This is a genomic window from Lysinibacillus piscis, assembly GCF_026012395.1.
Lineage (GTDB): Bacteria > Bacillota > Bacilli > Bacillales_A > Planococcaceae > Lysinibacillus > Lysinibacillus piscis.
Map to the genome: position 1 here is coordinate 1 of NZ_BRZA01000009.1, position 57,671 is coordinate 57,671.

General features: G+C 37.2%; 55 protein-coding genes, 3 tRNA genes and 1 rRNA gene. 49 read left to right on the top strand and 10 right to left on the bottom strand.

Annotated elements, in window-relative coordinates; genetic code table 11:
* Positions 1-21: 21 nt before the first annotated feature.
* A 5S ribosomal RNA gene (rrf, locus tag OPF91_RS17740) occupies positions 22-137 on the top strand.
* 308 nt (positions 138-445) lie between these two features.
* On the opposite strand, the gene dgoD is transcribed toward rrf, so the two are convergent.
* Genes dgoD through OPF91_RS17765 form a run of 5 tightly spaced genes read right to left on the bottom strand, consistent with a single transcriptional unit; the run spans position 446 to position 4,889 of the window.
* Positions 446-1,594, bottom strand: a complete 1,149-nt coding sequence (gene dgoD, locus OPF91_RS17745) for a galactonate dehydratase (RefSeq protein ID WP_264990270.1) — start codon at positions 1,592-1,594, stop codon at positions 446-448.
* Positions 1,591-2,490, bottom strand: a complete 900-nt coding sequence (locus OPF91_RS17750; protein ID WP_264990271.1) for an SMP-30/gluconolactonase/LRE family protein — start codon at positions 2,488-2,490, stop codon at positions 1,591-1,593. Before OPF91_RS17750 ends, dgoD begins: the two co-directional genes overlap by 4 nt.
* Complete coding sequence (locus OPF91_RS17755; protein ID WP_264990272.1) at positions 2,483-3,127, bottom strand: bifunctional 4-hydroxy-2-oxoglutarate aldolase/2-dehydro-3-deoxy-phosphogluconate aldolase; 645 nt, start codon at positions 3,125-3,127, stop codon at positions 2,483-2,485. The genes OPF91_RS17750 and OPF91_RS17755 overlap by 8 nt, the downstream gene beginning before the upstream one ends.
* A gap of 13 nt (positions 3,128-3,140) precedes the next feature.
* On the bottom strand, positions 3,141-4,094 hold the full coding sequence (locus OPF91_RS17760; RefSeq protein ID WP_264990273.1) for a sugar kinase: 954 nt from the start codon (positions 4,092-4,094) through the stop codon (positions 3,141-3,143).
* Between the two features lie 12 nt (positions 4,095-4,106).
* Positions 4,107-4,889 (bottom strand): SDR family NAD(P)-dependent oxidoreductase, encoded by a 783-nt coding sequence (locus tag OPF91_RS17765; protein ID WP_264990274.1) that lies wholly within the window; start codon positions 4,887-4,889, stop codon positions 4,107-4,109.
* A gap of 179 nt (positions 4,890-5,068) precedes the next feature.
* Here OPF91_RS17765 and OPF91_RS17770 point away from each other — a divergent pair, with 179 nt between their 5' ends.
* The 19 genes from OPF91_RS17770 to rsmI all read left to right on the top strand — a co-directional run bounded on the left by OPF91_RS17770 (position 5,069) and on the right by rsmI (position 25,467).
* Positions 5,069-6,256 (top strand): ROK family transcriptional regulator, encoded by a 1,188-nt coding sequence (locus OPF91_RS17770; RefSeq protein WP_264990275.1) that lies wholly within the window; start codon positions 5,069-5,071, stop codon positions 6,254-6,256.
* Between the two features lie 516 nt (positions 6,257-6,772).
* Positions 6,773-8,011, top strand: coding sequence for an ABC transporter substrate-binding protein (locus OPF91_RS17775; RefSeq protein WP_264990276.1), 1,239 nt, complete (start codon positions 6,773-6,775; stop codon positions 8,009-8,011).
* A gap of 91 nt (positions 8,012-8,102) precedes the next feature.
* Positions 8,103-9,035 carry a carbohydrate ABC transporter permease gene (locus tag OPF91_RS17780; protein ID WP_264990277.1) on the top strand — a complete coding sequence of 311 codons (933 nt, stop codon included), beginning with the start codon at positions 8,103-8,105 and terminating at the stop codon, positions 9,033-9,035.
* Positions 9,032-9,853, top strand: a complete 822-nt coding sequence (locus tag OPF91_RS17785) for a carbohydrate ABC transporter permease (RefSeq protein WP_264990278.1) — start codon at positions 9,032-9,034, stop codon at positions 9,851-9,853. Before OPF91_RS17780 ends, OPF91_RS17785 begins: the two co-directional genes overlap by 4 nt.
* Positions 9,854-9,882: 29 nt before the next feature.
* Positions 9,883-12,942 (top strand): glycoside hydrolase family 2 TIM barrel-domain containing protein, encoded by a 3,060-nt coding sequence (locus tag OPF91_RS17790; RefSeq protein ID WP_264990279.1) that lies wholly within the window; start codon positions 9,883-9,885, stop codon positions 12,940-12,942.
* 78 nt (positions 12,943-13,020) lie between these two features.
* Positions 13,021-14,706: an amylo-alpha-1,6-glucosidase gene (locus OPF91_RS17795; RefSeq protein ID WP_264990280.1), complete on the top strand. Its 1,686-nt coding sequence runs from the start codon at positions 13,021-13,023 to the stop codon at positions 14,704-14,706.
* A complete protein-coding gene (locus OPF91_RS17800) occupies positions 14,699-15,580 on the top strand; it encodes a DMT family transporter (RefSeq protein WP_264990281.1) in 882 nt (293 codons plus the stop codon). Before OPF91_RS17795 ends, OPF91_RS17800 begins: the two co-directional genes overlap by 8 nt.
* A 519-nt stretch (positions 15,581-16,099) precedes the next feature.
* The gene (locus OPF91_RS17805) at positions 16,100-17,089 is read left to right on the top strand and encodes a LacI family DNA-binding transcriptional regulator (protein ID WP_264990282.1); all 990 of its coding nucleotides are present in this window, start codon (positions 16,100-16,102) and stop codon (positions 17,087-17,089) included.
* Between the two features lie 239 nt (positions 17,090-17,328).
* Entirely contained in the window at positions 17,329-18,204 is an 876-nt protein-coding gene (locus tag OPF91_RS17810) for an AraC family transcriptional regulator (RefSeq protein ID WP_264990283.1), read from the top strand.
* Positions 18,205-18,316: 112 nt separating this feature from the next.
* Positions 18,317-19,738, top strand: a complete 1,422-nt coding sequence (locus OPF91_RS17815) for an aminotransferase class I/II-fold pyridoxal phosphate-dependent enzyme (RefSeq protein ID WP_264990284.1) — start codon at positions 18,317-18,319, stop codon at positions 19,736-19,738.
* A gap of 17 nt (positions 19,739-19,755) precedes the next feature.
* Positions 19,756-20,385 (top strand): dTMP kinase, encoded by a 630-nt coding sequence (gene tmk / locus OPF91_RS17820; RefSeq protein WP_264990285.1) that lies wholly within the window; start codon positions 19,756-19,758, stop codon positions 20,383-20,385.
* A gap of 66 nt (positions 20,386-20,451) precedes the next feature.
* On the top strand, positions 20,452-20,781 hold the full coding sequence (gene darA / locus OPF91_RS17825) for a cyclic di-AMP receptor DarA (protein ID WP_264990286.1): 330 nt from the start codon (positions 20,452-20,454) through the stop codon (positions 20,779-20,781).
* 50 nt (positions 20,782-20,831) lie between these two features.
* Complete coding sequence (locus tag OPF91_RS17830; protein ID WP_264990287.1) at positions 20,832-21,272, top strand: YaaR family protein; 441 nt, start codon at positions 20,832-20,834, stop codon at positions 21,270-21,272.
* 71 nt (positions 21,273-21,343) lie between these two features.
* Positions 21,344-22,348 carry a DNA polymerase III subunit delta' gene (holB, locus tag OPF91_RS17835; protein WP_264990288.1) on the top strand — a complete coding sequence of 335 codons (1,005 nt, stop codon included), beginning with the start codon at positions 21,344-21,346 and terminating at the stop codon, positions 22,346-22,348.
* A complete protein-coding gene (locus OPF91_RS17840) occupies positions 22,341-23,156 on the top strand; it encodes a PSP1 domain-containing protein (RefSeq protein ID WP_264990289.1) in 816 nt (271 codons plus the stop codon). The genes holB and OPF91_RS17840 overlap by 8 nt, the downstream gene beginning before the upstream one ends.
* Before the next feature lie 27 nt (positions 23,157-23,183).
* Entirely contained in the window at positions 23,184-23,540 is a 357-nt protein-coding gene (yabA, locus tag OPF91_RS17845; protein ID WP_264990290.1) for a DNA replication initiation control protein YabA, read from the top strand.
* A 64-nt stretch (positions 23,541-23,604) separates the two neighbouring features.
* Positions 23,605-24,351 (top strand): tRNA1(Val) (adenine(37)-N6)-methyltransferase, encoded by a 747-nt coding sequence (locus OPF91_RS17850; protein ID WP_264990291.1) that lies wholly within the window; start codon positions 23,605-23,607, stop codon positions 24,349-24,351.
* The gene (locus tag OPF91_RS17855) at positions 24,338-24,601 is read left to right on the top strand and encodes a GIY-YIG nuclease family protein (RefSeq protein WP_264990292.1); all 264 of its coding nucleotides are present in this window, start codon (positions 24,338-24,340) and stop codon (positions 24,599-24,601) included. The genes OPF91_RS17850 and OPF91_RS17855 overlap by 14 nt, the downstream gene beginning before the upstream one ends.
* On the top strand, positions 24,598-25,467 hold the full coding sequence (gene rsmI / locus OPF91_RS17860) for a 16S rRNA (cytidine(1402)-2'-O)-methyltransferase (RefSeq protein WP_264990293.1): 870 nt from the start codon (positions 24,598-24,600) through the stop codon (positions 25,465-25,467). Before OPF91_RS17855 ends, rsmI begins: the two co-directional genes overlap by 4 nt.
* 79 nt (positions 25,468-25,546) lie before the next feature.
* Here rsmI and abrB read toward each other — a convergent pair whose 3' ends face one another.
* Positions 25,547-25,831: a transition state genes transcriptional regulator AbrB gene (gene abrB, locus OPF91_RS17865; protein WP_264990338.1), complete on the bottom strand. Its 285-nt coding sequence runs from the start codon at positions 25,829-25,831 to the stop codon at positions 25,547-25,549.
* Positions 25,832-26,289: 458 nt separating this feature from the next.
* Between abrB and metG the strand changes: the two genes are divergently transcribed.
* From metG to OPF91_RS17995, 26 genes are all read left to right on the top strand, one after another.
* Positions 26,290-28,269, top strand: coding sequence for a methionine--tRNA ligase (gene metG / locus OPF91_RS17870; protein ID WP_373877069.1), 1,980 nt, complete (start codon positions 26,290-26,292; stop codon positions 28,267-28,269).
* A 242-nt stretch (positions 28,270-28,511) separates the two neighbouring features.
* Positions 28,512-29,282 carry a TatD family hydrolase gene (locus OPF91_RS17875; RefSeq protein WP_264990295.1) on the top strand — a complete coding sequence of 257 codons (771 nt, stop codon included), beginning with the start codon at positions 28,512-28,514 and terminating at the stop codon, positions 29,280-29,282.
* Positions 29,283-29,417: 135 nt separating this feature from the next.
* Positions 29,418-30,620 (top strand): resuscitation-promoting factor, encoded by a 1,203-nt coding sequence (locus tag OPF91_RS17880; RefSeq protein ID WP_264990296.1) that lies wholly within the window; start codon positions 29,418-29,420, stop codon positions 30,618-30,620.
* A 294-nt stretch (positions 30,621-30,914) separates the two neighbouring features.
* Positions 30,915-31,481 carry a ribonuclease M5 gene (gene rnmV / locus OPF91_RS17885; RefSeq protein WP_264990297.1) on the top strand — a complete coding sequence of 189 codons (567 nt, stop codon included), beginning with the start codon at positions 30,915-30,917 and terminating at the stop codon, positions 31,479-31,481.
* Positions 31,474-32,355 (top strand): 16S rRNA (adenine(1518)-N(6)/adenine(1519)-N(6))-dimethyltransferase RsmA, encoded by an 882-nt coding sequence (gene rsmA / locus OPF91_RS17890; protein ID WP_264990298.1) that lies wholly within the window; start codon positions 31,474-31,476, stop codon positions 32,353-32,355. Before rnmV ends, rsmA begins: the two co-directional genes overlap by 8 nt.
* A 137-nt stretch (positions 32,356-32,492) precedes the next feature.
* On the top strand, positions 32,493-32,753 hold the full coding sequence (gene veg / locus OPF91_RS17895; RefSeq protein ID WP_264990299.1) for a biofilm formation stimulator Veg: 261 nt from the start codon (positions 32,493-32,495) through the stop codon (positions 32,751-32,753).
* A gap of 99 nt (positions 32,754-32,852) precedes the next feature.
* Entirely contained in the window at positions 32,853-33,038 is a 186-nt protein-coding gene (locus OPF91_RS17900; RefSeq protein ID WP_264990300.1) for a small, acid-soluble spore protein, alpha/beta type, read from the top strand.
* A 223-nt stretch (positions 33,039-33,261) separates the two neighbouring features.
* Complete coding sequence (gene ispE / locus OPF91_RS17905; protein WP_264990301.1) at positions 33,262-34,128, top strand: 4-(cytidine 5'-diphospho)-2-C-methyl-D-erythritol kinase; 867 nt, start codon at positions 33,262-33,264, stop codon at positions 34,126-34,128.
* Between the two features lie 56 nt (positions 34,129-34,184).
* Complete coding sequence (purR, locus tag OPF91_RS17910; protein ID WP_264990302.1) at positions 34,185-35,018, top strand: pur operon repressor; 834 nt, start codon at positions 34,185-34,187, stop codon at positions 35,016-35,018.
* Positions 35,015-35,389 (top strand): RidA family protein, encoded by a 375-nt coding sequence (locus OPF91_RS17915; protein ID WP_264990303.1) that lies wholly within the window; start codon positions 35,015-35,017, stop codon positions 35,387-35,389. Before purR ends, OPF91_RS17915 begins: the two co-directional genes overlap by 4 nt.
* Before the next feature lie 184 nt (positions 35,390-35,573).
* Positions 35,574-35,861 (top strand): septation regulator SpoVG, encoded by a 288-nt coding sequence (spoVG, locus tag OPF91_RS17920; RefSeq protein WP_264990304.1) that lies wholly within the window; start codon positions 35,574-35,576, stop codon positions 35,859-35,861.
* Positions 35,862-36,040: 179 nt separating this feature from the next.
* A complete protein-coding gene (gene glmU / locus OPF91_RS17925) occupies positions 36,041-37,411 on the top strand; it encodes a bifunctional UDP-N-acetylglucosamine diphosphorylase/glucosamine-1-phosphate N-acetyltransferase GlmU (RefSeq protein WP_264990305.1) in 1,371 nt (456 codons plus the stop codon).
* A gap of 24 nt (positions 37,412-37,435) precedes the next feature.
* Positions 37,436-38,395: a ribose-phosphate diphosphokinase gene (locus OPF91_RS17930; protein WP_264990306.1), complete on the top strand. Its 960-nt coding sequence runs from the start codon at positions 37,436-37,438 to the stop codon at positions 38,393-38,395.
* Between the two features lie 344 nt (positions 38,396-38,739).
* Positions 38,740-39,927 carry an MFS transporter gene (locus tag OPF91_RS17935; RefSeq protein WP_264990307.1) on the top strand — a complete coding sequence of 396 codons (1,188 nt, stop codon included), beginning with the start codon at positions 38,740-38,742 and terminating at the stop codon, positions 39,925-39,927.
* Positions 39,928-40,208: 281 nt separating this feature from the next.
* Positions 40,209-40,769 carry an aminoacyl-tRNA hydrolase gene (gene pth / locus OPF91_RS17940; RefSeq protein WP_264990308.1) on the top strand — a complete coding sequence of 187 codons (561 nt, stop codon included), beginning with the start codon at positions 40,209-40,211 and terminating at the stop codon, positions 40,767-40,769.
* Positions 40,770-40,844: 75 nt separating this feature from the next.
* Complete coding sequence (locus tag OPF91_RS17945; RefSeq protein WP_264990309.1) at positions 40,845-41,072, top strand: anti-sigma-F factor Fin; 228 nt, start codon at positions 40,845-40,847, stop codon at positions 41,070-41,072.
* An 86-nt stretch (positions 41,073-41,158) separates the two neighbouring features.
* Positions 41,159-44,665 (top strand): transcription-repair coupling factor, encoded by a 3,507-nt coding sequence (gene mfd, locus OPF91_RS17950; RefSeq protein ID WP_264990310.1) that lies wholly within the window; start codon positions 41,159-41,161, stop codon positions 44,663-44,665.
* Between the two features lie 286 nt (positions 44,666-44,951).
* The gene (gene spoVT, locus OPF91_RS17955; protein WP_264990311.1) at positions 44,952-45,488 is read left to right on the top strand and encodes a stage V sporulation protein T; all 537 of its coding nucleotides are present in this window, start codon (positions 44,952-44,954) and stop codon (positions 45,486-45,488) included.
* 242 nt (positions 45,489-45,730) lie between these two features.
* Positions 45,731-47,344, top strand: a complete 1,614-nt coding sequence (locus OPF91_RS17960) for a putative polysaccharide biosynthesis protein (RefSeq protein WP_264990312.1) — start codon at positions 45,731-45,733, stop codon at positions 47,342-47,344.
* Positions 47,345-47,353: 9 nt separating this feature from the next.
* Complete coding sequence (gene yabN / locus OPF91_RS17965; protein WP_264990313.1) at positions 47,354-48,814, top strand: bifunctional methyltransferase/pyrophosphohydrolase YabN; 1,461 nt, start codon at positions 47,354-47,356, stop codon at positions 48,812-48,814.
* Between the two features lie 5 nt (positions 48,815-48,819).
* Positions 48,820-49,110 carry an RNA-binding S4 domain-containing protein gene (locus OPF91_RS17970; RefSeq protein WP_264990314.1) on the top strand — a complete coding sequence of 97 codons (291 nt, stop codon included), beginning with the start codon at positions 48,820-48,822 and terminating at the stop codon, positions 49,108-49,110.
* Positions 49,111-49,575: 465 nt separating this feature from the next.
* The gene (yabP, locus tag OPF91_RS17975) at positions 49,576-49,875 is read left to right on the top strand and encodes a sporulation protein YabP (protein WP_264990315.1); all 300 of its coding nucleotides are present in this window, start codon (positions 49,576-49,578) and stop codon (positions 49,873-49,875) included.
* Positions 49,872-50,357 (top strand): spore cortex biosynthesis protein YabQ, encoded by a 486-nt coding sequence (yabQ, locus tag OPF91_RS17980; protein WP_264990316.1) that lies wholly within the window; start codon positions 49,872-49,874, stop codon positions 50,355-50,357. The genes yabP and yabQ overlap by 4 nt, the downstream gene beginning before the upstream one ends.
* A 23-nt stretch (positions 50,358-50,380) precedes the next feature.
* Positions 50,381-50,782, top strand: a complete 402-nt coding sequence (locus OPF91_RS17985; protein WP_264990317.1) for an FtsB family cell division protein — start codon at positions 50,381-50,383, stop codon at positions 50,780-50,782.
* Positions 50,783-50,907: 125 nt separating this feature from the next.
* The gene (locus OPF91_RS17990; RefSeq protein WP_264990318.1) at positions 50,908-51,336 is read left to right on the top strand and encodes a S1 domain-containing RNA-binding protein; all 429 of its coding nucleotides are present in this window, start codon (positions 50,908-50,910) and stop codon (positions 51,334-51,336) included.
* A gap of 58 nt (positions 51,337-51,394) precedes the next feature.
* Positions 51,395-51,601 carry a hypothetical protein gene (locus OPF91_RS17995; RefSeq protein WP_264990319.1) on the top strand — a complete coding sequence of 69 codons (207 nt, stop codon included), beginning with the start codon at positions 51,395-51,397 and terminating at the stop codon, positions 51,599-51,601.
* A 126-nt stretch (positions 51,602-51,727) separates the two neighbouring features.
* Here the strand turns inward: OPF91_RS17995 and OPF91_RS18000 are convergent, their stop codons facing one another.
* Positions 51,728-51,949, bottom strand: a complete 222-nt coding sequence (locus tag OPF91_RS18000) for a hypothetical protein (RefSeq protein ID WP_264990320.1) — start codon at positions 51,947-51,949, stop codon at positions 51,728-51,730.
* Between the two features lie 75 nt (positions 51,950-52,024).
* Between OPF91_RS18000 and OPF91_RS18005 the strand changes: the two genes are divergently transcribed.
* Entirely contained in the window at positions 52,025-52,714 is a 690-nt protein-coding gene (locus tag OPF91_RS18005; RefSeq protein ID WP_264990321.1) for an aspartate/glutamate racemase family protein, read from the top strand.
* Between the two features lie 175 nt (positions 52,715-52,889).
* On the opposite strand, the gene OPF91_RS18010 is transcribed toward OPF91_RS18005, so the two are convergent.
* The 3 genes from OPF91_RS18010 to OPF91_RS18020 form a co-directional block, all read right to left on the bottom strand.
* Positions 52,890-52,961: transfer RNA gene (locus OPF91_RS18010), tRNA-Glu, on the bottom strand.
* 5 nt (positions 52,962-52,966) lie between these two features.
* Positions 52,967-53,043, bottom strand: a tRNA-Met gene (locus OPF91_RS18015).
* Between the two features lie 5 nt (positions 53,044-53,048).
* Positions 53,049-53,123 (bottom strand) — tRNA-Gly (locus OPF91_RS18020).
* Between the two features lie 544 nt (positions 53,124-53,667).
* Here OPF91_RS18020 and OPF91_RS18025 point away from each other — a divergent pair.
* Both OPF91_RS18025 and tilS read left to right on the top strand, forming a co-directional pair.
* Positions 53,668-56,040 carry a SpoIIE family protein phosphatase gene (locus OPF91_RS18025; RefSeq protein WP_264990322.1) on the top strand — a complete coding sequence of 791 codons (2,373 nt, stop codon included), beginning with the start codon at positions 53,668-53,670 and terminating at the stop codon, positions 56,038-56,040.
* 33 nt (positions 56,041-56,073) lie between these two features.
* Positions 56,074-57,471, top strand: coding sequence for a tRNA lysidine(34) synthetase TilS (gene tilS, locus OPF91_RS18030; protein ID WP_264990323.1), 1,398 nt, complete (start codon positions 56,074-56,076; stop codon positions 57,469-57,471).
* The last annotated feature ends 200 nt before the right edge of the window (positions 57,472-57,671 follow it).

Here is a 57,671-nt window from a genome sequence, read left to right on the forward strand (position 1 = left end):
GCCAGCACATCCATGTGCAAGTGAAGTGATGATGGCAAAGAGGTCACACCCGTTCCCATCCCGAACACGGAAGTTAAGCTCTTTAGCGCCGATGGTAGTTGGGGGATTCCCCCTGTGAGAGTAGGACGTCGCTTCGCAATTAACCAGTCAACTGATTACTAGTTGGCTGGTTTTTTTATATTTTAAAATGTATAAAAGAATTACTATATTAACGTAGCAACAACGTATGATTATATTAGCCACATGGATAGTATTTGAGGATATGTTATGTGAAACAGCTCCCAATATCTAATTACAAAAAAAGATAGAGGAACTGAAATTGTCAAACATACAAGCATAGATTTCAGTTCCCCTACATTTAGGAGGAATTATTCTATTTTATTAGGATGCTATATCTAATTCCCAAGAAAAGCTTCATAGTTACATATCCATTAATACAAGTGTTCTACCACTCCGCTATCGACCCATCTTTATGGCGCCAAACGGGATTTTTCCATTGATGACCTACATTACTCATTTCCCTTACATAGTCTTCATTGACCTCAATACCTAGACCAGGAAGAGTTGGTATATGGATAAAACCATTATCATAATGGAAAGACCCATCACTTTTCACATAATCTAAAACATCATTACCTTGGTTGTAATGGATACCTAGACTTTGTTCTTGGATAAAGGCATTATAGCTTGTGGCATCTACTTGTAGACAAGCAGCCAGAGCGATTGGTCCTAATGGGCAATGCGGTGCAAGTGCAACATCATAGGCCTCAGCCATAGAAGCAATTTTTTTCACTTCTGTAATACCACCAGCGTGTGATAAATCAGGTTGGATAATATCCACATAGCCATCCGCTAATGTTTGTTTAAAATCCCATCTGGAGAACATTCTTTCGCCAACTGCAATTGGAATAGCACTAATTTGTGAAAGTACTTTTAATGCATCATTTTGTTCAGGAAGAATAGGTTCTTCAATAAATAGCGGTCTGAATGGCTCTAATTCTTTAATTAACACCTTTGCCATTGGTTTATGAACTCGCCCATGAAAATCGATGCCAATATCAATTTTATCTCCAAAATGGTCCCTTAAAGAACCGATACGGGTAATGATTTCATCTACTTTTTTATAGGAATCAATGATTTGTAGCTCTTCAGAAGCATTCATTTTAACTGTATCAAACCCAATATCGACAACCTTTTGTGTGGATTGAATTAAATCATCTGGTCGATCTCCGCCTACCCAAGAATAGGTTCTGATTTTGGTACGACATGCGCCACCCATTAATTCATAAATTGGAGCATTATAATATTTCCCTTTTATATCCCAAAGCGCTTGGTCAATACCTGCAATAGCACTCATTAAAATAGGGCCACCACGATAAAAACCACTACGATACATCATATTCCAATGATCTTCGATATGAAGTGGATTTTTGCCGATTAAAGTCTCCATCAATTCTACAACTGCGGCATGAACTGTGTCCGCTTTTCCCTCAATAATAGGCTCACCCCAGCCAACAATCCCTTCAGAGGTAGTTATTTTTAAGAAAAGCCAACGTGGTGGCACTTTAAAAAGTTCATATGAGATTATTTTCATTTGAATTTCTCCTTTATACTAATTTCGTATGGAAAAGGTAAAGTTCCTCTAAGGTTTGTTGCATATTCAAAAATACTACCCGATAAAGGAAATTGTTCTAATTGTTCTTGTGTTAGACCGTCACGTGCGGTTGTAATGTAAAGTGTCTTTAGTTCACTACCGCCAAAAGTTACAGATGTTACATGTGGTGCAGGTACTTGAATCTCAGCTATAATTTCAGTTGTTTTAGGATTAAAATGAATTACTTTATGGCCACCCCACATGGCGATAAAGAGTTGGTCATTTTCATCAATTGTTATACCATCAGGTGTACCGTTTGCTTCATCAAATTGGTATAACAATGTTTTATCACTTATCGTTCCAACTATAGGATCAAATGTAAACTTAAATAATGATTGAATGCCACTATCAACTAAATACATTGTTTTATAATCCAAGCTCCAAGCAATACCGTTGGAAATAGTTAATTCGCCAAGTTGTTGTGTCACTTCATTTTTCATATCTAATGTATATAAATGTCCATTTGGTCCTGAAGGGGAAAACTCCATTGTACCAGCCCAGAAGCGACCATTTGGGTCAGTTTTGCCATCATTAAATCTCATATGTGATGCATCATGCAGTGGATTGGTAATTATCTCGTAATCTTCTGTTATATAGTTATATAAAATAAAACCACAGTGCGTTGCTAACATTAAGACATTTTCTTTATTTGTAAAGGAGAATGCTCCAATATGCCAAGGTGTCTCTATGGCAATATTAACTTTTGAATGCAAATCATATCTGTTTAATGTTTTACTTAAAATATCTGTCCAAAATAGCTGATTAGATGGTTGATGAAAAAGAGGCCCTTCTGCTAGTGTAGCTTCAATTTGTAAAGATAATTTAGCATTATTCATATGCCACCTCGTTGCATAACGCTACTAATTTTTTAGCGGTAGCCGTTATTTCTTGTAGTTGTTCTGTAGAGCAGTTAACACAATTTGTTTTAAGCCCGCTACTAATACCGAAGCCAGCACTACCCGTTTTTAAATAGTCAGCCATGTTGTCTTCTGTAATACCACCAGTTGGTAATAGTGGAATATGAGGTAATGGTGCTTGAATATCTTTAATATAACTTGCTCCCAAAGTATTTATGGGAAATACTTTGACAATATCTGCACCGAGATTGTATGCATGAACGATTTCAGTAGGTGTTAATGCACCTGGAATGGCTACCATATTGAGACGTTTTGCTTCTTTAATGACCTCTTCTTGAATATTGGGAGAAAGAATAAAGCTCGCTCCTGCTTCATAATATTGGACGATTCGCTCTTGATTAAGTACTGTGCCAACCCCAATCACAATAGCATTCTCGTACTTGGCTTTAATCGTTGCAATTAATGAGATAATATCCTCTGTATCTGCTGTAATTTCAATTGTAGAAACGCCACCTTGATAAAGGGCATCAACCATTAATAGAGCGTCCTCTTTTTTGGGGCGCCTTAAAATCGCAATAATTTTATTATCTATAATATGTTGGAGACAATGCTTCATGATTTATTCCTCCTTAGCGTAGTACATTGTCTGACTTTTCTTGTTGAACAAAATGAGCTAATTCCTGTTTATCTGGTAAGTTTGTAATATCACCAATCGCAGTAACTGCGAATGCACCCATTGCATTTGCACGTATCACAATATCTTGCAGTAGTAATTGGTCCAAAAAACCTGAAATGGTGCCAGCCGCAAATGCATCACCAGCGCCGACAGAATCCACTGCCTTTACGGAAAAGCGTGGGACACGACCTTGTTCATTCGCAGTAAAATAAAATGTATCACTGTCACTACTTTTAATAATGACCGTCTGAATTCCCATGCTTAATGCCATTTTTGCCTGTTCCTCGATATCCTCTACACCCAGAATGGATGTTGCCTCAGCCTGATTAGGAATCCAAATATCGGTATGTTGAAGTATTTGTTGTAAGCGCTCTATATATTTTGGTGTATGGATAAAATAGTTGCGAATATTAGGGTCAAATACGATTTTGACACCATGCCGCTTGCCAATTTCAATTGCTGCCATTATTGTATTAAAGGCCGTCTCACTAATCCCTGCTGTAATCCCTGTTACATGTAAAAATTTAGCCGAAGCAAAAATCCTTTCATCTAGCATATCTGGATGCATCATTGTTGCTGCGGAGAATTGGCGATAATATTGAATACGAACGTCATCGGCATGTCGAATTTCCTTAAAAATTAACCCCGTGGCATGGCTTTGACTTCGCTGTACTTGTGAGGTATCAACACCCTCGCCTCTAATAAATGACAATAAAGCACTTCCAAGTTCATCGTTCCCTACTTTACTAATCCAACCTACTGAATGCCCAAGCCTTGTTAAGCCAATTGCTACATTCGATTCAGCTCCAGCAAAGCTTCTGTTAAATTGATGTGCATAGCGCATAGCTCCATTCATCGTAGGGGTAAATACCACCATTGATTCGCCAATTGTTAATACATCTAACATTTAGTATGCCTCCTATGCATATTTTGAATGGTAAAGACGTGTGCTCAAACCGCCATCTAACGTAATACTCGAACCTGTCATTTGATTGGCAAGACCAGAAGCTAGGAAAATACAAATATTAGCTACTTCTTGAGGATCACCCATTCGATTTGTTGCATGTAAACTATCTACTTCTTGCTGAATGAAATCTTGATCTTCAAACTGACTTCGCCAATTTCGATAATGATATGTGTCCATAAAGCCTGGACAAACAGCATTTACACGGATACCTTGATGACCTAAGCTGAGTGCTAAACCTTTTGTAAAGCCAATTACACCTGATTTTGCTGCAGCATACATTTCAGAATCTGTTAATGTAGCGTGCACGTGGTTAGAGGCGATATTAATAATAGAGCCAGCGTTATTTTTAATCATCTCAATGGCAGCATATTTGCTTGCTAAAAAGACGCTTTTTAAATCGGTGTTCATGACCAAATCCCAATCTTCAACAGAACATTCAAGGATAGGTTTGAAAATTGTAATACCTGCATTGTTTACTAAAGTATCAATTTTTCCATATAGTTGAACTGTTTGAGTAATCATATCCTTAATACTTTGTTCAGAACTTACATCTGTTTCAATGAAATGAGCTGTACCACCATTTTGAATGATTTCATCACAAACTTCTTGACCACATATCGAATCAATTTCAGCTACAATCACAAAGGATCCTCGCTTCCCAAATTCCAAAGCAATGGCCTTTCCAATTCCTTTTCCAGCACCTGTTACGATTACAACTTTTTTAGAAACGTCCATATTATCACCCATTTTAATTTTATTTAAAGATACTTAATTAAATTAATTATTAAACTTATCGAGTAACAGGATTATACATTAGAATAATTCATAATTCAATAATAAATAAGAAAAGTGTAAATTTATCTTGTATAATAATAAATAAACAGATATGTAATTTAAGAAATGCGGTGAAATGTTTGAGACAAGGCACTTTTCAATGGATGAAATCCGTAAATAGAATGATTGTATTGAATATGATTAGAAAGAAGTCCCCAATATCGAGAGCTCAAATTGCTCAAGAGACACAATTAACTCCTCCTACAGTAAGTAGTATTGTCAAAGAATTAATAGAATCGGAACTTGTAAAAGAAACGCAATTAGGGGAGTCCCAAGGTGGGAGAAAACCCACACTTTTAACAATTAATCATTTACGATTTTATGTTATTGGTGTAGATGCGGGCCCTAGCCATATTAAAACGATGATTTCAGATTTACAAGGCAATATTATAAATAAAAGACAGAGTAAGTCTATAATATCAATGAATGAAGAGGAATTTCTAGGAGCATTGAAAGAGGAAATAAGGGAGATTATTCATGAAGCATCTATCGGGATAGAATTTATCGGTATTGGTGTTGCGATGCATGGTGCTGTTGACGTAGAAACTGGTATTGGACTTTTTGCACCAAATTTAGGTTGGCGCAATATCCCCATTAAAGATAGTCTTGAATTAGAATTTGGTATTTCTGTAAAAGTGGAAAATGATGCAAGAGCAATGGCTATGGGGGAATATTGGTTTGGTGAGTACGATGATACAGAGAGTTTGGTAACGTTAAATATTGGTCGTGGTGTAGGAGCAGGAATTATTATTAATGGCCAATTATTTTATGGAGCGCAAAGTGTAGCTGGGGAAATTGGTCATATGACAATTGATTTGAATGGTGAGTTATGTGAATGTGGTAATAGGGGCTGTTTACAAACTTTAACGACTGGAGATGCCATTGCAAAAAGAGCTAAAGAAGCGATGTCTGCTAAAATGCTTAATGAGTTGAAAGGTGATTTGTCTGGTGCAAAGGTATATGAATTAGCTAAAGAGGGAAATGAAGTGGCAATTCAAGTGCTATGGGAAACTGGGAAAATAATTGGTATTGGTATCATTAACCTAGTGCATTTACTCAATCCTGATAAAATAATAATAGGTGGCGGTGTTTCGAAAGCTAGTGAATTTATCATGCCTGGTATTAAGGCAACGATTCAAGAGCGGGGTTTGACACAGCAAGTAAAAGATACAGAGGTTATTGAATCAAAGCTAGGTTCTTACAGTACTATTAAAGGGGCAGTTGCTGTTGTATTATTCCATTTATTTCATCCTATTGAGATAACGTAAAAGTCGAGAGGCAATCTCGGCTTTTTTTGATGTTCAAATAAATGATAAAAGTTTTTGTCTGAAAATGTATCTTAAGTACTTGTCATAACGTTAGTAGAAGGCGAATGTAGCATTGCTTTTTTTGTAAAGTTTAAATTTGAATTGACATATCAAAATTTGAATGATAAGATTCGCTTAATTAATTTAATTAACAAACTATTGAAAACATTATCGAGTGAAAGAGGTATAACATTTGAGGAGGTGTTTATAAAATTATGTGATTACTAATTTTTAGTAAAATAATTATAGATCATTTTGTATTAAGCAATGGGATTTAAAGTAATGCTACTATATTCGTAATTTAGCTATGGTTATAATAGGTTCCTGTATTTAAAAAATAAAGATGTGTCAGTAAACAATACGTATATTGTATAGCAGTGGGAAATAAAACATTTAGTAAAATTTAAATTTAAAACGTTTACATTTAGTAAAACCGAGAATATAATGAAGGTGTTATTTAATAAGGGAGGCATATTTATGAAGCTAGTAAAATTTAAATCTATGTTCTTTTTATTCATTGCAACATTATTACTTTTAGCGGGGTGTAGTTCATCGTCTGGTAAAGATAGCGATACTTCAACAGACGGTAAAGTAAAACTTCGATTTGCCACTTGGGATGTTGGGGATGATGTTGACTTACAGCAAAAAATGATTGATAAATTCAATGAGGCTCATGAAAATATTGAAGTTGTTTTAGAAGCTTACGGAAGTGACTATGACACAAAAATTACAGCTGGTATGGGCGCGAAAGATGCTCCAGATATTATGTATATGTGGAATTATCCACAATATAAAGATGCTTTAGAGCCACTGGATTCTTATATTGAAAAAGAAGGTGCTGATTATAAAGATAATTTCTATGAAGCTCTTTGGAACTATAACTCAGCGGATGGTAAAATCCTTGGATTACCAGTTGGATACACTACACATGTTGTTTATTACAACAAGGCATTATTTGACCAAGCAGGTGTTGAATATCCGAAAGCAGGTTGGACTTGGGAAGATCTTCAGGATGCGGCTAGAAAGCTAACAAATAAAGAAACAAAGGTATCTGGATTTGCTTTCTCAGGAAAGCCAGATCCATATGATTTTGAAATGTTCTTATGGGGCAATAACGCATCTTATGTTGATAAAGATGGTAACTTAAAAGGAAATCTCGATTCAAAGGAATCAGTGGAAGTGTTTGAAATGTTCCAAAACATGGAGAAGGAAGGCATTGCTATTACAACTGAAGGCTCTGGTTCAACAGAAATGAAATCGGGTAAAGTTGCAATGTTTGTATATGGGGCATGGGGTCTTACTCCTTTAAAAGAAGCTGGAATTGATTATGGTGTTGTTGAATTACCAAGTTTCAAAAATGGAAAAAGTGTAAGTATCTTGAGTTCTTCAGGTGTTTCAATTTCTGAAAATTCGAAACATAAAGAAGAAGCATTTGAATTCATTAAATTTTGGTCTAATGAAGAAGCGAACAAAGAAAGAATTGGATTTGAGCTACCTGTTCTGAAATCTGTTGTAGAAAGTGAGCAGCTTGAGCAGGATGAAATTAAGAGTGTATTCTATTCAATGCTAGAAAAGAGTGAGGGGTACACACCAGCATCATTTATCGTCAAAGACTGGAGTCGAGTATCTGACAATCTCAACTATGTATTTGAATCAATTTTCAATCCTAGCACATTAATGGATCCAAAAGAAGCATTAAAGAATGCTGCTGAGTAAAATTTTCAGTTCAACATGTGGTAAAACACTTTATATCAGTTGTTAGAAAGTGTTTTACCTTATTTTATATTCTGATTTAAGGGGTCATCTTATGTTAAGTAAATCGAGAAAGGCAAATGGCTACCAGCTTGTAAATAAGAAAGTACCTTATTTATTTATTTTACCTTGGATTATTGGATTTTTAGTATTTACCTTAGGACCACTTATTTTTTCATTAATTATGAGCTTTTTTGATTGGCCGATTACAAGTTCACCAACTTTTGTAGGAATAGAAAACTATAAAACGATGTTCACAAACGATCCGCAATTTTACAAATCATTAGAAATTACCTTGAAATTTGCAGCTGTTTTTGTTCCTTTAAATTTAGTAATTGCCTTAATTTTAGCGCTTCTTATTACGCAACCATTAAAAGGGATTAAAATGTTCCGTACAATTTTTTATTTACCAGCTGTTGTTTCAGGGGTTGCGATTTCAATTATTTGGGGCTGGATTTTCAACTCTGAATACGGAATTTTAAATTATATCCTATCATTAATAGGTATTGAGGGTCCACAATGGCTTGTAGATCCGAAGTGGGCAATCCTCACAATCGTTATTGCGAGTGCATGGGGCGTAGGGACGATGATGCTTATTTTTTATACAGATATAAAAGGAATTCCACAAGAATTATATGAGGCAGCTGCAATTGATGGTGCAGGTCTATTCCGTCAATTTTTCAGCATTACTATTCCATGTATCACACCAACTATTCTATTCAACGTTATTACATCTGTTATCGCTGCATTACAGCAATTGGCATTAGTCTTACTGTTGACAGGTGGAGGACCGTTAAAGTCAACGTACTTCTACGGATTATATGTATACAATAATGCCTTCAAACATCATGAGTTAGGATACGCAAGTGCAAATGCATGGTTGATGTTTATCGTAATTTTAATTTTAACAATGGTAATCTTTAAATCATCATCTACATGGGTATTCTATGAAAATGAAGTAAAAAGGAAAGGGAAGAAGAAAAAATGAAGATACCAAAAAAATATAAAATCATACTATATGGCCTTCTTGGGTTATTTTCACTTTATTTCTTGCTACCTTTTGTGTGGGTAATCCTAGCAGCATTGAAAACCGAAGCGGAGGTATTTAGCTTCCCTCCAAAGATTTTCCCAGATGTTCCTCAATGGAAAAACTTCGTTGATGCATGGAACAGTCAACCATTCGGAACCTATTTAAAAAATTCAGTGATTGTAACGGTAATGACTACTTTAGGTCAGTTAATTTCATGTTCATTAGTAGCATATGGATTTGCAAGATATGATTTTAAATATAAAAATATTCTATTTGTTATCTTACTAGCAACAATGATGATTCCTTGGGATGTAACAATGATTCCATTATATATGGAATTTAATATGTTGGGATGGATCAATACATTAAAACCATTAGTTGTCCCAGCGTTTTTTGGATCAGCTTATTATATTTTCTTATTAAGACAGTTTCTGATGAGTGTACCAAAGGATCTTGAAAATGCAGCGAGAATTGATGGAGCAAATGAATTTCAGATTTTCTTTAAAATATTTCTACCAATTATGAAAGCGCCACTTATCCTAATTGCAGTATTAAATATTTTATCAGTTTGGAATGACTACCTGGGTCCATTAATTTACCTTCAGGATCAATCAAAATATACGTTAGCACTGGGACTTGCCGCATTTAAAGGAATTCATGACCTTCAAATTTTACCGATTATGTCTATTACGTTAGTCATGATTATTCCACCAGTTGTCATATTCCTATTTGCGCAAAAATATATCGTGGAAGGAATTAGCGGTTCAATTAAGTAATTCACCATAGATATTCGGAGGAAAATAACATGCAACGAGAAATGAAAAGATGGGAAAATATCCATCTTACAGGTATTAACAGAATGCCTGCACATACTGATTTTTACAGATATAATACATTAGAAAAAGCCCGCTCTTTTAATCGAGAAAACAGTACTGGGTATACATTGCTTGATGGAGTGTGGAAGTTTTTATTTATAGATGCACCAGAGCTTTCACCAAAAGGGTTTGAAAGAGAGGATTTCGTGATTGAGGGGTTGGATGATATCGAGGTACCATCTACCTGGCAAATGAAGGGGTACGGAAACATGCATTATACAGATGTTTTGTATCCATTTGCTATCAATCCACCATTTGTTCCTGTGGAAAACCCAACTGGAATTTATTTTAGAGAATTACTGATTGACGATATTTCCAGTACAGAAGCGCTTATTTTAAAATTCAATGGTGTTGACTCTGCATTTGATTTGTATGTGAATGGTCAGCATATTGGCTATAGCAAGGTTTCTAGATTACCTTCTGAATTTGATATTACGGAGTACGTGAAAAAAGGAAGCAACCGTCTAACCGTAAGAGTCTATCAGTTTTCTGATGGAACATACTTAGAAGATCAGGATATGTGGTGGTTATCGGGTATATTCAGAAGTGTGGAGCTCTTTAAAATCAACAAAGATACTTTGCAGGATATTTATGTGGAAACCCACTCTGATAAAAATTATCAGCACTTCACTTTGAAAATGGATGGAGTATTTTTAACAGACCGAGTAAAAGGTTTAACAGCTACTCTGTATTACCAAGACGAAAAAATCGATCAGTTTGAGGTTGAAGTTGTTGATGGTAAATTCCAGACAGGGAGACTAATAGAAAATCCACTTTTATGGAATGCTGAAGTGCCAAATCTTTATAATCTTGTATTGGAATATAGCTTACCTAGCGATGAAAAAGAGATTGTACCACTACGCATTGGCTTCCGCACAATTGAGGTTGTTGAAAACGAAATTCGTGTTAATGGCAAACGTGTTTTTTTCAATGGAGTTAACCGTCATGATGCAAATCCGAAAACTGGTAGAACAGTAAGTTACGAGGATATGCTTCAAGATGTTAAAATGATGAAGCAACACAATATTAATGCAGTTCGTACAGCACACTATCCAAATAATGACGTATTTTATGATTTATGTGACGAGTACGGGCTTTATGTAATTGATGAGGCAGATCTTGAATGCCATGGCTTCGAAAACACGGGCAACTACAATTGGATTTCTGATAATGAGCTATGGGAAAAACAATACGTGGACCGAGCCGTGAGAATGGTGAAAAGAGATCGCAATCATCCAAGTATCATTATGTGGTCATTAGGAAATGAATCTGGCGCTGGGCGCAACTTTACCGCAATGTACAACGAAATCAAAGCAATGGATTCAACTAGATTGGTACATTATGAGGGTGATAGGGTTGCGGCATATAGTGACGTATATACAACTATGTATACTCGTTTAAAGCCACTTGAAGAAATCGGTAAGGATGCTGAAGGGAAGAAGCCACATATTTTATGCGAATATGGCCACGCTATGGGGAATGGTCCTGGTGGTTTAACTGAATACCAACAGGTAATGCGAAAGTACCCACGTCTTCAAGGAGGATTCATTTGGGAGTGGTGCGACCATGGTATTGAAGCGACCAATGAAAATGGCGAAATATATTATCTATATGGTGGGGACTATGGTGATTTCCCAACAAACGGCAACTTTTGTATTGACGGTTTAGTATTCCCGGATAAAACGCCTTCACCAGGGCTTATAGAATACAAAAAGGTAATTGAACCAATCGTAACAAAAGAAGTGGATGTAACAGAAGGAAAAATCCTTGTTCAGAATCTGTATGATTTTAGAAATTTGAGTGGGATAATTCTTCACATTAAGGTTAAATCATTCAGTACACTTATCGAAGAAAAAGAAATGAAGCTACCGAGTATCCCCGCACAAAAAGCAGTAGAAATTACATTGCCTATAGATATAGCAAAGGCTTGCCAACATGATGAAGTTCGCATCTATTTAAGCTATCGTGAAGCTAGTGATACCCTTTATGCTAAAAAAGGTCACGAGATTACAAGGGAAAGTTTTTTACTTGCACAAACAAAAGTTGAAAAGACAGTTAAAACAATTACTTCAGTTGGCTCAAATTTTGAGATTGAAGAAGAAGCGGCTCAGCTTATAGTGAAAAACAATCTATTTAAGGCTGTTTTCTCTAATATATATGGAACTTTAATATGCTTTGCGTCAGAAGGCGAGGAAATTATTCATAAAGGTCCAGAAGTAACGCTTTGGAGAGCAATTATTGATAATGATATGTACAAAAAAGACGCTTGGGTGAACGATTATTTCCTGAGAAATACAAAAGAGCAGCTAGGCGAAGTATCTTATGAAGTCAAAGAAGACTATATAGATATAGTGATTACGAAGTTTTTGTCAGCAGTCAATCAAGCATGGGGCTTTAGCTTAACTTACAACTATCGTATTACCAAAAATGGAGCTTTAAACATTGACCTACGCGGAGAAAAAGTTTTACGAGGGAAACAAATTCCAGAAATGCTTCCACGTATAGGGATTACAATGCATCTTAATCAAGGCTATCAAGATGTCACTTGGTATGGTCGTGGAGATGCTGAATCTTATCAGGATACAAAGAGAAGTCAACCTATTGGACTTTATAAAAAGACTGTGGAAGAAATGCATACAGATTATGTGTATCCACAAGAAAATGGTTCAAGATGTGATACTTCATTCCTTGCCATTTCAAAGGGTGACCATGCGTATCTTATTAATTTCAAAGAAGAGCATGATTTCACAATCCACGATTATGAAACAAGTGCACTGGAAGCGGCAACACACCGTGGTATGATTAAAAAATCGCCATTTAATGTGTTGACAATTGATTACAAACAAAGTGGTGTTGGTAGTAATAGCTGTGGCGAGGAGCAGCTTCCTCCATATCGAACAGTAATTGAGGACTTCCATCTTCAATTTGAAATAAGGAAGATTCATCAAGATACATTAATAGAAGAAAGTAAAATTTTCATAGCACGTTAATACATCAAGGCATATTTGAGCAATAAGCAGGGGAAACCCTGCTTATTGTATCGTAAGCCTATAAAGGAGAAAAAATCTATGAACTTAGATATTAGAGAGATTCCCTTTTCTCGATTCGGCTCCTATTTTTGTGTATCAAAGGAAAAGGATTCTGAGGAAATTTATATACGTGATGTACATGGTGGGGATGAGGCCCCGTCCAAACTGTTTAAGCTTGATCTTTTGCTGGGAGGTGTAGAAAAAGAGTTCGACATACTTGCAACAGAAACGTCATTGCGATTCTATTTAGTAGAAGATTTAGGGAAATATGCAGAAATCATCATTCCAGAAGAGGATGAATTACATATTGAAGTAAACGGTGTCGAAGTCCGTTTGCAGGCTAGTAAGGTGAAATATGACACCCTTCATGAATATGATGATGGAATGTATGAATACCACATCTATCCAAAGGAGTTAAAGCTTATGCTTAGCAGATGCTCTGGGGAAATGGCAGTAGATGCACCATGGAATGTAATTGGTAATGAGTTCATCGACATTCGCATGAAAAATGGTCATTTTGTCATCGAAAGCTACCGTACTGTTTTCAAGCCAAAGGAATACACTAATTTTGCAGCAGGTAAAGAAAAGGTTGAAAAGCTCTACCAAGAATGGTTTGACAATATGGCAGGGAAAGATGAAGTGTATCAGGCTTCAATTGACCGTGCTGCATACATCACATGGTCAAGCATAGTTCATCCACATGGTCTTTTAAAAAATTACGCGATGTATATGTCCAAACTTTGGATGTATAATATTTGGTCTTGGGATAATTGCTTTAATGCGTTACACCTTGGAAGGAACTATCCAGAACTTGCTTATGCGCAATTGAAAATTTTTATTGATACACAGGATGAGTCGGGGGCATATCCTGATTTTGTGAATGATAAATTTGTCTCTTATAATTGTATTAAACCACCTCTTTTCGCGTATGTTTATGAGAAATTAATGGAAGTTAACGATTATTTTAAGGATGTAGACCGACTGAGAACAGTTTATGAATCTACAAAAAATATCACGCAGTATTTTGATTTATACCGCACGTATGAAGGTAGACTGCCACATTATAAACATGGTAATGACTCTGGATGGGATAATGCCTCCTTGTTTCATCAAGGACTACCAATTGAGGCTCCCGATCTTGCAAGTTTTTTAATTCGGACATACGATATTTTAACAAAGTTTGCTGGCATACTTGGAGAAGAGGAAGAAGCAAAGCAATTTAAAGAAAAGGCAGATGCACAGTTTGCCTTATTAATGGAGAGGCTTCATGATGAAAAGGGCTTCTTTGGTCGTGTTGGTAAGGATGCAGAAAAAATTGATATTCGGTCCAGCTTGATTTTACGTTTACCAGTTTTAATCGGGTACCGCCTTGATACAAAGGTGATGGACCAATTAGTTACTGATCTTGTAGAAAACTTTGAAACAAAATATGGATTTGCAACAGAAATGCCATCAAGTTCATTTTATAAAGAAAATGGCTACTGGCTTGGACCAATTTGGGCTCCAGTCACGTATCTTTTGGTTGATTCATTAAAAAGTTTTGGCTACAGTAAAATTGGAGAAAGAATTAGCGAGAAGTTTTTAAAACTCACGCTTGTTGGTGGTATGGCAGAAAACTTCGATCCACATCATGGGAATGGACTTGTCGATACATCCTTTACATGGACATCAAGTGTCTTTCTAGAGTTACTTGAAAATTCAAAAGGTGAGAGATTGCATGCGTAAATATATTGGAGAGTTAGGTCTTACAATTGTAGCCATCATTTGGGGGAGCGGGTTTGTGGCCAGTGCAGTGTCACTTGAACATTATACACCGTATCAAATTCTAGCAATTCGTTTTCTAATTGGTGTTATTTTACTAAGTATTATCTTTTTTAAGAGAATCAAGCAGATCAAAAAAAGTACAATTATTAAAGGTGCTGTCATTGGTATCTTTTTATATCTGGCATTTGCGCTACAAACGGTCGGATTGGTGTATACGACGCCATCAAAAAATGCCTTCTTAACAGCGGTCAACGTGGTCATCGTTCCATTTATCGCATTGCTTATCTTCAAACGAAAAATAGATAAATTTGAGCTGTTTGGCGCAATACTTGCGATTACTGGTATTGGAGTGCTGTCATTGAAACTTTCAGGAGGCGTCAATTTTGGGGACTTCCTTACACTATTATGTGCAGTAGGCTTTGCATTTCATATTTTTTGCACAGCACAATTTGTTAAAGATGAAGACCCAGTATTGTTAACGGTTGTTCAAATGATGACTGCTTCCATTTTGGGGCTTATTGTGATTCTTTTCAAAGGTGAAATGAATTTTACAGTAAACTTTGAAGGGGGCTCTGCAGTTCTATACTTGGGTGTATTTTCAACGACGATTGCTTTTTTATTGCAAACAGTTGCACAAAAATTCACAACAGAAACGAATGCGGCGATTATTTTATCAACGGAAGCATTCTGGGGTATGATATTTTCTGTCATCATTTTAAGTGAGGTTTTAACTGTAAAAATGATTATTGGAGCAGTGCTAATTCTAGTGGCAATTATTGTATCTGAAACAAAGCTAAAATTTTTGAAAAAGAAAAATTGTAAAGAAATTTTATAGTAGATTTTCCTGTAATGGACATTTGTCAAATTATTAAATTTGAGATGAGAGAAAGCTTATATTGTATAGGAGATAACCCATCATTAGACATGGGATGAAAGGTATCCTTTTTGCGGAGTAGAATACTTCTTGCTATACTTGGCGTATAAACAGGTACAAGTTGTTAAAACATATTGTAAGCTACGTGATTAATAAAATAATAGATACTATCCATACAAAATCATCAGTTTCACTAATTACAATTGTGAAAAATAAAGCACTTCATTTACCATGAAATTATCTGAGTTCAAAGCTTTGCTACTATTATTGTGGATATAAGAAATGGATTTGGAGTTTTCTAACCACACATGTCATTACGACAAGGAATGGAAGTCTGTGGAATGTTATAGCAACCATAAGTAGTGATGAATGATGATTAAATGTTAAATCTAAGTTGAAATATAGTGATTTTGTGGACTTGTATATATTTCATAGTGGCGTGTCAAAAGAGAAGTTTATTAAATAAAGTGGGGATGAAATATGGCGACAATTAAAGATATAGCAGATTTGGCGCGTGTTTCCATAGCGACAGTCTCCCGAGTTTTAAATTATGATGAGACACTGAATGTGACTCCTGAGACAAGAAAGAGAATTTTTGAAGCGGCTGAAGAATTAAATTATGTCGTTACTTCAAAGAAGAAAAAGAGGGGAGTGGTTGGTCTATACTATTCCTATTCGCTTGAAGAGGAATTAGTTGACACCTACTATCTCTCGATTCGAGTCGCGTTAGAAAAGAAGCTTGAAAATATGGGAATGGAATGCTTAAAAATTAACAAAGACGACACCAAAAGAAGTCTTTCAAAAATAGATGGGATTATCTGTCTTGGAACGTTTAAAAAGGTAGATATTGAATTAATCAAGAGCTTTGATAAACCCTCGGTGTTTGTTGATGCAAATCCAGATGAAAATCACTTTGATGCCGTTGTAATTGATTTTAATTCAGCAACGAAAAAGGCACTTAATTACTTAGTAGAGTTAGGTCATAAAAATATCGGCTTTATTGGCGGTGTTGAGACTGATATGTATGGTAACCGTTTCAAGGATTTACGGCAGGATGTTTTTGAAACATATTTGAAGGAGAAAGGTATTTTCAAAGAGAATTTCGTTAAAATTGGTGGCTACAATCCACGAGATGGGTATCAAATCTTAAAGGAAATGTTAAACCAAGATGAAAAGCCAACAGCTCTATTTGTTGCAAATGATTCAATTGCAGTTGGTTGCTACAAGGCAGCTTATGAGTTAGGTGTGAAAATTCCAGAGGATTTAAGTATTGTTGGCTTCAATGATGTATCCTCTGCGCAATACATGGTTCCACCACTTACTACAGTGAAGCTTTACACAGAGATTATGGGGGAGTCTGCAGTCGATTTACTGCTTGAACGTATTGCAACCAAACGTGAAATCTGCAAAAAAGTGACCATTCACACAAAGCTGATTGTTCGAGGGAGCGCAACAAAGGTGAAAAAATAATTGATAAACCACGAGACTTTATAGATGTTTCGTGGTTTTTATCTTGGCTCAACGGGTATTAAATGTCTACTGAAATAGTAGAACCCCCATATCCTGTGCCAATGACTGAGTGACCAATCTCAGTGTTGCTTTACTTTGCATTTGAGTATACCTCATAGATGGTCCTACAAAACAGAGCAAGAAATGTCGGATGTGTCACGATCTTTCTTGCTATTATAGGGATGAAGGAGGGATATGGTGTGGATATGTTGAAAAAGATGAACGAGGCAGTAGCTTATATAGAAGAAAATTTAACAAATACAATCGATTATCAAGAAATAGCGAGACTTGCTTATTGCTCAGAATATCACTTTAGAAAAATGTTTTCCTTCGTTGCAGGTATTTCCATTGCAGAGTATATTCGTCGTAGGCGTCTGACGGTTGCAGCACTAGAGCTTAGAAACAATAATAGAAGTATTATGGATATTGCTATCAAATATGGGTATAGTTCAGCGGATTCATTTACGAGAGCTTTTCAGCATTTACATGGGATAACATCGTCAGAAGCAAAAAATAATGGTCAATTATTGAAGGCTTATCCGCGAATTTCCTTCCAACTATCTGTTAAAGGAGCGATTGAAATGAATTATCGATTTGAAGATAAAGAGAATTTTCGCATTGTAGGTATTCAAAAAAGAGTGCCAATTGTATTTGAAGGTGAAAATACTGAAATTACAGATATGCTAAAAATGCTGAATATGGAGGATATAACGTATCTTAAAAGGCTTTCAAATATCGAGCCGATGGGAATTATTCAAGCATCTACAAACTTTTCTGAAGGGCGAATGGAGGAAAAGGGTGAACTAGATCATTATATAGGTGTAGCGACAACACATGAATATACTGGTGACTTTGTACAATTGGAAGTGTCCGCATGTACGTGGGTAGTATTTGATGCGATTGGACCATTTCCCCAAACACTTCAAGAAACATGGGGGCGTATTTATGCGGAATGGTTTCCAACAGCTAGCTATGAACAATGTGAGGGACCTGAAATTGTAAGACATACAAGCACTGATTTTAGCTCTCCCACTTTTACAAGTGAGATATGGATACCCGTTAAAAAGATAATATAATTTTTGATGATAAAGAATTTTTTAGCTGTCCTATTTAATAGGATGGCTTTTTTAACATACTAAAATTTCGTATAATGAAAGGAGAATATAATGGAAATGAGTGTGTTTTATTTTGCAGAGGAAAAAACCAATTGTAGAAGGGTTAGAACGATTTCGACAACAGCAAAATGTGTCTTTTCATGTTCCAGGGCATAAACATGGTGAGCTCTCTCACTTACCACAAGCCTTTAAAGATGTGATGCGCTATGATGTAACAGAATTAACTGGTTTGGATGATTTGCATCACCCTGAAGAGATGATACTCGAAGCAGAGCAATTATTAGCAGATACATATGGTGCAATGAAAAGCTTCTTTCTTGTAGGCGGTTCTACTGTTGGCAATTTAGCAATGATTTATGCGGTTTGTAAGAAAGGTGATACAATTATTGTTCAACGCAATGCTCATAAATCTATTTTCCATGCGATTGAGCTTGTTGGAGCCAAACCGATTTTTATATCACCACTATGGGATGAGCGAACACTAACAGTTACACATGTGACATTCCAAATTGTAAAAGAAGCTGTGGACCGTTTTCCAGAAGCACGAGCAGTAGTCATCACAACGCCTACTTACTATGGAATAACATCGCATGAAATTCAACAACAAATAACATATTGTCATGAAAAAAATATCCCCGTTTTAGTAGATGAGGCACATGGGGCACATTTTAATGCTTGTTCACTCTTTCCTGCATCTACTTTGACAGCTGGTGCAGATGTCGTTGTACAATCGGCACATAAAACATTACCTGCAATGACAATGGCCTCCTTTATACATGTCAATTCGACAATAGTCGATTCGCATAAAATAGATCATTATTTGAGAATGTTGCAATCTAGCAGCCCATCCTATCCATTATTAGCTTCTTTAGATGATGCACGTCACTATGTGCAGACATATATGGAGAGTGATGGAGCATATGTAATAGAGAAAAGACAGCAATGGATTGAGGCGTTACGTGCAATTGGATCATTGGAAGTGATTGAAGTAGATGATCCTTTAAAATTATTGCTTCGAGTAGCTGGCTATAGCGGATTCCAATTACAGGAAGCCTTAGAATCACGACATATTTATAGTGAGCTGGCAGATGCCCATCAAGTATTATTAATATTGCCTTTGCTAAAACAGGGTAGTTCTTATCCATTTGCGGAAATTCGCACGTATATTAAAGATGCCATAACAGCATTAGTAAGTACACCAAAAACAGAAAATTTATCTATATCACAAAACTATCATTTTGAGCCTATTTCGGAGCCACATTATACAATAGATGAGGTAGAATCGGCAACGAAGGAATGGTTGCCTTATATGCGTACACTAGGAAAAATTTCAGCACGTATGATTATTCCTTATCCGCCTGGCATTCCTTTGCTAGTACCTGGTGAGAAGATAACAGTTGCTAAGTTAAGCCAACTGGAGGAGCTATTAGCGATGGGGGCGACGTTCCAAGGGCAACATCGGTTAGCAGAAAAAATGATTGAGGTTATTAAATAGTTGGAGGCAATCATAAGATGAAACAAAGTTTATTTATTACATTTGAAGGACCTGAAGGCGCAGGGAAGACAACCGTTATTCAAAAAATTGCAGAGCGTTTAGCAGAAAATCATATAGATGTTTTAGCAACAAGAGAGCCTGGTGGTATTGAAATTGCTGAAAAAATTAGAGAAATTATTTTAAATCCTGCACATACGGCGATGGATGAGCACACAGAGGCTTTGTTATACGCAGCTGCAAGAAGCCAGCATTATTTTGAAAAAGTTCGACCTGCTTTGGATGCTGGGAAAATCGTGATTTGTGACCGTTTTATTGATTCATCTCTTGCTTATCAAGGTTATGCGAGAGGTATTGGGATGGAAGAAGTGCTAGCTATTAATGAATTTGCTATTGGCAAAAAATTACCTGATATGACCATTTTATTTGACCTTTTACCTGAGGTTGGCTTGGCTCGTATTCATACACATCATGAACGTGAAGTAAATCGCTTAGATGTAGAAAACTTAGCTTTCCATCAAAAAGTACGCGAAGGTTATTTGCAGCTTGTCGCACAATATCCAGAGCGAATACATGTGATTGATGCAGCGCAAAGTATAGAGGCAGTTGTTGATAGTGTTTGGTCAGTATTATGGGAAAGAATACAGTAAATTTGTGAAGTTGTTTAATGGATTGTGCTATAATAAAGTTATATATACTAAAAGGGGTGAATGTACATGAAGTTAGTTGTCGCTGTAGTACAGGATCAAGATAGTAATCGTTTATCGAATGCGTTAACGAAAAATCAATTTCGTGCGACTAAATTAGCGAGTACAGGGGGCTTTTTACGTTCTGGGAATACGACGTTTCTAATTGGAACAGAAGACTCTCTCATACCTAAACTTTTAGATATTATCCGTGATAATTGTCGCGCACGGGAACAAATGGTAGCACCTGTTTCACCATTAGGGGGCAATGCAGACTCCTATTTGCCATATCCTGTGGAAGTAGAGGTTGGCGGAGCGACTGTCTTTGTTTTACCGATTGAACAATTCCATCATTTTTAACGCTTAATATACCTGTGAAGTGACTATAGTATGTAAGGAGGAGCAGTGCGATGAAAATTAATCAGGACATACGAGTTGGCATGAATACCAATCGTAAAGAGCCTTTGCAAAATAATAATCCAAACAATCGATTTGGCGAAATGGTTGTCAAGCAAGGCTCCAAATTACAAACGGAACAATTAACACGACTATTAGGCGATATTACTACTGCGGGCGATCGTGTAGCGAGATCTCGTAATTTACGTGAGCTTGCACGCTTTAAAATGTTAGTCAAGCGCTTTTTACAAGAAACGGTCGAACATGGTATGGAATTAAAGCAATCACACACATGGAACCGTTTTGGTGAAGGAAGACGTTTAAAAATTATTGAAACGATTGATGCACGTCTTGTGGAGTTAGCACAAGATATTTTAGATGAAGAGAAAGAAGCCATTGATTTACTTGATAAAATTGGAGAGATTAAAGGTTTACTTATCAATCTGTATATATAGAACCCGTATCTCATTCTCTTGTAGATACGGGCTTTTTTCAAATGGAATGGAGAGAAAGGAATTTCACGAATATGGTCAAAAATGTTGACGAACTGTTAATATTGCAGCCAGTCGTAATGAAACAGCTTCAAACAATCTTTGAAAAGAATAGATTAGCACATGCCTATATTTTTGATGGCGAAAAAGGAACAGGAAAAGCTGATATTATGCAGTTTTTTGTCAAATTAATGCTGTGTGAAAGTCCAAATATGAATGTTCCATGTGAAACATGTCGAAATTGTAGACGTGTTGATTCAGGCAATCATCCTAATATCCATCAACTGTATCCAGATGGTCAATTTATTAAAATTGATCAAGTACGTGAATTAATGGCTGAATTGAAAATGGTGGGTGTGGAAGAAGGACGCAAAATTTATGTGTTACATCATGCGGATCGACTGAATGTAGCATCTGCTAATATGATTCTTAAATTTTTAGAGGAGCCAGAGGGAGAGGTAACGGCTATTTTGTTGACAGAGCAAATCCAAGCCGTTTTACCGACCATCCGTTCACGTTGCCAATATATTAAATTTCAAAAAATGCCTCGTCATGTATTATTACAGCAATTACAAGAGCATCATGTTGTACCTGCTCTAGCATCAACTGTTAGTATGCTGACGAATGAATTTGAAAATGCCTTATTTTTAGCAAATGATGAGCAGTTTGCACATGCTCGAAAAACAGTGTTAAAATTAGTAGAAGCCATTCAGCAAAATGTACATGAGGCAATGCTTGTTGTACATGAAGAATGGTTGCCACATTTTAAGGAAAAAAATGAAATAGAACAAGCATTAGATTTACTATTATTTGCATATCGTGATATAGTGTCAATAAAAGCTAATCCCGAAGCAGCTTGCACTTACCCAGACAGGTTACAGTTCTTCAAAGAAATTGCTCTGCATTCGACATATGAACAGTTATCAAGTCAAATGGAGGCTATTTTACAAGCACGTCTATCTTTGGAACGTAACATGAATCGAGCATTAATGTTGGAGCAGCTAATGCTAAATCTGCAGGAGGGAAATACATTTGTATAATGTAGTAGGAGTACGCTTTAAAAAAGCGGGGAAAATATATTATTTTGATCCAGCATCATATGCTCTAGATGACAGCCAATATGTGATTGTTGAGACAGCTCGAGGTGTAGAGTATGGAAAGGTCGTTGTACCTTGCAAAGTTGTTGGAGAAAATGATGTCGTATTACCATTAAAGCAAGTATTACGACCAGCTGATGAGCGAGATCGTATTCAAGTAGAAGAAAATATGAATGAATCCAAACGTGCATTTGACCTTGCTAGTACGAAAATTACTGAGCATAATTTAGAAATGAAACTGGTGGATGTTGAGTATACATTTGATCGTAATAAAATTATTTTTTATTTTACTGCTGAAGGGCGTGTCGATTTTAGGGATCTTGTAAAAGATTTAGCTTCTGTTTTTCGCACACGTATCGAACTTCGTCAAATTGGTGTTCGTGATGAAGCAAAGCTACTAGGTGGTATTGGTCCATGTGGTCGCATGCTTTGCTGTTCCACTTTTTTAGGCGATTTTGAGCCTGTTTCGATTAAAATGGCAAAGGATCAAAACCTTTCATTGAACCCATCTAAAATATCAGGGCTTTGTGGACGACTGATGTGTTGCTTGAAGTATGAAAATGATGAGTATGAGGAAGCTAAGGAAGGCATGCCTGATATTGATGAAGTGACAATGACGCCAGATGGTCGTGGTAAAGTTGTTGGTTTAAATGTATTAGAAAGATTAATTCAAGTATATTTATTTGAACAAGAGCGTACGGTTGAATATACATTAGAAGAACTGTTAGCATGTGAAAAAAATCTTATTTAAGATAGATCATTTAACGAGGTGGCTTGAGTGAAGGACCGTAATTTCTTAGATACTGTTATGGAGTTCGAACAACAGCTCGAAGCAATGCAGGTGCAATTTGGTGCATTGAAGCAATTTGTAGCATTAATGATGGAGGAGCATAAGGCATTAGAAACAGAAAATGATCACTTACGTGCACGTTTAGATGAGCTGGTTGCCAAAGAGGAAACTGTACAAGTAGCAGCGGTGAAGAAAACGAGCCCATTGGATATTGGCGAAGGCTATGATAATCTAGCACGTTTATATCATGAAGGTTTTCATGTTTGTCATGTACACTTTGGAAGTTTACGCAAAGGTGAAGATTGCCTATTTTGTCTGTCATTTTTAAATAAACAAAATGTGTAAAAGAAGGCTGATTCCCACGTAGGTGGTGTCAGTCTTTTATTTTGTATAATGGGGAGTGGAATGTATGGAAGAATGGTTAAAGGATGATGAACGTTTAGACTATTTATTAGCTGAAAATTTAAGGATTATTCAAAGTCCATCTGTTTTTTCGTTTTCATTGGATGCAGTATTACTTTCAAAGTTTGTCAATGTTCCACATCATAAAGGGAAAATGGTGGATTTATGTTCAGGGAATGGGGTTATTCCATTATTTTTAAGTGCACGTACAAAGGGACATATTACAGGAGTAGAAATTCAACCCCGTCTATTTGATATGGCAGAGCGCAGTATTCGCTATAATCAACTAGAAGGGCAAATTCAAATGGTACTTGGCGATGTCAAAGAAATCCCACAACAGCTTGGAATTGAAAAATATGATGTCGTGACGTGTAATCCACCTTATTTTTTAGCACATGAGGCTAGTGACCGTAATATTAGTGAACATCATGCTATCGCTCGCCACGAACTTTATTTAACATTGGAAGAAGCAATACAGTCGGCAAGCCGATTATTAAAGCAAGGTGGAAAGGCAGCTTTTGTGCATCGCCCAGGTCGTTTATTAGATATAGTGACAGCAATGCGTGCGAATCGTTTAGAGCCGAAGCGTATACAGTTTGTTTATCCGAAAGAAGGCAAAGAAGCTAATACCTTATTAATTGAAGGCATAAAGGATGGTAAGCCTGATTTAAAAATTTTACCACCTCTTTACGTATATAAGGAAGATAATGAATATACAGCGGAAGTGAGCGAGCTGCTATATGGAAAAGAGTAACGAACATTACTTTTATGTATTAGAGTGTGTAGATCATACATACTATGCAGGCTACACAAATAATGTGGAAAAACGTGTCGCTGTACATAATGCAGGTAAAGGGGCAAAATATACAAGAGCTAGAATGCCAGTGAAGTGTATTTACACAGAGCAATTTTCGACAAAACAGGAGGCAATGCGTGCAGAGTATGCCTTTAAACAACTAACACGCATACAGAAAATAAAATATATGGGGGAGCGTCCACAATGAAATCCCAAAAAAGTACAATGTATCATACAGGCTGTTTATATTTAGTAGGGACACCTATCGGAAATTTAGAGGATATGAGTGTGCGAGCATTACGCATTTTAAAAGAAGTAGATATTATTGCAGCAGAAGATACACGTAATACAAAAAAATTATGTAATTATTTCACAATAGAGACACCACTGATTAGTTATCATGAGCATAATATAGAAGTGGGCGGTGAAAAGCTATTGACACTTTTACAGGAGGGGAAAACGATTGCCTTAGTCAGTGATGCAGGATTGCCATGTATTTCTGATCCAGGAGCAGATATTGTGGAAAAGGCAATTGCTTTAGATTTTCCTGTAGTACCTATACCTGGACCAAACGCAGCATTGTCAGCATTAATTGCCTCAGGTTTGACACCACAGCCATTTTTCTTCTATGGTTTTTTGAATCGTCATAAAAAAGAACGTAAACAGCAGCTAGAGCAACTAAAAAAACGTCAGGAAACCATTTTATTATATGAAGCACCACATCGTTTAAAGGATACATTAAAAGATATGGAAGCGATTCTTGGCAATCGACGAATTGTGCTAGCAAGGGAATTGACAAAGAAATTTGAAGAATTTTTACGTGGTACATTGCAAGAAGCGATAGAATGGTCACAGACAGAGGAAATCCGTGGCGAATTTTGCATTGTATTAGAAGGTAATATGAATGTTGAAGAAGAACCAGAGGAAACATACTGGCAGGACATGTCGATTGTAGAGCATGTCGAGTATGTGATGGAACATTTGAATATGACATCGAAGGAAGCCATTAAAGAAGTGGCTAAGCTACGCCAAGTTGCGAAGCGAGATGTTTATAATGAATATCACCAAGAATAATTAGTTATAATTGGATATAATTTCTCGAAAATCCAATAAAAAGGACACCGGAATAATTCAATTCAGGTGTCCTTTTGTATTATTTGTTAAGGTTAGATTGGATTTCTTTAATTAATTGTTCTGCACCTTCTGGGCTTAAAATTAATTTACCACCAACTAGACGGAAGTTATCATCAGAAACTTCACCAGTTACAGCACATGTCATATTAGGCATGTATTTTTTTAAGATGATTTTATCATCATCTACATAAATTTCTAATGCGTCTTTTTCTGCAATACCTAATGTACGGCGTAACTCGATAGGAATTACCACACGACCTAATTCATCTACTTTACGAACGATACCTGTTGATTTCATAATTATTTGCCTCCTAGTAATAAAAGTTATATCGGTTTTTCGTCATTTTTCGACATAAAATCCTTTTCTGATAGTTATCATACCAAGTAATGCCATAAACGTCAATTAATTAATGCATAAATTTTAAAGTTTTTTAAAAATATTTTTGACGTTAATAAAGATATATCGGTGTTTTTAAAGGTTTTTTACTATATATTTTATTTTATAGTAAAAAAGATTCTGCTTTAAGACAGTATATGGTTTAGTATATTTTTCGACATAATTCGCTAAAAATAAGTCGAATTCTATTGATATGATAAAAATATTGATGACTGATACTTTACTTTCACAACGAATTACAACTAAATATTTTCAAATTGATTTAAAAAATAAGCTAAAAAAATACTAACGAATGTAGAATAGGGAGAAACTTTGATTGAAAGGCATTTCGTACTTCGTTAGAATAGATAATATACTGTGAAACAATGGAGGCAGCTCTTGTGAGTGAACAACAAAAAACATTTTATATAACAACCCCAATTTATTATCCAAGTGGAAAATTTCATATTGGTACAGCTTATACAACTGTTGCATCAGATACAATGGCACGTTATAAACGTTTACGTGGTTATGATGTACGTTTTTTAACAGGTATGGACGAGCATGGACAAAAAATTCAGGAAAAAGCAGCTGAAGCAGGTAAGCATCCACAGGAGTACGTTAATGAAATTGCGGATGCTGCGAAAAAGCTTTGGGCAATGATGGATATTTCTTATGATGACTTTATTCAAACAACAGAAGAGCGTCATACAGAAACGGTCGAAAAGATTTTCCAAAAGTTTTTAGATAATGGTGATATTTATAAAGGGGAATATGAAGGCTGGTATTGTACACCTTGTGAATCCTTCTTTACAGAAACACAATTAGTTGATGGCAATTGCCCTGACTGTGGTCGCCCTGTCCATAAAGTAAAGGAAGAATCGTACTTCTTTAATATGAAGAAATACGCAGAGTGCCTATTAGCCTACTATGAGGAAAATGTCGAATTCATTGAACCTGAATCACGAAAAAATGAAATGATTAATAATTTCATTAAACCAGGATTAGAAGATTTATCTGTGTCCAGAACATCATTCGACTGGGGCATTAAAGTTCCTGGTGATCCTAAGCATGTTATTTATGTATGGGTAGATGCTCTGACAAATTATATTACATCACTTGGCTATCTATCAGAAGACGATACACTCTTTAAAAAATACTGGCCAGCAGATGTTCATGTTGTAGGGAAAGATATTGTACGTTTCCATACAATTTATTGGCCAATTTTCCTGATGGCATTAGACTTACCGCTTCCTAAAAAGGTGTTTGCACACGGCTTTATCATGATGAAAGATGGAAAAATGTCGAAATCAAAAGGAAATGTTATTTATCCTGAAATGTTAATCGAACGTTATGGGCTAGATGCAACACGCTATTTCTTATTACGTGAACTTCCATTTGGTTCGGATGGCGTCTTTTCACCAGAATCTTTTGTTGAACGTACAAACTTTGATTTGGCAAATGATTTAGGGAATTTATTGAATCGTACAATTTCAATGATTAACAAATATTTTGATGGCACAATTCCTAGTGAAAATCTACAAGCGACAGAATTTGATGCAGCATTAAAAGAGCAAGCTGAATCGGTGCGTATTAAATATGAAGAAACTATGGAAAAAATGCAGTTTAGTGTTGTATTAGCGGACATTTGGACGCTTGTCTCACGCACAAATAAATACATTGATGAAACACAGCCATGGGTTTTGGCGAAAGATGAGGAAGACCTACCGAAATTAGGGGCTGTTATGCGAAATTTAGCAGAAAGTTTACAGCAAATTGCCGTTATGTTACAACCATTCATGACATCTACACCAAAACGCATCATTGAACAATTAGGATTGGATGACAAATTTTTAGCATGGGCAACGATTGAAACATTCGGCAATACTATTCCAGCAAACATTAAAGTGGTAGAAAAAGGGATACCAATTTTCCCACGTTTAGATAGTGAAATTGAGATTGCTTATATACGTGAAGAAATGCGTGGTTCTATTAAATCACCACAGCAAGAAGAAGTACAAGCAATCGAAGTTCCAGAAATTCCAGAAATCACAATGGATGATTTTATGAAAGTGGATTTACGTGTAGCAACAGTAACAGCATGTGAGACAATACCAAAAGCAGATAAACTATTAAAGCTACAGGTTGATCTTGGATATGAGCAACGACAGGTAGTATCGGGGATTGCTAAGTTCTATTCACCGGATGAATTAATAGGTCAAAAAGTGATTGTTGTAGCAAACTTGAAACCAGTTAAACTACGTGGCGAGCTATCACAAGGTATGATTTTAGCGGGTGAAAAAGATGGAATTTTAAAATTGGCATCTGTTGACCCACAACTTGAGAACGGTGCAAAGGTAAAGTAAGTATTTTATAAGGGCCTGCTGAATATATAACATTCAGCAGGTTTTTTAAATCACAGATAGATATTATTTAAAAATAATTTATACATTAAAAATTCATTCGGTTTTTTGGGTATATAGTAACGATTTGTGCTATGTCTTATATGTGTAATGTCACAATACTCCTTCGTTTGTAATGGAATTGTAACATTAATGCAAAATATGAAATAATAATTTTTAATAAAATGACGATAGGAGCAATGAAAATGTTTATTGATACACATGTACATTTGAATGCAGATCAGTATGAAGAAGATTTACAAGCTGTTATTGATAGAGCGCTTGAAGCGAAGGTCGAAACGATGGTTGTCATTGGCTTTGATCGAAAAACGATTGAAAAGACGATGGAGCTAATCGAGCAATATGATTTTGTTTATGGTGTCATTGGTTGGCACCCTGTAGATGCAATTGATTGTACAGAAGAAGACCTACAATGGATAGAGCAGTTAGCTGCACATCCTAAAATTGTGGGCATTGGTGAAATGGGCTTGGACTACTATTGGGATAAATCACCCAAAGATGTTCAGCAAGCGCTTTTCCGTAAGCAAATTCATTTAGCTCAAAAATTAAATTTACCAATCATTATTCATAATCGAGATGCTACAGGTGATGTGGTGCAAATTTTACGTGAAGAAAATGCAGCATCTGTAGGTGGCATTATGCACTGTTTTGGTGGCAGCGTGGAGACAGCTCGTGAATGTATTGCAATGAATTTCATGATTAGTCTTGGTGGCCCTGTGACATTTAAAAATGCACGCTTACCAAAAGAAGTAGCGACAGAAATACCTTTAGCACATTTGTTGATTGAAACAGATGCACCTTATTTAGCACCACATCCTTATCGTGGGAAACGTAATGAACCAGCTTTTGTACCGTTAGTAGCGGAAGAAATTGCTAAATTAAAAAATTTATCAATTGAAGAAGTGGCACAGGCAACAACAGCTAATGCGAAAAAGTTTTTTAAATTAGATGTTTAGCTAGTTGAAACGCCTCCGATACTGGGTTTTCAGTTGGTCAAAAAAAGCGGACTTACATTTTTGTCAGGATATTTGAGTTGACAGAGCGAAATCTAGTCCGTATAATCCAACTTTGTATTAAGGAGGCGTTTTTTCATGTTAAAAAATTCCATGAAAAACTTGTTCTTAGGATCATGGAGGAGTAATCAAACAGTTATAAGAATTATTTCGCTTGTACTGTTTGTAGCCGTTGTGTCGTTTGTTTTGTATCAAGGAACTAAAAACACTGTAACACTTGAAGCAAATGGAGAGACACTAAAGATCGCAACACATGCTAAAACTGTAGAACAATTACTGCAAAATCAAAATATAACCATAACAGAGCATGATAAGGTATCACCCTCTCTGAATACCCAAATTACTAAGGGATTAGCAATTAAATGGGAACAGGCAAAAGAAGTAACTATTTCAGTTGATGGAAATCAGTCAAAAGTTTGGACAACTGAAACACATGTGAAAGACATTTTGAAAGAAGCAAATATCCATGTATCTGAGCATGATGCAATAGCACAAGGTCTAGATACAGAGATAGGGACGGATCACAAAATTGATATTCAAAAGGCGTTTCAAGTATCGCTTGTTGATGGAGTGAATCAACAGCAAGTATGGTCCACTTCGACTACGGTCGCTAACTTTTTAAAACAACAAGGAATTCAGCTCAATGAATTCGATCGTGTCGAAAATAATCTGGAAGACGCTATTACTCCAGAAAGTAAAATCACAGTAGTTCGCGTAGAAAAGGTTATCGATGTAGTGGAAGACTCTTTAGACTTCGCAATTGAAAAAAAGAAGGATGCTTCGTTGCAAAAGGGCAAGGAAAAAGTAGTCACAAAGGGCGAGAAGGGTGTAGTATCTCGAACATATGAAGTGACCAAAGAGAATGGTAAAGTAGTGACAAAAAATTTACAAACTGAAAAAGTTGTAAAAGAACCTAAAAAGCAGGTTGTAGCAGTAGGAACGAAGGTTTTAGTAGCGAGCGTTTCTCGTGGTACAGCAGAGCCTGCTAGTGGGCAAGAATTTTATGTAACAGCAACAGCTTACACACCGTATTGTAATGGCTGTACAGGTAAATCAGCGACAGGTATTAACTTGCGCGCAGCATCTGGTATGAAGGTAATTGCCGTAGACCCATCGCTTATTAAGCTAGGTTCAAAAGTTTGGGTCGAAGGCTATGGTACTGCTATTGCTGGTGATACAGGTGGCTCGATTAGAGGAAATAAAATTGATGTACTTGTACAATCAGATAACCAAGCACGTAGCTGGGGTCGTAAAAAAGTCCGCATTAAAGTATTAAATTAAAAAATATGTAAAATTAATCAATTGCATTTCACTATAGGTATGTGCAGTATTTTCTAGTGGGATAGGTGTTTGTAATATCCGCTGAGACAAAGAAAAGCTAGCATTTATTTCGATATCTATTGCGATAAGAGCTTGTTATTTTACTTTCAAAATCAAAATGTATTTCTTTCACAAATAGTAGCTTTCCTGTATTGACTGGCGGGAAAGCTTTTTTCCGTGTTTGGTGTAGTTCTGTACAATTAGTAGAGGCGGTTGTAAAATAATTTGAAGGTATATAGAAAAGAGGCGCTTGATTTGCAAATACAAGAAATCATCGTTGTAGAGGGAAAAGATGATACAGTAGCTATTAAGCGTGCTGTACAGGCAGATACCATTGAAACAAATGGCTCAGCTATTTCAGAAGAAACATTACAACGTATTCAACACGCACAAAATAAACGTGGTGTCATTGTTTTCACAGACCCAGACTATCCAGGAAGGCGCATTCGAGCTATTATCGAGGAGCGTGTAAAAGGCGTGAAGCATGCTTTTTTACCAAAGGCAAAGACTATCGCTAAAAACGGTAAAGGGCTAGGGATAGAGCATGCAGCAGATGAGGATATTCGAGAGGCATTGCGTCAAGTATATACACCAAGTGATATGACACATATACAAGATAGTATAACAATGGAGGATTTAATCACAGCTCATTTAATTGGTCATCCAAAAGCGAAGGCTCGTCGTGATCGTCTAGGTGAAATTTTAAATATTGGTGCTACAAATGGTAAGCAACTTCATAAAAGATTAAAAATGTTTCAAATTACAGAAGAACAGTTTGGCGCTGCTATTACACAGCTAAATCAGGGGGAGAAAAATGTATAAAGATATTGCCACACCGATTAGAACACAGGAGATTTTAAAGAAATACGGATTTTCATTCAAAAAAAGCTTAGGACAAAATTTCTTAATCGATCCCAATATTTTGAGAAATATTGTGGGTCATGCAAATTTAACTGAAAATAGCGGTGCAATTGAAGTCGGTCCTGGTATTGGTGCATTAACAGAGCATTTAGCACGCCAAGCAAAAAAAGTCGTATCATTTGAAATTGATCAACGTTTATTGCCAGTGCTGGAGGATACATTAAGTCCTTATGATAATGTGACGATTATACATTCAGATATATTGAAGGCTGATGTTGCACAAGTAATAAAAGAAGAGATGTCTGATGTTGAAGATATTATGGTGGTAGCCAATTTACCATATTACGTGACAACGCCTATTTTGTTGAAGCTGCTGCATGATCAGTTGCCGATTCGTGGTTTTGTAGTCATGATGCAGAAGGAGGTAGCGGATCGTATTACAGCTAAGCCTGGGACAAAGGAATATGGTTCTTTATCTATTGCCATTCAATATTATGTGAAAGCTGATATTGCAATGACAGTGCCAAAAACAGTATTTATGCCTCAGCCAAATGTGGATTCCGCTGTCATTCGTCTTATTAAGCATGATGAGCCGCCTGTAAAAGTAATTGATGAGGAATTTTTATTTACTGTGACACGTGCGTCGTTTGTACAAAGACGGAAAACCATTTTTAATAACCTACAATCAGGTTTACCAAATGGCAAAGCACAGAAAGAGCATATTATAGAAGCATTGCATTTAGCTGGTATTGAGCCAACACGTCGAGGTGAAACCCTTACGATTCAGGAGTTTGGTAAATTAGCAGACGCTTTGTATCCAATATTTTCAAAATGATAAATCGTTTAAATTTTATGCCATAAAAAACGTAAAAATAAGTTGACAACATTTATTGTGGGCTGATAAAATAATATATTTTGTTGACATTTTTGGGCGTATTGCTTATACTTATAAGTAGTGAGGTGTAAGCGAAAATGCCAAAAACTTTAGCGGACATTAAAAAGTCGTTGGATTGTCATTTGGGGAAACGTTTGCATTTAAGAGCAAACGGAGGTCGTAAGAAGACATTGGAAAGTGCGGGCGTATTACGTGAAACATATCGTGCCATCTTTGTCGTTGACCTTGAGCAAGAAGACGATACATGCAAGCGCGTATCGTATAGCTACACAGATATTTTAACAGAGGCAGTAGAAATTACGTTTTTAGACGAAACAAAGGCTGCAATTGCCAAATAGTTTCTATATTTTAAAACACTCATGTATGTGAAAACTGCATGAGTGTTTTATCCTTATTTGGACATACTATAGTTATCAGTTGCCAAAGGAGGAGTTTATATGCCTAGAAAAAAAGGTATCATGTCACCTCGTTTAAAAGAAGAGATTGCGAAAGAGCTTGGATTTTATGATGTTGTACAAAAAGAAGGATGGGGCGGTATTAAGGCTCGAGATGCTGGTAATATGGTCAAGCGTGCTATTGAAATGGCTGAACGAGCAAGTGAATCGTCACAAGCTAATAAGTAAATCACTTATTAAAGAATCCCGATTGATACAACTATAGCAACTGATGAATGAGAGCCGTACACCAAACAAAGGTATGCGGTTCTTTTTTCCGTTTACGGTGTACATTATGATAAAATAAAGGGAACAATTATCTGAGGGAATACGTGGAATATTCGTCAGATTCATCATTGAAATAGATGAATGCACGATATGAGAAAGACGTGAAGTCGAAGGAGGAATCAAGATGCTTTATGTAAAAGCACCCGCCAAAATAAATTTAACGTTAGATGCTTTATATAAACGAGCAGATCGTTATCACGAGGTAGAAATGGTAATGACGACTGTAGATTTAGCAGATCGCATTGGTTTGGAGCCACTGAAGGACGATCAAATCAAAATTATTTCTTCAGATAATTTTGTACCACATGATCATCGTAATTTGGCGTATCAGGCAGCGCGTCTACTGAAAGATACATATGGTATTACGCAGGGTGTAGCCATTACCATTGAGAAAGAAATTCCTGTCGCAGCTGGCTTAGCAGGTGGTAGTAGCGATGCAGCTGCTACATTAAAGGGATTAAATGAATTATGGGATTTACAGCTATCCATTGATACATTAGCGGAGCTAGGAGCGCAAATAGGCTCAGATGTATCTTTCTGTGTGTATGGCGGTACAGCATTAGCAACAGGACGTGGAGAAAAAATTCAAGAATTACCCGCACCCCCACAATGCTGGGTTGTATTAGCAAAGCCTAAAATTGGTGTTTCAACAGCGGAAGTATATGGTGGACTAAAAGTGGAAGAAGTAGTGCATCCAAACACCCAGCAAATGATTCAGGCGATTGAAACAGGGGATTATGACTTAGTATGTGCCTCATTAGGAAATGTTTTGGAAACTGTCACATTTAAGCTACATCCTGAAGTGGTGATGTTGAAGGAGCAAATGAAACGTTTTGGAGCAGACGCAACATTAATGAGTGGAAGCGGTCCAACGGTATTTGGCCTTGTCAACAGTGAAGCGCGTGTGAATCGTATTTATAATGGTTTACGAGGATTCTGTGAGGAAGTATATGCCGTTCGTATTTTAGGAGAACGAAATATACTTGCTTAAAGACGCATGTTTATGTTAATTTTACCTATAAATATTCGTGTTTAGGAGAGGGTCGCATGAAATGGAAACGTAGTGAACGACTTGTTGATATGACGTACTATTTACTAGAACATCCACATCAGCTGATCCCGCTAACTTATTTTTCTGAATTATATCAATCAGCTAAATCCTCTATTAGTGAAGATTTAACGATTGTAAAAGAAACTTTCGAAGAAAAAGGAATCGGGTTATTGATGACAGTGCCAGGTGCAGCAGGCGGAGTGAAATATATTCCGAAAATGTCTGAGCATGAGGTGCGAGCAGTCATTCAAGATTTACAAAATGAGCTTGAGCATTCAGATCGTTTGTTGCCAGGTGGTTATTTATTTATGACGGATTTACTCGGTAATCCAGATTTAATTAACCGAGTGGGGAAAGTCTTTGCCTCTGCATTTGCTGACCAACAAATCGATATTATCATGACGGTGGCTACAAAAGGTATTTCAATTGCACATGCTATTGCAAGACACTTAAATGTTCCTGTGGTTGTTGTGAGAAGGGATAGTAAAGTTACAGAGGGTTCGACAGTGAGCATTAACTATGTATCTGGTTCTTCCAGAAGAATTCAGACAATGGTATTATCAAAAAGAAGCATGAAAAGTGGACAGCGTGTGCTCATCACGGATGATTTTATGAAAGTCGGCGGTACGATGAATGGCATGAAAAATCTATTAGAGGAATTCGACTGCCAGCTAGCAGGTATTGCAGTGCTTGTAGAGGCTGAACATGCAGGAGAAACATTAGTAGATGATTATTATTCACTAATTAAGCTTCATGAAGTAAACGAGAAAGATCGTACAATTGAACTGAGTGAAGGCAATTATTTTACGAAAAGGGGATATGATCAATGAATGTAGTAGCAACGACAAATGCACCAGCAGCAATCGGACCGTACTCACAAGGAATTCTTGTGAATGGGATGTTTTATAGCTCAGGTCAAATTCCATTAACAGCAACAGGCGAATTAGTGGAAGGTGACATTGTAGCACAAACAAACCAAGTTTTTGCTAACTTAAAAGCAGTATTAAAGGCGGCAGGCACATCTTTAGACAATGTTGTCAAAACGACTGTTTTTGTCAAAGATATGAATGAATTTGCTGCGATGAATGAAGTATACGCTAGTCATTTTGGTGAGCATAAGCCAGCACGCTCTACTGTTGAAGTGGCTCGTTTACCACGCGATGTAAAAGTTGAAATTGAAGTTATTGCTATCGTTAAATAAAGTAGCGCAAAGCACACTGAACTTATTCGGTGTGCTTTTTCTATTTAGCAAGTTAAAATAATATTATATCGAAAAGTATTCAAATTTTTTAGAAAATTTGATAAACTATGTGGACAGGAAAATATTCGCTAATTTAGAATGCATTTTTCCGTTAGGTTTTGTATGAGGAAAGGAGGCCAAACGTATGGAAGTTACTCATGTTAGATTGCGTAAAGTGCAAACAGAAGGGCGCATGCGTGCAATTGTATCCATTACGCTGGACAATGAATTTGTTATTCATGATATTCGTGTAATTGAAGGGAATAATGGCTTGTTCGTGGCAATGCCAAGCAAACGAACACCAGATGGAGAATTTAGAGATATTGCACATCCTATTAATTCAGAAGCTCGCAATAAATTACAAGATATTATTTTAAATGAATATCACAATTTTAGTGAGCAAGAAGAAGTATTAGAAGAAATCGGTGTGTAAATAATAATTACATACATGTTAACCAGTGTAGATGGGAAGAGTCTTGAAGAAGGCTCTTTTTTTATTTGATTATAAAAAAGTGTGGGTGTTCATCTTTTTGTCAAGTCTACATACCTTGAAAATAAATGGCTTTTGCTATATAGTCATAATAGAAAAAGAGTGCATTGGAGGACTTATCGATGAGCAATATTTTTGCTGTCATTTTGGCTGCGGGTCAAGGTACACGTATGAAGTCCAAATTATATAAAGTGCTCCATACTGTATGTGGAAAGCCCATGGTACAACATGTGGTAGACCATATTCAAGAATTAGGTGTTCAACGTATCGTTACAATTGTTGGACATGGAGCAGAGAAAGTACAGCAGCAACTTGGTACGAAAAGCGAATATGTACTACAGCAAGAGCAACTAGGTACTGCACATGCTGTTCAACAAGCACAGCCTATTTTAGAAAATGAAGAAGGTATCACATTAGTTGTCTGTGGTGATACACCTTTAATCCGTCCAGAAACAATGCAGGCCTTGTTGAAGCATCATCAAGAAAAGGGTGCGAAAGCCACTATCCTTACAGCAATCGCTGATAATCCAACAGGCTATGGTCGTATTTTACGTGGACACAATGGGCAAGTTGAGCAAATTGTGGAGCAAAAAGATGCTTCGCCAGAGCAACAAGTAGTGAAGGAAATCAACACAGGCACATATTGCTTTGACAATAAGGCTTTGTTTGAGGCATTAAAACTTGTGAAAAATGATAATGCACAAGGGGAGTACTATTTACCTGATGTCATTGAAATTTTGCAAAAGCAAGAAGCTGTTGTGGAAGCTTATGTGACAGAAGACTTTGAAGAAACGTTAGGCATCAATGATCGTGTAGCGTTATCACAAGCTGAAACAATTATGCGTGCAAGAATTAATGAAAAGCATATGCGCAATGGTGTGACAATCATTAACCCAGAAACAACACACATTAGTGTAGACGCAGAAATTGGGCGTGACACAGTACTTCAACCAGGCACAATTATTGAAGGCAAAACAGTTGTTGGTGAAGATTGTATCATTGGACCGAATACACAATTGATAGCTAGTCGTATTGGGGATAGAACAACGATTCATTCCTCTGTTGTACGTGAAAGTGTCATTGCAGATGATACAGCTATTGGGCCTTTCGCACATATTCGTCCACAATCTACCATTGGAAGTCATGCGAAAATCGGTAATTTTGTAGAAGTGAAGAAGAGTACATTAGGTGATGATACGAAGGTATCACATTTAAGCTATATCGGTGATGCGGAGATTGGTCAAAATGTCAATATCGGCTGTGGCTCTATTACCGTGAATTATGATGGAAAAAATAAATTCCAAACAATTATTGAAGATGATGTATTTGTAGGATGTAACACGAATTTAGTAGCACCAGTGAGAGTTGGAAAAGGTTCATTTATTGCAGCAGGATCAACGATTACAAAAGAAGTTCCTGAGGACGCACTAGCCATTGCTCGTGCAAGACAAGAAAACAAGCCCAATTATGTTAGTAAATTAAATTTAAAATAATTATCAACTAAACAGGAGGCCATCATGCCATATCATTATGCAAACTCACAATTAAAAATCTTTTCATTAAATTCGAATAATCCACTTGCGCAAGAAATTGCGAAGGAAATGGGTGTAGAACTAGGAAAATCCTCTGTTAAACACTTCAGCGATGGAGAGATTCAAATTAACATTGAAGAAAGTATTCGTGGGTGTGATGTGTTTATTGTGCAATCTACTTCTGCACCTGTAAACGAACATTTAATGGAACTTTTAATTATGGTGGATGCAGTGAAACGTGCGTCTGCTCGTACAGTAAACGTTGTAATGCCTTATTACGGCTATGCACGTCAAGACCGTAAAGCAAAAGCGCGTGAGCCAATTACAGCGAAATTAGTAGCAAACTTACTTGAAACAGCAGGTGCAACACGTGTAATCGTATTAGATTTACATGCACCACAAATTCAAGGATTCTTTGATATTTTGATTGATCATTTAATGGCAGTACCTTTATTATCAGATTACTTTAAGTCAAAAGGTATTCCAGAGGACGAATTAGTCATCGTTTCTCCAGACCATGGTGGTGTGACACGTGCTCGTAAAATGGCAGAGCGTCTAAAAGCACCGATTGCGATTATTGACAAACGTCGTCCAAAACCAAATGTGGCAGAAGTAATGAACATCGTTGGTAATGTAGAAGGTAAAGTGGCAATCCTGATTGATGATATTATTGATACAGCAGGTACGATTACAATTGGTGCAGATGCGCTACGTGCTGCTGGCGCTAAAGAAGTATATGCTTGTTGCTCACACCCAGTACTATCTGGACCAGCTATTGAGCGTATCGAAAATTCCGCTATTAAAGAATTAGTAGTGACAAACACGATTCAATTGTCTGAAGAAAAGCTATCACCAAAAATTAAACAGCTTTCTGTAGCGAAATTAATGGCTGATGCAATTTCTCGTGTATATGAAAACAAATCTGTAAGTACATTATTCGATTAATTAAATATCGCCACTGTTGAGAACAAAATCTCTCAACAGTGGCTTTTTTTATCTTGGTACAGGGGAATACATTGCTGACGCTGCATTTCACTACGCTTTCGCACAGAAAAACCGTGTGTCATGGATTTTGAGGGCCTACACGATGTAGGTTAGTTAGCCGTTGTCACAGGATGTGATGCTTTTAGGCTAACTTCCTTTATACGAGTGAGCTCGAAAAAATCCAGACGCAATTACGCTTCAGCGTAATTGATATTAATTCAGCCAAAAGACTGAAGATTTTGAGCTTTCATGAATTTGTTTCTTCGCTATAATGAAGATAACTCTAAATAGAAAGTAGAATTTGTATGAAAACGTATAATGAAAAAATTAGTATTTATCATGGCATGGCTTCCACACTTGCCGCTAATACGACAAGTAATTACATTCCTTTATTTGCTATTGCTATTTTGGGAGCAAGTAATTATCAGGTGGGCTTAATTAGCTCCATTCCACCACTTATTACATTGCTGATGACGATTCCTGCCGCATTAATGTTGAATAAGGCTGTAGAGCAAAAGAAGCTAGTTGCGTTTTCTGTGCTATTAGCGAGATTCGTATTTTTGTTTATTTTATTGGTTGTCTACTTACCAAATACAATAGCAGCATGGACATTGCTAACATTGATTGCCTTTATGAGTATTCCAAATACGATGGCAAATATGGGCTGGCAGGCATTAATTGGGAATATCATAGAAGATCATCGACGAGCCCAATTTTTTAGTGACCGTAACCGACTGTTGACAATTGTTGGACTTATTTCTACTTTAATTATTGGTATTGTCATGCGTGATGCGACGAATAATGAATGGGCGTATCAAATTTTATTTGCGATTGCTTTTGGCTTTGGTTTATTGGAAATGTATTTTCTATTACGACATGAGGAAGGACAACGTCTGCAACAAACAAAAAAGAACAAAGCCATGAATTGGGCCATTTTTAAAGATACGCATTATGTACGCTTTTTAATTGTGGCTTTATGTTTTAATTTTGGATGGCAAATGGCATGGGGACTTTTTAATATTTATAATGTGCGTTATGCTGAGGCGACTATTTTTTGGATTAGTATGTTTAGTGTGGCCAATATGCTTGCTCAAATTTTATCGTTCCCATTATGGCGTAAATGGTCTGAGCAATATGGCAATATGCGTGTGTTTGTCTGGGTGGCGCTTGGTATGGCAACCTCACCATGTTTAATGGTGTTATCAACAAATTTTATCTATCTTACATTAATGTCTGTGTTATCAGGTTTATTTGTATCAGGAACGATTTTGATTTTATTTAATTTATTATTAGAAAATGCACCAAAGGAAAACCGCACATATTGCATTACAACGTACAATGTTTTATTAGCGATTATTGCCTTCATCGCTCCACAAATCGGTATTTGGCTATTGGAGACTTTTGATATGACGATTGCGATGAATATTAGCTCGGTTGTGCGCTTCAGTGCAGCATTTGGTTTCTTGTATGTTTGGCTGAAAAGTAAGAAGTAGCATTTGATGAAGGCAATTTTATATTCTAATATCGTTACCTCTAGCCTAAATTATTTATGTCGTATATACCATTTAAAGGTAATAAAATACAAATGACTAGTATGATAATATAAATGATTAATGGAAATTTTAAATTGGTGGATTTTGTGAGGCTAATAAGATGTCTTAGTATACCGTAAGTCAGTGAACAAAAGACATCATCTATTTTCTATGGTAAAATGAGCAAGAATTATGTATAAAAAATGGCTATAGATAGATTGAGTAAAAGGGGTAACATATAGATGAAATTAATTATTGGTCTGGGCAATCCAGGCAAACCATATGAGCATACACGGCATAATATCGGCTTTGATGTGATTGATGCTTTAGCAGATAAATGGAGTGCACCATTAAACCAAATGAAATTTAATGGTATGTATGCAACCGTGCATCGTCCAGAGGGTAAAGTCATATTATTGAAACCGTTAACATATATGAATTTATCGGGTGAATCGGTGCGCCCGCTAATGGATTATTTTGATGTGGCTGTAGAAGACATCATTGTGATTTATGATGACTTAGATTTAGAAACAGGGAAATTACGCCTACGTCAAAAAGGTAGTGCAGGTGGACATAATGGCATTAAATCCTTGATTCAACATTTAGGGACACAGGAATTCAATCGTATCCGTATTGGAGTGAATCGTCCTCCTGCTGGAATGAAGGTCGCTGATTATGTATTAGCTAAATTTTCAGCAGAGGAGCAATCGATTGTGCATACAGCTATCGACAAATGTGTAGATGCTGTTGAAGCAGCTTTAACAAAGCCTTTCCTTGATGTGATGAATCAATTTAATGCTTGATAAATAGTGCATAAACTTTGACAAAATTGCCTATACTTTAAGTAGCAAGTTGTTTAAAGGAAGGGTGATTTGGAGATGTCAATTCGCTATCGTTGTCGCCATTGTGAGGTAGAAATCGGGACATTACCATTTGATGCAGATGATACGATTCGCAAGCTTCATGTTTTCGAGCTAGGTGAAGCCGATGATTATGTGGAAAAAGATCAACATGGGCAAACGACGGTGCATTGTATTTGTGAACAATGTGAAGATTCCCTTCGACAATATCCAGATTATCATGCACTTCATAAATGGCTACAATAATGGGAAGTTGCTTTGGCGCATGAGTCGTGCGTCCAAGGCTTTTTCCATTTTACAATAAAGAACATACTCGAAAGGGGTTTTGAACTGTGCAAGTTCTACGTCAGCGTATATCGCAGGACAAACATATTACCTCGTTTTTGCAGGAAATACAGCAAAATCATATAGCATCACAGCTAATTACAGGTTTAACAGGTAGCGCACGTCCAGTATTGGTAGATGCGTTATTTCATTATACAAATAAACCGATTTATATTATTGCTCCTAATCTATTACAAGGACAAAAGATGGTCGATGAGCTAGCAGGTTTACTTGGGGAAGAATATGTCCGTTATTATCCAGCCGATGATTTTATTGCAGCAGATTTGTCGATTGCTTCTCCAGAGTTACGAGCTGAACGTATTGCAACATTGGATTGTTTAGCTAGAGGGGAGAAGGCTGTCTATGTCATACCTGTAGCGGGCTTACGTAAGATGATGCAACCACAAGCACATTGGCTACAATATTTTTTACACACTGCTGTAGGAGAGGAAATTGATATTCAGACGTGGCTACATACATTAGTCGAGATGGGGTATGTGCGTAATTCGATGGTCACAACACCAGGAGAATTTGCTTTACGTGGGGGGATATTAGATATTTATCCACCTTATATTGAAGCGCCTATTCGTATTGAATTATTTGACACCGAGGTGGATTCGATTCGTACATTTTCTGCGGATGACCAACGCTCTATTGATAAACTACAGGAAGTCCGTATTTTGCCAGCTTCAGAGGTTATTTTAACGAAGGAAGAACGCATGGCATTGGCAAGTCGTTTAGAAGTGGCGTTGGCAGCCAGTTTAAAAAAGGTGAAAAAGCAAGAAACGAAGGAATTATTATACCAGCATATCCAATATGATATTGAATTACTGCAACAAGGTCATTTACCTAACTATGTTAACAAGTATGGTTCATTATTATATGACCAAACCTCTTATTTAGGGGATTATTTTGCCAAAGAGGGGCTTGTTCTTTTTGATGAGCTTGGACGTGTGCAGGAAGTGATGGATGCTTGGGAACGTGAGGAGCATGAGTGGTTTTTATCATTAATTGAAGAAGGTAAAATCGTTCATGATGTGAAGCCAGCATTTTCTTTAAAGGAAATTTTGGCGATGCTACCACAGCAAAAGCTATATTTATCGCTATTCTCACGCACATTTTCAGGCATTACCTTTAATAAAACAACCAATTTTTCTTGTAAGCCGATGCAGCAATTCCATGGACAAATGTCTTTATTGCAAAATGAAGTGGAGCGTTGGCTATTAAGTAAATTTACAGTATTAATTGTTGTCAGAAATACTGAACGTATGAAACGTGTACAGCAAATGCTAGAGGAATATGATATTCCTACAACAATTGGTGAGCCAACAGATGCAGGGATATATATTGTGAATGGTACATTATCCAGTGGCTTTGAATTGCCATTACAACGATTAGCTATTGTGACAGAGGACGAACTGTTTAAGCAACAAATAAAGAAAAAGGCACGTCCACAAAAAATGACGAATGCCGAGCGTATTAAAAGCTATACTGAGATTAAAGCAGGCGATTATGTTGTCCACGTTCATCACGGTATTGGGAAATACATCGGTGTCGAGACTTTAGAAGTAAATGGTACACATAAGGATTATCTACACATTCGCTATCGAGCAGATGATAAATTGTATGTGCCTGTGGAGCAAATTGATTTAATTCAAAAATATGTCGCCTCTGAGGATCGTGAGCCTAAGCTACATAAGCTAGGTGGCGCAGAATGGAAAAAGGCAAAGGCAAAAGTATCCTCTGCTGTACAAGATATTGCAGATGATTTAATCAAGCTTTATGCAAAACGAGAGGCAGAGAAAGGCCATGCCTTTGCACCAGATAATGACGATCAACGTAGCTTTGAAGAGTCGTTCCCTTATGAGGAAACAGAGGATCAACTGCGTTCCATTATCGAGGTGAAACGTGATATGGAGCGTGAACGCCCAATGGATCGCCTTGTTTGTGGTGATGTAGGCTATGGGAAAACAGAGGTAGCTATTCGTGCTGTGTTCAAAGCGATTCAAGATGGTAAGCAGGTAGCATTTCTTGTGCCAACTACGATTTTAGCACAGCAGCATTATGAGACAATGCGAGAACGTTTCCAAGACTTTGCAATTAATGTCGGCCTACTCTCACGCTTCCGTACGAAAAAGGAGCAAAGTGAAACAATTAAAGGCTTAAAGGCAGGACAAGTAGATGTGGTCGTGGGTACACATCGTATTTTATCGAAGGATTTACTATTCCAAGACCTTGGATTACTGATTGTTGATGAGGAGCAACGCTTTGGTGTTACCCATAAGGAAAAGATAAAGCAGTTGAAAACAAATGTGGATGTTTTAACTTTAACGGCAACTCCGATTCCAAGAACATTGCATATGTCAATGGTTGGTGTGCGTGATTTATCAGTTATTGAGACACCACCAGCTAATCGTTTCCCAGTACAAACGTATGTGATGGAGCATAGTGGCGCATTGGTGCGTGAGGCAATTGAGCGAGAAATGGCACGAGGCGGACAAGTCTTTTATTTATATAATCGTGTGGAAGACATGGCACGTAAAGTAGATGAGATTCAGGCGCTTGTACCAGAAGCACGTATTGGTCATGCACATGGTAAAATGACTGAATCAGAGCTAGAGTCTGTCATTTTAGCCTTTTTAGAGGGAGACTATGATGTTCTTGTAACAACAACGATTATTGAAACAGGTGTAGATATACCGAATGTCAATACATTGATTGTTCACGATGCAGATAGAATGGGGCTGGCACAGCTTTATCAATTACGTGGGCGTGTAGGGCGCTCTAATCGAGTGGCTTATGCGTACTTTATGTATCAACGGGATAAAGTGCTGACAGATGTAGCCGAGCAGCGATTACAGGCGATTAAAGAATTTACGGAATTGGGATCAGGCTTTAAAATTGCGATGCGTGATTTATCGATTCGTGGAGCAGGGAACTTACTTGGCGCACAGCAGCATGGCTTTATTGATTCGGTAGGGTTTGATTTATATTCACAAATGCTACAAGAGGCAATTGAGGAACGTCAAACAGGTGTGAAAAAGGTAGAAAAGCCAGATATCGAAATTATTTTAAGTATAGATGCCTATATTCCTGATGTTTATATCCCAGATGGCTATCAAAAAATTCAAATGTATAAACGTATCAAGGCGATGGAGCAAGTAGACGAGTACGGAGAAATTGTGGAAGAATTAGCAGACCGTTTCGGCGATTTACCAATTGAAACAGAGCGTCTATTGCGTATTGCACGTATGAAGGTTTGGGGCTTAGAAGTCGGTGTTGTTTCTGTGAAGGAAAGACAAAAAATTATTACGATTTTATTGTCTGAGGAAGGTACGGCACAAGTTGATGGTAGTAAGGTGGTCGAGCAGTCGATGAAATTTGGGCGTGCTGTAGGGTTTGGTATGGATGGCATGCAGTTAAAGCTAACAATTGATGAGCGCAAATGCGAAAAATATCAACCATTTGATATGTTAGAAGAATTAATGCAAATTGTGGTTGGAGCAAAGAAATAATAGAGTTTGAGCTTACATTGTCGGTTTTGAGAAGAAATATAGCTTATATAGAATAATTAGCGTGTATATAGCTTAATAAGTATCAAGAAGAATTAGGTATACTCGCTATCAGCAAACGTAAGGTGTTATACAAGGTTCATCGATTGTGTTATGACCAATAGATAAATGTCCATGTGTAGGATTTGAAGCATAAGCCTTTTTCTTCAGTTTTTGCATAGAATGTGATTTCCAATACCATACTATAGAGGAAGTCAAATTTTATTGTAGCGAAAGCGAGGCATGGAGAATGAAGGCAACAGGAATTGTTCGTCGTATTGACGATTTAGGGCGTGTAGTGATTCCGAAAGAAATTCGTAGAACGCTACGCATACGTGAAGGCGATCCGCTTGAAATTTACACAGACCGTGAAGGTGAAGTGATATTAAAAAAATATTCGCCGATTAACGATTTGGGCGATTTTGCAAAGGAATATGTGGAAACTTTATATGAAACACTTGGCACACCTGCATTCGTGACAGATCGTGATGAAGTCATCGCTGTCGCTGGCATTAGTAAAAAGGAGTATATCAATCGCCGTATTACGACATTTACAGAAAGCTTTATGGAGGAGCGTTCGACAAAAATAGAGAAAAAGGAAACCTCTATTGAAATTACACCAGGGCAATATGAGCAAGTCAAATCTTACTGTGCTGCACCAATTGTGGTTAATGGTGATCCTATTGGCTGTGTAATTGTCTTATCCAAAGTTCATTTTGTTGGAGATGTCGAAGTAAAGGTTGTTGAAACGGCAGCTAATTTTTTGGCGAAGCAAATGGATAGTTAATTATATACCATGTAGCTGAAAGTTATTGTTATACCCATTGTTGGTAGAGCAATAACTTTTTTGCATTTTGGATAGAAAGGGAACTATCAATTGTTGAAAGGCGTCAACCTTTGGAAATATGCTATACTAATGGCATTATCTTGGTTCCATCTTATACGAGATAAAGTTCAAGCAATGTCACAGGTTGTTAAGAAAGCGTTCTTTAACATCTGGCTTAATTGAAAAAGAAAAGAGGATCGTATATGTCAGAACGATTTGGCATGAAAACCTATATGAAGGGCGCAGCAGTGCTAACGATTGCCTCCATTATTGTTAAAATACTGAGTGCGATCTATCGTGTCCCATTTCAAAACCTTGTTGGTGATGAAGGATTCTACATTTATCAGCAAGTATATCCTGTCATCTCGATTTTTGTCGTTTGGACATCGAGTGGTTTTGCGGTAGCCATTTCAAAAATGTTGGCAGACAACGATAGTCTAGCAGATGCGCTGGAGCGAGAGCAAAGAAGAAGCAGTATGATGCGTATTGTCTTTCGGTATTTGACGGTGCTCTCTTTGCTGTTTTTTGTCAGTTTATTTGGTGGTGCTGAACTACTGGCGAATTCAATGGGAGATGCACAGTTAGCCCCACTTATTCGCACAGGCTCTTTTATCGTACTAATTATGCCAGCGTTAGCGATTGTGAAAGGTAGCTTCCAATCGAGAGGCATTATGGGACCTATCGCAGCTTCACAAGTGTTTGAGCAGGCCGTAAGGGTGTCCTTTATTTTAGCGGGCACATTCATTATTATGTCCACAACAAAATCATTATATGGTGCTGGGCAAATAGCCATTATAGGTACAGTTCTTGGTGAGCTTGTAGGGTTTTTATTGCTTGGTTGGTTATTCAAAAAGCGTTTTGGTTTGCCGAAAGGAAAGCCCATTCTGAAAGATTTCCCTGTCATTAAAGAAGTAACCTTACTAAGTTTAAGTGTTAGTATGAGTAGCTTATTATTGCTTGGTTATCAGCTAGTTGATTCTTTTACTATTTACTCGTTATTGCTAGATAGTGGTATGGATGTTCAATTGGCAAAAGAAACGAAGGGGATTTATGACCGAGGTCAACCATTAGTGCAACTCGGTGTAACCATTGCAGCAGCTTTATCCTTAGCGATTGTCCCTCTTGTAGCACATATGTCGAAGAAAAAGCAAGGTCGTAGTGCCGTTCCATTTATTCAGCTTACATATCGAGCTTCTGTTTTATTTGGTTGGGCAGCGTCTTTAGGTCTTGTACTAGTGATGCCCTATATCAATGAAATGCTGTTTAAAACAAATGCCCTTTCTGAAGTATTGATGCTCTATGTATTAAAAATTGTGCCATTGTCCATTATTTTAACGTTCACAGCTATTTTACAAGGCTATGGTAAATTAAAAAAGCCAGCATTATTTTTAATAACAGGTTTTATTTTGAAAGTGATATTGAATGTAGTGACTGTTGGGTGGTTAGGTGTATTAGGTGCAGCGATTGCAAGTAATATTGGTTTACTAGTGAGTGCAGTATTATTAATGATGTATTTAAAAAAAATGCTGGGTATTCGTTTAGCACCTGCTAGTTATTATGGAAAAGTAGGTGTTGCATCGATTTGTATGACAATCATTGTTATTCTATGGCTGCAATTTATGCCAATTTTGCTGACGCCATTTTTATCTTCTCGTTTTGTAGCAGTAGGTGCAGGATTATCAGCCGTTTGTGTAGGAGCTTTCATTATGATGACGGTTGTAGCCAAATTGCGTGTATTAGCAGAAAAGGAATGGTATCTGCTACCGTTTGGGCGTAGAATGGCTATTTATCAATTATGGTTAAATCGGAAAAAGTAGGTGTTAGATATGAAGACATTAACAGTAATCGGTCTTGGTGCAGGTGATTTAGACCAGCTACAAGTAGGTGTTTATAAACAACTAAAAGCAGCTCAAAATGTATATGTGCGTACTGTTGACCATCCTGTATTAACAGAATTAGTAGCAGAAGGTTTACAATTTACTAGCTTTGATGCAATCTATGAAAAGCATGATACTTTTCAGCCTGTCTATGAAGAAATTGCAGAAAACTTAGTGGCGATGGCAGCAACAGAAGATGTTATGTATGCTGTACCAGGACATCCACTTGTGGCAGAACAAACTGTGCAATTGTTAATCGCAGCAGCAGAGGCTGGCAAGGTACAACTGGTGATTGAGGGAGGACAAAGCTTCCTAGACCCTATTTTTGGTGCATTGAAAATTGACCCAATCGAAGGTTTTCAACTGCTGGATGGTACAAGTTTCTCCATGCACGATATCAATATGCGACAACATATTTTAATTGCACAAGTGTATGATATGTTTAGTGCATCAGAAGTGAAGCTCACATTGATGGAAAAGTACGATGATGAATATCCTGTAACAGTTGTCACAGCGGCAGGTTCAGCACAGGAAAAATTAGTGACTGTGCCATTGTATGAGCTTGACCAAAGTGTAGAGGTCAATAATTTAACGACCATTTATGTGCCACCTGTGCAAGAACAAGAGGAAGCACTACGGGATTGGACGACCTTCCGCCAAATTATTGCGACATTGAGAGGGCCGAATGGTTGTCCGTGGGATCGTAAGCAAACACATGAATCATTGAAAAAATATTTGTTAGAGGAAGCACATGAATATTTAGCTGCTGTTGATGCAGAGGACGACTTTGCGATGATTGAAGAGCTAGGCGATGTGTTACTACAAGTATTTTTACATGCACAGATTGGTGAGGACCAAGGTTACTTTGCACTAGAGGATGTACTGGCCTCCATTAGTGAAAAAATGATTCGCCGTCATCCACATGTTTTTGGTGATGTAGAGGTAGACGATGCAGATGGTGTCGTTGCTAATTGGGAGGCTATCAAGGCAGAGGAAAAAGGAACGAATGACAAGCCATTATTGACAGAGGAGTATCGACCATTTTCTTCATTGCAAACAGCTTATAATTATCAAAAACGTGCCGCAACAGTTGGCTTTGATTGGCCTGATGTGGATGGGGCGTGGGATAAATTTGCGGAGGAATGGCAGGAGTTTCGTCATGAAGTGACAAATGGTACAAGTACGTCACGACTTGATGAGTTAGGCGATGTGCTGTTTACCATTGTCAATTTGGCACGTTTTTATAAGCTATCTCCAGAAGAAGCCATGTTGCATGCCAATGAAAAATTTGCAAGACGCTTTGGCTATGTGGAAATGAAGGTGAAAGAAAGTGGACAGCCATTTTCAGCCTATACATTAGAACAATTAGATGCTTTCTGGAATGAAGCAAAGCATTTAGAAAAGGGGTAATCAATATGAGATTAGATAAATTTTTAAAAGTATCTCGTTTAATTAAACGTCGTACTTTAGCAAAAGAAGTGGCAGATCAAGGGCGTATTACGATTAATGATAAGGTAGCAAAGGCGAGTAGCACAGTGAAAGCTGGAGATGAGCTAGCTATCCGCTTTGGACAAAAGGTAGTGACAGCACGTGTAGAGGAATTGCGTGATACAGTGAAAAAAGAGGACGCTGCAAAAATGTTCACGATTTTGAAGGAAGAGCGTTTAGAAAAAATTGAGCCAGAGTTTATTGATGATGAAGAGTAACTAAGAGAAAGCCACCATAGCTGATTAAACTATGGTGGCTTTGATTTTTATCTTGATTCAGCAAATGCTTTTTGTATCGAAAGCGAAGTGGCAGATACAGAAGACCCCTTCCTCAATAGGGAGGGGAGGAATGCCAGTTTGTACGCCATTCAGTGGGTGTCCAAAAGCCCACTGAATCAAGATAAAAGCCCCAGCGGATGTCGCTGTCGCTGCGTTTCACTACGCTTTCGCACAGAAAAATCGTTTGTCATGGATTTTGAGGGCCTACACGATGTAGGTCAGTTAGCCGTTGTCACAGGATGTGATGCTTTTAGGCTAACTTCCTTTATTCGAGTGAACTCGAAAAAAATCCAGACGCAATTACGCTGGGGCGTAATTGATATTAAAAAACACGATGAGTTGTCATGCTTTGAAGGTTGTCCGCATAAAGTGAACAGAAGCTAGGACGACTAAGGGAGGAAAAATATGACGCTACATCAAGAAAGTAACCGTTACACAATTCCATCTGGAGAGCATATTTTAACGATTCGTAATCGTAAAAGAATGGACATGACTTCTGTAAAATCGATTGAACGCTTTGATCAGGAAGAGTTTTATATTAAGACGTCCCAAGGGCATTTGTTAATTCGTGGGGAAGAGCTGCATATCGTTCATTTAGATGTTGATAAAGGCCTACTAACACTCGAAGGCACTGTGAAGACGTTACAGTATGATGAGGAAGATAGCGGCTTCTCGAAAGGGTTCCTTCATAAGTTATTTGGATGATTGTTAGCGAACAATTTTTTCAGCTCATCGTCATGATTTTGAGCGGTATTGCAGTAGGGTTTATTATTGATAGTGTAAGATTGATTACTTTTTCAACATCCAAAAAATCGATTTTGCGGAAATGGGCTATATTTTTAGAATTCATTACGTGGATTGTATTAGGATGTCTCTCCTATTATTTATTATTTTGGCTGAAGGATGGCGCTTGGCGGGCTTATGACCCGCTAGCGCAGATTGCAGGTATTTTTTTATATCAAGCCTTTTTACAAGGTTTCTTTCGTTTCGTAGCAAGAGTTATTGTTGCGATTACGTGGAAACCATTTTGGTGGATTGTCCGACTTATTTTTGCATTGCTTCAACAAATTATTCGATTTTTCTTCAATATAGGTCTATTGTTGGTAAGACCATTTGTCAAAATTTATTCGTATTTGTCCTACACTTTTTTCAAAAAAATGCGATATATCAAGTATAATAAAAGATAACTACTATAGTTGGGGGTGCGAGCATGGCTAGACGTCACTCATCAAATGATGAACAACCATTGACAAAACTTGATAATGACTATGTGCGTAACACAGATAAAGCAATAAATCGTAAAAAAGAAGGACGTAAACGGAAAATCCGTCGTATTCTCTTTTTTGCCATTGTACCAGTTGGGATAATTATCGTCCTCATCAATATTCTTGCTTATCAAAGTGAAGCATTGGTGATAAAGGAACAAAAAAAGGAAGTAGCAGATAAGCAACTAGCTGAAGTAAAAGAAGAACATGAGTTATTAAATTTAAAAATTAAGCAGTTAGAAGATGACGAGTATATTGCAAAATTATTGCGTAAAGAATACTATTTGTCTGAGGAAGGCGAAGTTATTTTCATTATACCAGATGCAGAAAATAAAAAAGATGAGTGATTGTCCTAAGGATTATTGACACACATTTTTTGTTATATATAATGAGAATAGAACTTATTGTAACAAATAGTTTGATTACACGACTCACATGAGTTGCTTAATTTTTAAGGAGGAGCATTTTTTTTATGTCAATTGAAGTAGGCAGCAAGGTACAGGGTAAAGTAACAGGAATCACAAATTTTGGAGCATTCGTTGAGCTGCCAGATGGCAAAACAGGCTTAGTTCACATTAGTGAAGTTGCTGATAATTATGTGAAAGATATCAATGAACATCTAAAAGTTGGCGATGAAGTTGAAGTAAAAGTGATGAATGTTGAAGCGGACGGAAAGATTGGTCTTTCAATCCGTAAAGCAAAGCCTCAAGCAGAAAGACCTGAACGTCCAGCACGTCCACGTCGTGAAAACCGCTCAAACGATCGCAATGAGCGCCATCAGCAAAAAGAAAACTTTGAGCAAAAAATGGCACGCTTTTTAAAAGATAGTGATGAGCGACTAACAACTCTTAAACGTGCAACAGAATCAAAACGTGGTGGTCGTGGAGCAAGAAGAGGGTAGTTTGCTGACTGTTTTAATGCTAGAAAAAGTGTTATCACATAAAAGTAGGGATTGGCTTATGACTAAAGCTAATCCCTTTTTGCTTGAACTGAATTATAGTGTGGAGGTTGGTCTTTTTTTCTTTGTCGGTACTTCTTTTACAGGTGAGGGAGGTATTGCTTTAGTAGTTGGATTCATCACGATTTTGACAAGTAGCAACCCACCATACGCACTAAGCACTAGCCCAGTCAGAAGTAAGATGATCTGGATAGCGAATGGTAAATGAATCAGAATGGATATAAGAATAATCATCGAGCCGCTTCCACAAACAAGAGCGGCTTTTGTTAATGGGCTCAAAAGATAAACCTCCTATGTAGCATAAATAATCATTATAAGTATGCCATATCTTCGGTTAGTTAGCACGGACAAACCAAAAGCCAACAGCGATAATAAGTAAAAGGAATGGTGTTAGTCCAATATATTTCCATGCGTTTTCTGCTCCTCCGAAATAATAAGCAACAGGTGCAAAAGTAAAGGCACTTAGCAACATAAAGCGCCAAGACAGTTTGTAAATGCCGATACCGAATGAAGCGATAGAAATGGTAAATGAAAGATACCAAAGTGCTAAAATCATAATATTACCTCCCTTTTCTTAATTATCGGAATGTTATATTATGTTCTAAAGAAAAAGAAGTGGAGGGGGAATCAGATGAAAACAATTGGCTTGATTGGTGGTATGAGTTGGGAATCATCTGCCCAATACTACAAAATTATGAATGAAGAAGTCAAAAGAAGACTAGGTGGATTACATTCAGCTCAATGTATTTTAGCAAGTGTAGATTTTGAACAGATTGAGCGATTTCAGAAATTAGGGCAATGGGATGAAGCGGGAGCATTGTTAGCCACTGTTGCTAGCAATTTAGAAAAAGCGGGCGCAGATTTCATCATTATTTGTACAAATACGATGCACAAGGTAGTGACGATCATTGAAGCAGCTATTTCTATTCCTATTTTACACATTGCTGATGCAACAGCGTATGAGATTAAACGTAGTAAGTTAAGGAAAATTGGACTATTAGGTACTAAGTATACGATGGAGCAAGATTTTTATAAGGAAAGGGTGCAACAGCATCAAATTGATATTGTCATTCCAAATGAGACAAGTCGTATAGAAGTCAATCGTATTATTTTTGATGAGCTATGTTTAGGAGAAACGAAAGCTACCTCCAAAGCTTATTATTTACAAGTGATAGATGAGCTTATCCAGCAAGGAGCAGAAGGTATTATTTTGGGCTGTACAGAAATAGGTCTTCTTGTAAACATGCAGGATATAGATATACCTGTATTTGATACAACGATTATTCATGCTATATCTGCAGTGGAAAAGGCATTTTCTTGAAGGGAGATTCAGTATTCTTATAGCAGAATATTGGAGATTTTGCGTAAGAGATGTATTTTTGATTCTCAAAAAATAATGATTTGTTTCATAACGATTTGGGCTAACACCATAATGTCTTATAAGGTCAATAAAATAAAAAGCCCAAAACGATTTTATATCGTCTTGGACTTTTGGATGACCCGTACGGGATTCGAACCCGTGTTACCGCCGTGAAAGGGCGGTGTCTTAACCACTTGACCAACGGGCCTTCTATGGTGGCGGCCGAGGGGATCGAACCCCCGACCTTACGGGTATGAACCGTACGCTCTAGCCAGCTGAGCTAGGCCGCCATGTTTGGAGCGGAAGACGAGGTTCGAACTCGCGACCCCCACCTTGGCAAGGTGGTGTTCTACCACTGAACTACTTCCGCATCGTTTGTTAAGCAACAAAATATATAATACAATCCATAGCTACCGATGTCAATAAAATTTATAAAAATTAATCAATAAATGTTTCGATGGCATAGGACATGCTGTTATATGGAGGTGGCGTTTATAGGAATCTGTGTAAACGCTTATCCAATCAACAACGTGCCACTAACATTTCATCTTCAGATTGAAATATGGGAATCGGTGTTTATGGTTACCAATAGAAAAATATACTGTACATATTTGACTGGCGTGTTTAAATGAAAAGCACTCATATCCATTTCAGATTTTTACATAGCATTTTGTCACAGCTTACTTTGAAAAATTCATGAAAAAACGTGTGAAATCTACATCATCAGAAAAGATACTCACTGAGAAAAATAAAAAAACCAGCTGAACACCATTTTCCTGATAAAATTTCTGCAACTTTCCCATATTATGCACAATTATTCGTCGAAAAAATTAAATTTCTTACTGTCACTATCAGACAATTTTTCTGTATAACTTTTTTTATAATGACCAAAAGTACAGAAAGGGGACTGACAAATGGCTAGTGTTGAGTGGTATGACACAGTAAATATGGACGAGCAGAAATGGGAGATAAAAAAAAGAAAATGGATGATAGGTGCCCTCTTTTTTGTTGCTGCGTTTTTTTTAGCACAATCAGTTGTTTTTGAAGCGGCAGTGCCTTTTGCTGTTCCTTTTTGGGCAGTTGTTCATGCTAAACATAAAAAGTATGCTGCGTTTGTTTTATATGGCGGGCTAATCGGCTGTTTTTTTCTTGGGCTTGGGCAAGTTGTAATTTTGCTACTACAAATACTGGCTTATGAATGTCTTACACGATGGCGTTATTTATCAATTCCACAAAGCGTAGCTGTTCCAATAGCTGTTTTATTAGTGCAACTACTATGGCAAAGTGTAACTTATCAGGGATTCCCACCGTTGCTTGTTCAATTTTACGTTGGCTGTGAGGTCGCTTTAGCATTAATTATGACATTATTTATGCAGCTGTTGTTTGCCAATGCCTATGAATGGTTTACAAGTCATTGGACATATGAAAAATTAGGAGCGGGGCTAGTCGTTTTTGCAGCCATGCTTACAGGAATGCAGGCTGTTGTCATCGGTTATTTTTCTCTCCCAATTTTTTTACTACAGCTGTTTATTTGTTTTGGCGCTATTGTTGGTAGTGTGCCACTTGCAACGGTTATTGGTGCTGTACTTGGTACATTGATAGGCATTGCAAAATTGTCTTTTACAGGAATGCTGTCTGTTGCAACATTGACAGGACTTTGTGCTGGTATTGGTGCTCGAGGAGGACGCGTTGGTATAGCCATCAGTAGTGTATTACCAAGCGTCTTTTTTTTATTTTATGATGCGACATTACCGTTAGATAGCGTGTATTTTATGTCCATCGCTATGGGGAGCATTGTATTTTTGGCAATCCCCTCAAAATATTCAAATAAAGTGAGAGACAAGCTTTTCCCACAGCGAGAGGAAGTGTTGCTTGCTCGTCAAAGCTGGCTGACGGATCATATTACGAACAGATTGGAGCATTTTCAGCATTTTGTGCAATTTATGAAAGAGCTTGTATTTGACCGCTTTATGATGGCACCTGTTGCAGCTACTAAAGATGTGTCCCCTATGACAACATGTGTGGGCTGCTTTCGTTATGAACGTTGTTGGGGAGCTAAAAATAATAGTATGGACAAGCATGTAACAGATTGGTTTCATATGAAAAGTATAGGCAAGGAATCAGCTATCCATCATGTAGAAGAACAAATTCGCTATAAATGTGTGAAGGCTGCTAAAATGTTTGAAGAACTAGAGGCGGAACGTTATAGGGAGCGCATTAATGGACAATATTTTCATGGTAAAAAAATGATTGCCCTGCAATTGCGAGATATGAGTCATCACCTTAATCAATTAATAGCGGAAATGAAGGAGGAGACGGTTACATTTGTTAGCATTGAAAAAGATATTATGCAGCAATTAGAAGCTGCTAATATTGAATGTTTTCAGCTAGATGTGTTGAGTAATCAGCCTGGTACACGGAAAATTGTTTGTGCACTGACACCAGCACGAGCTGATTGGGAGAGAGATACAGCGGTGGCGGAGCGCATGATTTTACCGATTTTGTATGATATTTTTTCAGAACCGTTTGAAATTGACAAAGTCGTGACATGTGATGTGCCATTTCACCATATTCAAGTGAGTTTTAGGTCAGCGATTAGCTTTGAAGTAGAGTATGATATATATAGTATGTCGAAGCATGAAACGCTATATTCGGGAGACTCACATGAATTGTTTCAGCTCCATCCTGGTTTGTTTGCTGTCTTGCTATCCGATGGTATGGGACAAAGTAAAGAAGCACAGCAAGAGAGTCGAAAGCTTATTCATTTAATGCGAGAATGCTTGAAGTATAATATGAATCCTGAAACAGCTATGCATACATTACATTATGTGATGTCATTGCAACAGCGAAATGATATGTATGCTACACTCGATTTTGCATTAATTGATTTACAGCATGGCGATTTATGGTCTTGGAAGGCTGGTGGGATGTCGACGTATATTGTAAGAGGGCAAGAGATTCTTAAAGTAGAAAGTAATGCAGCACCTGTTGGCTTTTTATCGATCTCCACGGTTGAAGCGGAGAAACGAAAGCTAAAGGCAGGCGATGTCATTTTAATGCACTCAGATGGGTTATTTTCGAATGTAGATGATTGGGATGAACAAGAGGATATGTTTTTGACATATGCACAGCAAGTAATTGGGACAAATAAGCCGATACAGGAAAAGTTAACGTTAATGATGCAGGCTTTTCAATCACACTATTCGATTGAAGACGATTGTACAGTGCTTATGTTAGAGGTGACACATGTTGTGCCGACTTGGGCTGTATTTAAGCCAACGTCATAAATGATGAACTAACGAAAAGGGGGGGAGAAGCGTTTGTCATTTGAAGTGAAGGTCAAACTATTTATTGAAGAAGAGCAATTACTACAGCAAGACGATCACCTTCTCATCGCCGTTTCGGGTGGTGTAGATTCCATGGCTTTATTACATTATTTTGTGATGATGCAGGAGCAATGGGGAGTAAAGATAGAAGCGATACACGTTGACCACATGCTAAGGGGAGAAGAGTCTGCCAAGGATAGAGATTTTGTACAGCAATATTGTGAGACACACCATATACCGTTACACGCAAAAGCCATTCCGATTCCCGCCATATTAGCAATGGAGAATGGTAATGTACAGTTTATTTGTCGACAGGAGCGCTATCGTTATTTTCAGGAAATGATGAGCAAGACAAATGCCAATAAGCTTGTAACTGCACATCATGCGGATGACCAACTGGAGTCAGTATTAATGGCATTGACAAAAAACGCTACAATGAATGCGATGCAAGGGATACGTGGAAAACGTGATTTTGCGGGAGGGTCATTAATTCGTCCGTTTTTAACGGTTACAAAATCTGAAATAAGGGCATATTTATCAAGACAAGGGTTAACATACCGAGAAGATGCTAGCAATGCAAAGGATGATTATGTACGCAATCGATTTAGGCATCATATCGTGCCATTGTTAGAGGCAGAAAATCCAAAAGTCACGGAACAAGTACACCATTTTACAAAATTTCTACAGGAAGATAATGAGTTATTAATGGCACTTGCTCAGGATGTATTTTCAAGAATCGTGACAGTAATAAATGGAAATACATATTGCGTCGAAATTGATGCACTACAATTAGAACCACTTGCTTTACAAAGAAGGTTCATTTTAATACTATTAAACTATCTTTACAAAGATTCAAACACAATACAAAGTTATGCTTTATTAAGCTCGATTTTGAAACTATGTGATACAACGACAGGATATGCTGAAGTTCATTTACCAGAGAATTTTATAGCTGTGCGTCGTTACGGTACGTTAACATTCCAAAAGAAGGCTTTAGTAGAAACAGCACAGTATGATCTTATCGTAAAGCCAGATGAGTGGATGGTGTTATCGAATCGTAAACGTATACGCTTAGTGGAGCGAGCGAATGTCTCACAGGCATTGCTAACAAATACAGCACAGCTTTTTTATTTTAATGCTAGCCAACTCAAACTTCCGCTTGTGATTAGAGCACGTAAGGAAGGGGACCGCATGCTGTTAAAAGGAATGGAGCAACCTAAACGTATATCCCGCCTTTTTATAGATGAAAAGATTCCTTTAAATGAGCGAAATAGCTGGCCGTTACTTGTATCTCAAGCAAACGAGGTTGTAGCGGTGATTGGTGTGCGTATGGGAATGTTTTTTTCAACTAGCCCGCAATCAGATGATGATACAGTACTCATCGTAGACTAAGGTTTTTGTCAAACATTTCACCTCAAGAGAGTAAAGATTTTGTGTCTTGATTCAGTGTTGCTTATTCTGTGTGAAAGCAGAGTGATGGGATGCTTGATGAACGAAGACAAAAGCCATGATAATTGGCACAGGTTTTGAAGTAATAGTGAGCTCGGCAAAATTTGGACGAGCGTTAGTTAAGCGTAGTTGATACACAAGGA

What these genes read in the sequence shown, in the direction of transcription:
- dgoD (WP_264990270.1), bottom strand. Translation starts at nt 1,594, where the DNA reads ATGAAAATAATCTCATATGAACTTTTTAAAGTGCCACCACGTTGGCTT.
- OPF91_RS17750 (WP_264990271.1), bottom strand. Translation starts at nt 2,490, where the DNA reads ATGAATAATGCTAAATTATCTTTACAAATTGAAGCTACACTAGCAGAA.
- OPF91_RS17755 (WP_264990272.1), bottom strand. Translation starts at nt 3,127, where the DNA reads ATGAAGCATTGTCTCCAACATATTATAGATAATAAAATTATTGCGATT.
- OPF91_RS17760 (WP_264990273.1), bottom strand. Translation starts at nt 4,094, where the DNA reads ATGTTAGATGTATTAACAATTGGCGAATCAATGGTGGTATTTACCCCT.
- OPF91_RS17765 (WP_264990274.1), bottom strand. Translation starts at nt 4,889, where the DNA reads ATGGACGTTTCTAAAAAAGTTGTAATCGTAACAGGTGCTGGAAAAGGA.
- OPF91_RS17775 (WP_264990276.1), top strand. Translation starts at nt 6,773, where the DNA reads ATGAAGCTAGTAAAATTTAAATCTATGTTCTTTTTATTCATTGCAACA.
- OPF91_RS17780 (WP_264990277.1), top strand. Translation starts at nt 8,103, where the DNA reads ATGTTAAGTAAATCGAGAAAGGCAAATGGCTACCAGCTTGTAAATAAG.
- OPF91_RS17785 (WP_264990278.1), top strand. Translation starts at nt 9,032, where the DNA reads ATGAAGATACCAAAAAAATATAAAATCATACTATATGGCCTTCTTGGG.
- OPF91_RS17790 (WP_264990279.1), top strand. Translation starts at nt 9,883, where the DNA reads ATGCAACGAGAAATGAAAAGATGGGAAAATATCCATCTTACAGGTATT.
- OPF91_RS17795 (WP_264990280.1), top strand. Translation starts at nt 13,021, where the DNA reads ATGAACTTAGATATTAGAGAGATTCCCTTTTCTCGATTCGGCTCCTAT.
- OPF91_RS17800 (WP_264990281.1), top strand. Translation starts at nt 14,699, where the DNA reads ATGCGTAAATATATTGGAGAGTTAGGTCTTACAATTGTAGCCATCATT.
- OPF91_RS17805 (WP_264990282.1), top strand. Translation starts at nt 16,100, where the DNA reads ATGGCGACAATTAAAGATATAGCAGATTTGGCGCGTGTTTCCATAGCG.
- tmk (WP_264990285.1), top strand. Translation starts at nt 19,756, where the DNA reads ATGAAACAAAGTTTATTTATTACATTTGAAGGACCTGAAGGCGCAGGG.
- darA (WP_264990286.1), top strand. Translation starts at nt 20,452, where the DNA reads ATGAAGTTAGTTGTCGCTGTAGTACAGGATCAAGATAGTAATCGTTTA.
- OPF91_RS17830 (WP_264990287.1), top strand. Translation starts at nt 20,832, where the DNA reads ATGAAAATTAATCAGGACATACGAGTTGGCATGAATACCAATCGTAAA.
- holB (WP_264990288.1), top strand. Translation starts at nt 21,344, where the DNA reads ATGGTCAAAAATGTTGACGAACTGTTAATATTGCAGCCAGTCGTAATG.
- OPF91_RS17850 (WP_264990291.1), top strand. Translation starts at nt 23,605, where the DNA reads ATGGAAGAATGGTTAAAGGATGATGAACGTTTAGACTATTTATTAGCT.
- OPF91_RS17855 (WP_264990292.1), top strand. Translation starts at nt 24,338, where the DNA reads ATGGAAAAGAGTAACGAACATTACTTTTATGTATTAGAGTGTGTAGAT.
- rsmI (WP_264990293.1), top strand. Translation starts at nt 24,598, where the DNA reads ATGAAATCCCAAAAAAGTACAATGTATCATACAGGCTGTTTATATTTA.
- metG (WP_373877069.1), top strand. Translation starts at nt 26,290, where the DNA reads ATGGAGGCAGCTCTTGTGAGTGAACAACAAAAAACATTTTATATAACA.
- OPF91_RS17875 (WP_264990295.1), top strand. Translation starts at nt 28,512, where the DNA reads ATGTTTATTGATACACATGTACATTTGAATGCAGATCAGTATGAAGAA.
- OPF91_RS17880 (WP_264990296.1), top strand. Translation starts at nt 29,418, where the DNA reads ATGTTAAAAAATTCCATGAAAAACTTGTTCTTAGGATCATGGAGGAGT.
- rsmA (WP_264990298.1), top strand. Translation starts at nt 31,474, where the DNA reads ATGTATAAAGATATTGCCACACCGATTAGAACACAGGAGATTTTAAAG.
- veg (WP_264990299.1), top strand. Translation starts at nt 32,493, where the DNA reads ATGCCAAAAACTTTAGCGGACATTAAAAAGTCGTTGGATTGTCATTTG.
- OPF91_RS17900 (WP_264990300.1), top strand. Translation starts at nt 32,853, where the DNA reads ATGCCTAGAAAAAAAGGTATCATGTCACCTCGTTTAAAAGAAGAGATT.
- ispE (WP_264990301.1), top strand. Translation starts at nt 33,262, where the DNA reads ATGCTTTATGTAAAAGCACCCGCCAAAATAAATTTAACGTTAGATGCT.
- purR (WP_264990302.1), top strand. Translation starts at nt 34,185, where the DNA reads ATGAAATGGAAACGTAGTGAACGACTTGTTGATATGACGTACTATTTA.
- OPF91_RS17915 (WP_264990303.1), top strand. Translation starts at nt 35,015, where the DNA reads ATGAATGTAGTAGCAACGACAAATGCACCAGCAGCAATCGGACCGTAC.
- spoVG (WP_264990304.1), top strand. Translation starts at nt 35,574, where the DNA reads ATGGAAGTTACTCATGTTAGATTGCGTAAAGTGCAAACAGAAGGGCGC.
- glmU (WP_264990305.1), top strand. Translation starts at nt 36,041, where the DNA reads ATGAGCAATATTTTTGCTGTCATTTTGGCTGCGGGTCAAGGTACACGT.
- OPF91_RS17930 (WP_264990306.1), top strand. Translation starts at nt 37,436, where the DNA reads ATGCCATATCATTATGCAAACTCACAATTAAAAATCTTTTCATTAAAT.
- OPF91_RS17935 (WP_264990307.1), top strand. Translation starts at nt 38,740, where the DNA reads ATGAAAACGTATAATGAAAAAATTAGTATTTATCATGGCATGGCTTCC.
- pth (WP_264990308.1), top strand. Translation starts at nt 40,209, where the DNA reads ATGAAATTAATTATTGGTCTGGGCAATCCAGGCAAACCATATGAGCAT.
- OPF91_RS17945 (WP_264990309.1), top strand. Translation starts at nt 40,845, where the DNA reads ATGTCAATTCGCTATCGTTGTCGCCATTGTGAGGTAGAAATCGGGACA.
- spoVT (WP_264990311.1), top strand. Translation starts at nt 44,952, where the DNA reads ATGAAGGCAACAGGAATTGTTCGTCGTATTGACGATTTAGGGCGTGTA.
- OPF91_RS17960 (WP_264990312.1), top strand. Translation starts at nt 45,731, where the DNA reads ATGTCAGAACGATTTGGCATGAAAACCTATATGAAGGGCGCAGCAGTG.
- yabN (WP_264990313.1), top strand. Translation starts at nt 47,354, where the DNA reads ATGAAGACATTAACAGTAATCGGTCTTGGTGCAGGTGATTTAGACCAG.
- OPF91_RS17970 (WP_264990314.1), top strand. Translation starts at nt 48,820, where the DNA reads ATGAGATTAGATAAATTTTTAAAAGTATCTCGTTTAATTAAACGTCGT.
- yabP (WP_264990315.1), top strand. Translation starts at nt 49,576, where the DNA reads ATGACGCTACATCAAGAAAGTAACCGTTACACAATTCCATCTGGAGAG.
- yabQ (WP_264990316.1), top strand. Translation starts at nt 49,872, where the DNA reads ATGATTGTTAGCGAACAATTTTTTCAGCTCATCGTCATGATTTTGAGC.
- OPF91_RS17985 (WP_264990317.1), top strand. Translation starts at nt 50,381, where the DNA reads ATGGCTAGACGTCACTCATCAAATGATGAACAACCATTGACAAAACTT.
- OPF91_RS17990 (WP_264990318.1), top strand. Translation starts at nt 50,908, where the DNA reads ATGTCAATTGAAGTAGGCAGCAAGGTACAGGGTAAAGTAACAGGAATC.
- OPF91_RS17995 (WP_264990319.1), top strand. Translation starts at nt 51,395, where the DNA reads ATGACTAAAGCTAATCCCTTTTTGCTTGAACTGAATTATAGTGTGGAG.
- OPF91_RS18000 (WP_264990320.1), bottom strand. Translation starts at nt 51,949, where the DNA reads ATGATTTTAGCACTTTGGTATCTTTCATTTACCATTTCTATCGCTTCA.
- OPF91_RS18005 (WP_264990321.1), top strand. Translation starts at nt 52,025, where the DNA reads ATGAAAACAATTGGCTTGATTGGTGGTATGAGTTGGGAATCATCTGCC.
- OPF91_RS18025 (WP_264990322.1), top strand. Translation starts at nt 53,668, where the DNA reads ATGGCTAGTGTTGAGTGGTATGACACAGTAAATATGGACGAGCAGAAA.